This is a genomic window from Microbulbifer thermotolerans (assembly GCF_001617625.1).
Taxonomy (GTDB): Bacteria; Pseudomonadota; Gammaproteobacteria; order Pseudomonadales; family Cellvibrionaceae; genus Microbulbifer; species Microbulbifer thermotolerans.
In genome coordinates this window covers 2357501-2415171 of record NZ_CP014864.1, presented here as the reverse complement: position 1 = coordinate 2415171, position 57671 = coordinate 2357501, and the positions used below count along the sequence as shown (strand labels likewise).

The window sequence follows — 57671 nt, the reverse complement described above, 5'->3', positions numbered from 1 at the left end:
AAAGCCCCTGAGATAGTGGATCGGGTAGGTAGTGATTCAGCATGGAATGCCCACCGTGTTCAAACGCTGGGGTCAGCTGTTCCCGGCGCGCGTGGCAGCGGCCGCATTTCTCCACGGTTTTTTGCGACGTTTCCCCGCGAATCATGTCCAGTAGTGCCCGGTTGATGGTGGTCCCGGCCTGCGCTTGTTTCACATGTGCCGCGCCGGGGCCGTGGCAGGCTTCACACCCCACGTCCAGCGCCTGCCAGCTTGTCTCGTAGCGGTCGTCCGCGGGGACGTAGTTTTTTTTCAGGCCGGTGCTGTGACAGTCGGCACACATACTGTTCCAGTTCATGCCGCCGCCGGTCCAATGTATCCATTCCCCGGTTTTGGGCTTCAGGTCCTCCTGCAGGTGAAACCAGAGGGAGCGCTCCGTATCCCACGCCAAAGGAAGTGCCTGCAAACGCCCTTTTTCTGTTGCCACAAGGTACTGTTGGAGTGGTTCGGTGCCAAACGTATAGAGCACCTGATAGGACTTGGCCACGCCTTCCTCCCCCTGGGTTTCAACCCAGAAAGTGTCGCCTTTTGAATAGAAGCGATGCTCAAAACCGAGTGCGCTGAGGCGGGCACCCGAGAAATCTCCCTTGACGGAAACCTTGGTGGCCCGCTGCATCGATTCATCATGATGTGACCCCAACCAAAGCATCGTTTCCCGTTGATGGCAGTCTGAGCAGACTGCGGAACCTATGTACTGGCTTTGGGCGGCTGATCGGGGGTGTTTTTCATTCGCGGGGAGTCCGGTTTGCCGGGCGGGCTGGGGAAAAAGCGCTAAATATCCCGCGAAAGTGAGCAACATCAGCGCAACTGCCAGCATTACAGGCAGGAGGGGCTTTTTGTACATATTCGCTTTTCTTATGTCTTGTCGGCCATACAGGCGGGCCGTGTCACTAGCCCTCTCATCATACTGGAATGTAATCTATTGACAAACATCATATGTTTACATGTATATTATGAATCCATGATGTCTTGCTCCGTACGCAGCCCCTGTAAGGGGCAGGATGTCTAACCATTCGCTCGTTCTTTGTGCGCGAGCGAGCTATTGGGCGATCAGCTTTGCCGAGGCCGGTAGTGCTGGCTGGGGAGCTCTGATGAATTCGCACCTGAAGGTAAGGATATATTTCAGGTTAATGGGACTTTAAAGTGATGGGATGGGCACTGCGCAACAGCTAGTTACAGAAAGGTGACCGGCGGCGATACAGGGAAGCACTTATGCCTTATGGTGTTCGCTCCACTGCCCCAGGCTCCGAAACGTATTACGGGGCGCATGCGAATTGTTCACAGGTTCCCTCGGGAAGGTGAGCGCCCGCCAAAATAATTCAATATAAAAAGATGAGAGGGAAGGCGTGAAAAATAAAAGTCAAAGCCCCATGCGCAGTGCGGTGTTGCTCGGATGTTGCTCGGTAGCCACACTATTCAATGTTGCCATTGCGGAAGAGATTGCAGCCAAGACGAAAACCAGGCCGTCTGACGCCCTGGAGGAAGTGGTGGTAACCGCGCAGAAGCGCGAGCAATCCGTGCAGGATGTACCGGTTTCCATGCAGGTGCTGTCGGGCGACGTGGTTGAAGAATTGGGTGTGGATACTGGATTCGATATTGTTAAGTATCTTCCAGGCTTCGGTATTGATGACAGCAACGAAATTCGTACTACTACACTGAAAACCCGCGGTATAGGCACTTTCACCAATTCCATTGGGCTGCAGTCATCCAACCTGGTGGTTGTGGATGGCGAGGTGCTGCCGCGCCAGTCCATGATGAACCTTGCTATCGCCGATGTGGAGCGGGTTGAGGCATTGCGTGGCCCCCAGGGAACGCTGTTTGGCCAGAATACCTCTACAGGTGTTATCCACTATGTGACAAAACGTCCGGATTTCGACAGTTTTTACGGTAGTGTCAAGGCGGAAGTGACCGATTTTAACGGTCGCTCGGTAGGTGGCGCGATCAATATGCCAATCAATGATCACTGGGCGGCCCGTGTCAATATTCAGCACAAAGAACAGGATGGCTGGATTCGCAACGAGTATCCCGGCGGCGAAGATGTGGGGATGGAAGAAAGCAAGGGTCTGCGCGGACAGCTGGCTTATGATGACGGCAGTAATCTCAATGTACTGGTGCGTCTGGACTACTCCGAGCGGGATACCAATTGCTGCTCCATGGTAAAAGCCGAGGCCGATCCGTATTACGGGCCCAAACCTGTGGTGCGTATTGAGGGCGGTGTTGTCACTGCCTCCGCTTATAACGAAATCGATTCCGAACCAGGGTTTAATGATTATGGGGAACCGGCAACGGCGCGTAACCCGATTTCCAACTATGGCACTATCGAAAATTCCGGCCTCTCAACCGAAGTGAATTATGACTTCGACAACGGCATTTCACTGACTTATCTGGCCAGTTACCGGGACTTCGAATTGAATAACAGCTCCGGTTTCTTCACCTTCAAGTTTCCTGTACACCGTGAGCATTTTGGCGGTAACGAGTCGGTTGAAGTTATTCAACAGGAGCTGCGGATCAGTGACTTTGATAACGACACCTTAAATTGGGTTTTAGGAGCTTTCTTCCACGATACCTCCGGTCAGCGCAGTGAAATTACCGACGGTTGCGTCGGTGGTGGCGGCGCTAGTTCCAGAGGCGTCATCGAGGACGGTGTCATGATCGGTTGTGTCAGCAATGCGTCCGCCTTGGCCTTTATCGATCATTACGAATCGACTGGTGTGCAGGACAGGTCTTTGCTCCAGGCCGACCGCAACCTATCCTCGGGTGACTTTACCGCAGACTTCACGAATACCGCGATCTTCGGACAGCTGGAATATCAGATTACCGACAACTTAGATGCTACACTCGGATTCCGTGCTCTGCACGAGAAAAGTTCCGCTTCCTTTGATGCTCTCTGGCTACGTCCGCCGGTCGATGGCACAGGTATGGAAACCTATGCTGAAGTGTTGGCGATGTCCAAAACAGATCCGTCTCTGGTGCGCAATGATCTCCCGGGATCAAAATTCTCTGATTCCAATTCAGACTTTATTTACAAGGCGGTGCTGGGATACGACTTCAGTGAGAATATCCGGGCATATGTGAATTACTCCACCGGTTACAAGGGCCCGTCTTACTTTGTGACCAGTAATACCAATCCGGATGAGGCGGAGTATTTTCCGACCCGCCCTGAACAGTCGACTAATATTGAGTTCGGATTGCGCACACGGTTGCTCGACGACAGGTTGCACTTCAATCTGACGTACTTTGACATGACCGTGGAAGACTACCAGGTGCGCGCGTCGCGTTTGATTGATGAAGCGTCAAATACCATTTTTTCCGGATATGTAAACGCGGACGAGGTTCGCTCTACCGGCATTGAAGCCGACATGGTGTACAAGCTCAGCTCTGATTTGAAGTTGATTGCAAGCTATGCCAATTATGAAGCAACCTACGAGGATTTTGCCGATACTCCGGTGGACTGCCCCGGGGGTAGCCTCGCGGACCGGTGCAGTTCACTCGGAGGAAAAATTGTCTTCGATCAGACTGGATTGCCATTCCCGAACAATGCGGAAGAGCAGGCATTGGTCACAATCAATTACAATCGCGAGATTGGCGAAACCGGCTGGGATACCAATGTCAATATGGTATGGCGCTATGAGGGTGATTTTTCTCCATCTGCCAACATGATTGCGCAGGGTATTGAGCCGAACGCAGATTACGATGTCCTGGACCTCTATATTGGTATCGGCAACGACAAACTGCGCGGAAATCTGTTTGTTAAAAACCTGCTGGATGAGAGCTACACTACCTTCAAGTATCTCGACCAGTATGGCAATCAGGCATTGTTCTACCCGAGAGACTATGAGCGCTACTTTGGTGCCAGTGTGACTTATATGTTCTGATGCAATTTTAGGATCGATGTTGTAATTAGCCCCTGATGCCTTTCTGGTTGTTTGTCCGGATGCTCAGGGGCTTTTTTCTGCGGAATTTATGACCGTGTGATATTCGGGTTATGGGTGCCTGAAATCCGGCTGGGAAATAACCGGTATAACGGGAAAATACCTGTATGGTTAGTGCAATGAAAAAATTACTACTCATTTTATTGTCATTCATTTTTGTTCAATTAGCTTGTGCCGATGGCAAGGATAAAAACCGATTGCCCAACATCGTTCTAATACTAGCCGATGATGCGGGTTATAACGATTTTGGTTTCCAGGGTAGCGAGGTGATGCAGACCCCCAATTTGGACAAGCTGGCGGCTGAGGGGATCCGTTTTACCCAGGGTTATGTATCGGACGCCACTTGTGGTCCTTCGCGAGCCGGTCTGATGACTGGAAAATACCAGCAGAGGTTCGGTTACGAAGAGATTAATGTACCGGGGTTCATGAGTGAAAATTCAGCGCTCAAGGGGGCGGAGATGGGTCTTCCTCTGGAACAGAAAACCATGGCGGAATACCTGAAAGATCGTGGATACAGAACCGCTATGATCGGAAAGTGGCACCTGGGAGACGCGGACCGCTACCACCCGTTAAAGCGGGGGTTTGATGAGTTTTATGGATTTCGCGGCGGCGACCGCAGTTATTTTAAATATGATGAGGCGAATCCGCTGGGCAATGTCGAGGCTGCCTTTGATAAAAAGTTAGAACGTGGATTTGGCCATTATGAAGAGCATGAAGGTTACCTGACCGATGTGCTGGCCGATGAAGCAGTAGATTTCATCGGCAAAAACCGCGATAAGCCTTTTTTCGTCTACCTGGCCTTTAACGCAGTACATACGCCAATGGAGGCGCTGGAGGAAGATATGCGTCGCTTCCCACAGCTTTCCGGTAAGCGCCGTGAGCTGGCGGCGATGACCTTGGCCATGGACCGGGGAATCGGGCGCGTTATGGACCAGCTGGAACAATTGCGATTGACGGAAAATACGATCGTCGTTTTCTCCAATGACAATGGCGGCCCGTCGGATAAAAACGGGTCCAGCAACTATCCTCTGGCTGGAACCAAATCCAATCACTTGGAGGGCGGACTGCGGGTTCCCTTCCTGATGCGCTGGCCGGAGAAGTTGGCTGGCGGCGTTGATTACGACTTTCCCGTATCCACCTTGGATCTGTTGCCGACCTTTTACGAAGCCGCGGGTGGAGAAAAGTATGCGTCGGTTCTAGATGGTGTCAATCTGATTCCCTATCTGACAGGGGAAAAGCGCGGACGTCCACACCAGACATTGTTCTGGAAAAAGGAGACCCGGGCTGTAATTCGTGACAGCGACTGGAAGCTGATCCGTTATCCAGACCGCCCGGCGGAACTCTATAACCTGGCAGAGGACATCGGCGAGCAGAATGACCTTGCGGCGGTGCATCCGCAGAGAGTGCGGAGCATGTTCAAGAAGCTCTTTGCCTGGGAGCTGACCCTGCAGCGCCCGCTTTGGCTGCTAAAGCGCAAGTATGAAAAATACGATATCGACCGCATGGATCAATACCGTGTACCAAAAAAGCCGGATGCCTGAGCCTGAGGATAATGCTTTGAAAATTGAATCCATAGAAAGCTTATTTGGCGCAGTGGGCAGCAGAAACCAGCTGCTGGTCAAGGTGGTTACCGAGAGCGGTCTGGTGGGCTGGGGCGAGTCTGGACTCTCCGGCCGCGAGCACGCGGTCATCGGTGCGGTGAAACACTTCGCGGCGTTTCTGCGCGGGAAGGACCCGCGGCAAATCGGCCGTCTGTGGCAGGAGATCTATCGCAGTCAGTACTTTGAGGGAGGTAGAGTGCTGACTGCGGCTATGTCCGCCATCGATATTGCCCTGTACGATATTGTCGGCAAGGCTCTGCAGGTTCCCGTCTATCAACTGCTTGGTGGAAAACAGCGGGAACGCATCCCCTGTTTTGCCTGCTGCTATACCGAAGCCGACCCCGATCACCTGGATGCGCTGGCCGAAGAAGTCAAAGCTCTGATCGACCTGGGGTGGACCTGTATCCGTGTTATTCCCGCCGGCTTTAATAATCCAGAATTTTTCCAGCCCGCTGAATCCATCGCCCGAACCGCCCGGTGTCTCGGTATGTTGCGGGAAATAATCGGCCCCGGCATCACCCTGGGAATAGACTATCACCACCGTCTCAGTGTCGCCGAGGCGGCATCGTTTTGTCAGCGTTTGGCTCCGGGAACCCTGGACTTCCTGGAAGAGCCGATCCGCAATGAGTCGCCGGATGCCTATGCTGCTTTGCGCAGCATGACAGACGTGCCCTTTGCGATCGGCGAAGAATTCAGTTCCAAATGGGCTGCGGTGCCCTTTGTACAACGTGGCCTCACCCAATACCTGAGGGTGGATGTGTGCAATATTGGTGGCTTCACCGAGGCAATGAAAGCCGCCGCTTTGGCGGAAATGTATTATGTGGACGTTATGCCGCATAATCCGCTCGGTCCGGTTTGTACCGCCGCTTCAAATCACTTTGCGGCAGCGGTACCCAACTTCAGCCTGATGGAGACCCACCAGGGGCCTTTCTGCACTTTTGGTTTTCACGACCGGGCGCTGTTTCCTGTTCAGCATACATTGGACGGAACCGCATTTGTGCTGCCGGATTTGCCCGGGCTCGGCGTGGAAGTCAATGAAGCGGCATTTCGCGCATCGCCACCAGTTTCCGCAGAACCACCACACCTGCGGAAACCCGATGGTTCTGTCACCAATTGGTGATTCACATACCGCAGAGTGATTAATGAAAAATAAAAATCAACGATTTCCTATTTATCGCAGGCAGCTGTTGCTGAGTGCGCTGGCTTGTGGCCTGGGCTTGTCTCGGCAAGGCATCGCCGCATCAAAGGAGAATCCAATCGTGACCAATCAAGTGTCCGGTGAGGCCGCGGCTATTCGGCCTGAAATATTTGATGAGCGGGAGTGCAGCCTGGGTGAGGGTCCATTGTGGCATCCACAAAGGGAGACTCTGTACTGGGTGGATATCCTTAGTCGACGGCTGCTGGGCAAAGGGCCTGACGGAGTTCAGGCATGGGAATTGGGGGAAATGCCTACCGCCATTGGTTGGGTAGATCGAGAGCGTCTTTTGGTCGCCTGCGAGAGTGGACTCAATCTGTTTGACGTGGAATCCGGGCAGAAACAGCTTTTGTGTACACTGGAACCGGATATTCCTTCCAACCGCAGCAACGACGGCCGCGCCGACCCCTGGGGCGGATTCTGGATAGGAACCATGAGTAAAAACGGGGAGGCCGGTTGCGGGAATCTCTATCGTTGGTACCGGGGAACTTTGCGTAAACTGGTTGAGGGGCTCTCTGTACCCAATGGGCTCTGTTTCGATCGCAGGCGCAACTTGGGCTATTACGCGGACTCAGCGGAAAACCTTATTTATCGCCTGGCTCTGGATCCCGATACGGGATGGCCTTCGGGGGCACCGGAAATATTTCTGGATTTTCGCGAACAGGGAATGATTCCCGACGGCGCAGTGCTGGACGTGGATGGAGGCCTGTGGACATCCCTGTGGGACGGGGCGCGTACGGTTTGTTATGGACCTGACGGTAAAGAGCGCGGCGCATTGTTCGCGGCCACACCCCGCACGACGTGTCCGGCGTTTGGTGGGCCGGACTATACAGACCTGTATGTTACTACGGCGGCCGTCGGGGTAGAGAATGCGGCGGATACCCCGACGCCCGCGGGTGTTACCTTGGTTTTTAAAAATGCAGTGAAAGGGCGCCCTGAGCCTGCGGTTGTGCTGGAGGGGGCCTGAGAAGCCTGGTTCCGCACAAGATTTTTTCCGCGCGCAGGAAATTATGGCGGCGGAGGGTGCCCGCCGGCTTTCTGCCGCGGGCCGCAACGCCGGACCCGCATTACACAATCGCGCGGATTGGTGCTCCACACCCCTGTGCAGTGCCTTTTCTTAAAAAAACAGCCCCAGGTGGCCGAGGTCGAATTGCCTGAGATGTAGACTTGGGTATTGCTGATCTAAACATCATATGTTTAAATATGTCGCATAATTAATAACGGTTTTTCACCGGGTGTAAAATGAATAACAACACAGCCGATGTCGGCACCATGGGTGCGGCCGGCGTCTCCCAGGTGGCGGGTAATGCCGGCAGCAGCGTCACCCGATTCGCATTGATCGCCGCATTTGGCAGTTTTGTATTTGGCCTCGATGCTGCAAATATTTCTGGTGCCGTGCGGTTTGTCAGCTCACAATTTGAGCTCTCGGCCATGCAGGTGGGCACTTTGGTGGGATGTGCCATTGTCGGGGTGATTCTCGCCTTGTTTTTTACCGGCGGCTTTTGTGAACGGTTCGGGCGCAAAAAAATCCTGCTGGCCATTGCCGCAACCTACTCACTCTCCACATTAATTTCCGCGTTCGCCACCGGCTATACCATGCTGGTGATCGGTCGCTTTATCGGCGGTGTAGCCTTTGCCTCAATCACCGTCTCCGCCATGTATATCGGCGAAGTGGCTCCGCCGGATAAGCGCGGTAAGTTTGTCGCGATCAATCAGTTGCTGATCACCATCGGCAGCTTGTTGGCGTTTATCGTTAATTTTTTTCTGGTTAAGGCTCTGGCGGAAAGCAGTTGGCTGAATAACGATAATGTCTGGCGCTTTATGCTGGGATTCGAACTACTGCCAAACATTATCTGGTTTTCCCTGCTGCTGACGATTCCAGAATCTCCCCGCTGGTTGGTGACCCAAGGGCGCATTGAAGAGGCTCGCGATGTGTTTTCCAGAGTGGGTCCGGCCTCCCACGCCAACCGTCTGGTTGCAAGCGTACGCGAAAGTATCGATAGGGATAGCCGAAATACCACAGTTGCACAGCTGAAATGTCTCTTCGGTAAACCGATGCGCCTGGTACTGGCATTGGCTGTATGCTACGCCGTGGTACAAGGCGCCACGGGCATGAATGCGGTTCTTTTTTACGCGCCGACGGTTTTCGAGCAGGTCGGCATGAGCGTGGAAGACAGTTTTATGCAGACGGTTGTGCTGGGTGCGGTAGCGGTAATTTTTACCCTGGTGGCCATTACCTGCGTGGAAAAGCTGGGTCGCCGTTTCCTGACACTGGTGGGGCTGGCGTTGATCGCCGTTGCCCATGTTTCCACCTGGTACGGTTTTGAATCGGCCCACTATACGCTGAGTGCGTCTGCACTGGAAACCCTACAGGCGCAACAGGTGGATACTGCACCGCTGCAGTCTTTTGTAGGCAAGGTGTATGAAGATGACGTGGCGTTGAAGCAGGATCTTGCAGCGGTTTACTCCAAGAAAGATCTCCCGCTTGTTAGCGGGGCGATTATTAACGCGACAATCGATATCAATGGGATTTTTGTCCTGTTTGGTATCTTCGCCTTCCTCGCTGCATTCAATATGTCCATCGGGCCGGTCATGTGGGTGATTTTTTCGGAGGTTTTCTCCAGCCGGGTGCGCAGCGTAGCGATGCCATTTGCCGCCTTGGTACAGAGTATTTCCAGTTATTTGATTCAGCAGTTCTTTCCCTGGCAGCTGGAGAACCTGGGGGCAGCCAATACCTTCCTGAACTATGGTGCCCTCGCGTTCGGGGGGTTAATAATCATGCTGTTTCTGCTGCCGGAGACAAAAAACAAATCGATTGAGCAGATCGAAAAAGACCTAGTGTATTCCCGGGTTTCTGGCGCTTCCCAGGGAAGTTCTGATGAGATTGCTCCCTGCGATAGAGCGGATCCTGGGTCAGAGGGGAAGAGCGAATAATGAGATGCGCAGTTCGATATCATTGGATATAAGGATTTTGTACGTTTTCGCTATGTCCATCGTATTGCCTGAGTGCTCCGCAACCAATAACAACAGTTACGCGCCCAAAGCAGAAGTTCCCCAGTTGAGTTTGTGAGGTGGCAGATGTCAGCGCGACTGAAAAATCAGATCGCAATTATTACCGGTGCGGCAGACGGCATTGGCCGCGCTATCGCCGAGCGGTACCTGGCCGAAGGGGCAAAAGTTTGTATCGCAGATATTAATGCGGACTTGGGTCAGGAAGCGGCCGACCGCCTGAACAGGGAAGGGCCGGGAGCGACATTCGTGCATACGGATGTCGCGGATCCGGAGGCTGTACAGGCTATGGTAGCCGAGACCTGCAGGCGCTTGGGGAATCCCTCAATTCTGGTGAACAACGCAGCGCTGATTGAGGTGGGGAAAGATGCGTTGTCTGTATCGGATGATGCCTGGAGGCGCAATTTTGCGGTAAATCTGGATGGTTATTGGCATTGTTGCCGCACAGTTTTGCCCCTGATGAAAGAAGCGGGTGGCGGGAGCATTATCAATATCGGTTCTGTACATGCCTTCCAAATCGTTCCGCAGTATTTTCCTTATGCAGTAACCAAGCATGCGATCATCGGATTGACCCGCAATCTTGCGGTGGAGTACGGCCCTTTCAATATTCGAGTGAACGCACTCTGCCCGGGCATGGTGGAAACCCCAAATGCCTTCAAAGCCTGGGAGGCAACGGATGACCCGGATGCCGCGCGGGCCGCCATCGCGACAATACATCCGCTCAGGCGCAATGCCAGTATGGAGGAAATTGCCTATCCAGCGGTGTTTTTGGCCAGTCATGAATCCAGCTTTATGACCGGACAGAGTCTGATTGTAGACGGCGGCCGCTCGGTGGTTTACCACGATTAATCACTTATCTCTTTACTTTGTACCTCGCGTGTAAAGTTTTTGCGCTGATCTCTCTTGCGGATCAGCTTTTTTCTTTTTTTCTTTTCTTTAGCTCGGACTCATTCGGTGTATCAGGGCTGCGGGTTGTTACACGGAGAATAGGATTCATTGCCGTGTGCCTGTATTGAGGTGTAGGCAAAACATCTTGTTTGTGCAAACATCATATGTTTAAATTGTCGGCAACGGCAATAGCGGTTCTTGCCGCCTGACAGATGCCAGATTGCCGCGAGACGAACACCGGGTATAGCACGATTTTGCCGCTGTACACGCTGGTGAGGGGCCTATAGGGGGATTTATGACGCTTTCCAAGTGTATGTATATCGGTGGCGAATTATGTGAAGGTAATGCCACCATGGATGTGGTGAATCCCGCTACCGAACAGGTGGTAGGGCGGGTTGCCGAGGCGGGTGTTGCGGATGCCTGTTTAGCTCTGGAAGCGGCGGAGCGCGCTTTTCCGCTTTGGTCCGGAACCAGTATTGCAGAGCGAGTGGAGTGGATGCAGCGCTTGCGCCAGGCGGTGCTGGACACGGAAGAGCATTTACGGGAATGCGTTCATCTCGAAATGGGCAAGCCGTGGGCGTCCACCGAGGAAGATTTCCGCATGCTAGCCCACAGTCTCGCCTATTACGCAGAAGAAATATCTCGTATACATGCGGAATCCCTTGTGGACAGAGATGGTACCCATGTACACCTGTTGTCCCGGCAACCCGTTGGTGTAGCGGCCGCGTTTTTGGCCTGGAATTTTCCTCTGTTGAATCTCGCCTACAAGCTCGGTCCGGCGATGGCCGCAGGCTGCCCGATAGTTATCAAGCCTTCATCGAAAACCCCTTTGTCCGCCTACGCCGTAGGCGAGCTCTGCGCGCATATCGGTCTTCCTGCGGGTGTGGTGAATATCATCTCCGGTGTGGACCACGAAATTGGCGATGCAATTTCTTCATCCACTATTCCGGCGCTGATCACATTGATTGGCTCCACGCAGACCGGAATGCATGTGATGCGCAATGGCGCCACCTCGATCAAACGTTATTCCATGGAACTGGGTGGCAATGCCCCGGTGTTGATTTTCCCGGATGCCGATCTGGATCTGGCTGCGGATGTTGTGTGCGGGGTCAAGTTTGCCAATGCGGGACAAATCTGCGTTACCCCTAACCGGGTCTTTGTGCACAGCGAAGTCGTGGACAGCTTTCGGGAAAAAGTTTTGGCGCGCACGCACGCGGTTAAAGTGGGCTATGACCGCCATGGCGATATCGATATGGGGCCAGTGATCGACGGTGCCGCCTGGGAGCGGATCCACGGGCTGGTGCGGGATGCCGTCGCAAATGGGGCGCGGCTGTTGACCGGTGGCGGCCGGCCCGAGGGTGTGGAGCGCGGAAGTTTTTACGCGCCGACAGTGATCGACGGAGTCAGTGAAAAGATGCGTATTTACCGGGAGGAGGTTTTTGGACCTGTGATCAGTCTTTTGACCTTCGATGACGACGAAGCCGTCATTGCCGCCGCCAACGACACTGAAGCCGGTCTCTCCTCATTTATTTTTACTCAAGACCGGAAAAAAGCGGACTGGTGTGCGGAAAAACTGCGCTTTGGCGAAGTGCAGATAAACGGTATCAAGTACGCAATTGACCTGCCGCACTGCGGCGTCAAACAGTCCGGGATTGGTGTGGACTGTTCACCGTTGGCACTGGACGACTATTTGGCAATAAAACGTGTAACCCGGGCCATAGAACACTGATTGAAGGAAGCGCCATGGAAATCACAAAGATCGTCAGCCACGTTCTGCAGTATGACCTTGAGGAGGAGTTGGGGTACTCACAGCAATATTATCTAAAGCGCACCACGCACCTGGTGGAAGTGCAGACTGACGAAGGCATCACTGGATGGGGAGAATGTTTTGGTGGCGGGGATGTCGCTTTCGCCAATAAGGTTATTGTGGAAAAAGTGATTCAGCCCATGGTATTGGGGATGAATCCCATGGATCGGGAATTGATCTGGCACAAAGTGTACAACCTCCTGCGCGATCACGGTCAGAAAGGGATGCCCATTCAGTCGTTGTCCGGTGTGGATATTGCACTTTGGGATATCGCCGGAAAAGCGCTGGGTTTACCGGTGTATCAATTGCTTGGTGGCGCTTTTCGGGAACGGATACCGGCCTACGGCTACGGTATGATGTTGCAACGGGTGCCGGATTTGAAGCAGCGGTTCGAAATGGAAGCCGCGGCCATTCGCGAGATGGGCTTCAGAGCCATGAAAATGAAAGTTGGTTTAGGCCAGAAAAAGGATATCGAACTAGTGGAAGCCGTGCGCAGCGCTATTGGTTCGGATGTGGGACTTATGGTCGACGCAAATCACGCCTATACCACACGGGAAGCCATACCTATGGGGCGTGCGTTTGAACAGTTGGGCGTCGACTGGTTCGAAGAGCCGGTGGCTCCAGAAGATTATCAAGGGTATCGAACGCTTTGCGAGGCACTGGATATTAATATATCCGGGGGCGAATGCGAGTTCACCCGTTGGGGGCACCGAGAGCTGATTCGTAATCGCTGTGTTGACATTCTTCAACCTGAAGTCTGCGCGCTGGGTGGAATTACCGAATATCAAAAGGTGCTGGCTCTGGCGAGTGCGCATTTTATTCCTGTGGTTAATCACGTATGGGGTTCGGCGGTAGCCGTAGGGACAAATCTGCACCTTCTGGCCGCGTTGCCCGATATTCCCGGTGCCGCGCATCCGGTTCAGCCGATGCTGGAGTATGACACTACCCCAAACCGCTTCCGCGAAGAATTACTGACAGAGCCGCTGAATATTCTTGAACAGGTCCGGTCCAGTGGCGGAACTGTGGGTCTGCCCCAGGGGCCTGGATTGGGAATTGAGCCGGACCGGGCGTTTATCAAGCATTTTGAAGTAACAGCCTGAAAAGCCGGGTGTCTCGGGAAATTTGTATAGCGCTGTGGTTCATGTGCGGGAAGGGTAGACGATAAAATATTTTTTACGCGTGTGAATGTGCCTCTTTCGTTTCAATTTCCACATTCAGCGGCAATGCCCTCTCTACCTGCTACATGTGTTTTTCTTTGACGGTGCTTGGTTATTCACGGTTTTATTCCATACGGGGCGCGACCCCCTTATAGATTTCTCAATGCCAAATACAGATACAGACATTCCAGCGATTATTGCGGTCGATTGGGGCAGCTCAAACTTTCGCGCCTTTCTACTGGATCGGGACGGGCGGGTGCTTGCCGAGCGTTTGCAGCCCCAGGGTATGCTGACACTAGCACCGTCTGAATTTGAAACCTTTTTGCTGGGGCAGATCACAGCCTGGCTGCAGGAGAGACCTATGCCGGTATTGATGGCCGGTATGGTAGGAAGCGCACAGGGGTGGAGGGATGCGGGGTATGTGGATTGCCCTTTGCCCTTGTCTGAGCTGGGGAGAAAGTTGTGTAAGGTCGACAATAGCGCCGGACTGCCAATGGCTATGGTGCCGGGAATCAGAGGTGTCTCTTTTAACGGCTTGCCCGATGTGATGCGCGGTGAAGAAGTTCAGCTCCTCGGTGCCGTGCGTATGTCGTTGAAAGATGAAGAGACGGACCCCGCCTGCACGGAATTTCCCATCTATTGCCTGCCGGGTACCCACTCGAAATGGGTGCGTCTTTCAAAGCTTGAAGGGGGGCATGACAAATCAGAAACCGGTATCAGTGATTTCACCACTTTTATGACGGGTGAACTTTTCAGCCTTTTGGTTGAAAAAAGTATCATCGGGCGTGCTATCCCCCAGGAGTCTCCAGTGTCACCTACCGACACTTTTAGCCGTCATGTGTTTGAGCGTGGCGTTGATACCGCAAGCGCGTACCCGGATTTATTGCATACATTGTTCAGTGCGCGCAGCGCTGTGATTTCCGCTGTTACGAACAGCAGCCTGACACTCGCACCGGAGGAAGTGCGCAGTTACCTATCCGGTTTGTTAATCGGCACTGAGATTCATACCGTGGTAAACAGTATCGGAATGCCTGCCCGCGTCACCCTTGTGGGGGGCGGTAATTTAACCGAGCTTTACCGTTTTGCCCTGGAGCGACGCGGCATTCATTGTCGGTGTTTGGATGGTAGCGATACAGTGCGCAATGGTTTGTTTGCTATTGCGACACAGGCGGGAATGATTGATACCTGCACTAAAGGAGTGCAACCGTGAGTGTGAAAACATTAGCCTCTGAATTTGCCACCTATATTGCGGACTTGCCATTGGTCGCGATTTTGCGGGGAGTGACGCCGGATGAAGTCATCGGCATTGGTGAAGCCGTGCGGAGTGCCGGCTTTCAGGTGATCGAAGTTCCGCTTAACTCCCCAGATCCCTACTCGAGTATTCGGATGCTGGCGCAGACTGTTGGTAAGGAAGTGTTGGTAGGTGCGGGTACCGTACTAACAGTGGAGGAAGTGCGGGCCGTTGCCGATGCGGGCGGGAGGGTGATTATCTCTCCGAATACCAATGTGGCGGTAATACGGGAAACCAAGCGTCTGGGTCTGGTGTCGGTACCGGGATTCTGCACTCCTACGGAAGCCTTGGCTGCCGCCGACGCCGGCGCAGACGCTTTGAAGATTTTTCCGGCCAGTAGTTTGGGGCCTGAAGGTTTTAAAGTGATTGCCGCAGTAATGCCGGATCTGCTGGTGCTTGCGGTGGGTGGCATAGCACCAGCGGCAATGCCAGAGTACCTGGATGCGGGGGTTTCCGGTTTTGGGTTGGGCTCGGGTTTGTACCGGGCGGGAATGGATTGCGCTCAAGTGTGCGAGAACGCTGAACGCTATGTGGGGATATACCGGGAGTATGTGCGGAGCGTAAAATAGGGCACCTCTGATTACGTCGCTTTTTGGTGCTTTAGATACATTGATGCCAGACGGGAAGGTTGTCCGACTGGCTGAGTACGGCGGGGACAATCCACCATTGGAACGAGCCGCCCGGAAGTGGCCCTGCTGGAAACTCCAGGAGCGAATTCATCAGAGGTCTTATTGCGGTCTGCCTTTTACCGACAGCAACCTGCTTCAGGAGCTCTGGATTTATGAAATATATTCTTGCGGCCTATGCGACGGCGCCGGTCACCGAAACCTGGCAGCCGGAGCTGCAGGCCCGGTATCTCAACGGCATTAAGCAACTGGGTAATATTCGCGGGATCGAGCACCCGTTTACCGGCCATCTTCATCCTCATGATGATCAGTGGTTTTTAGAGAACATTGATCCCGGATGGGATTTCGTGTTCACCGGTGTCCCCGGAATTATGCTGCGCCTTGGCGATCACGCTGCTTTTGGCATCGCTTCCGACGATGCGATCGGCCGGGCAGAAGGTATCGCTTTTTATCGACAGATGCGCGAGGCGGTGCTGAAACTGAATCAGTCACTGGGGCGCAAGGCGGTGGATTTTATTCAATTGCACACCAGTCCGAACCGGGCTCGTGCGGCCTCTTCCACAGCCTCATTGATCGCGTCCCTGGAGGAGATCCAGTCCTGGGACTGGGACGGTGCGCAGTTGGTCATTGAGCACTGCGATGCTCACATTGAAGACGCAGCGGCTGAGAAGGGATTTCTGACCTTGGAAGAGGAGATACAAGCCGTACAGTCCGTCAACCAACGCTGCGGTTGTGATATCGGCCTGTCTATCAATTGGGGGCGTTCCGCTCTCGAAGCCCGCAGTGTGGAGGGCCCTCTGTCGCATCTGCGCCAGGCAAGGGAAGCCGGACTTCTGCGCGGCCTCATGTTCTCCGGGGTTTCTCCGGAGGAAACGCCCTATGGTGCGTGGTGCGACACACATATGCCGCCGGCCCCTGTTTTTGCAGAAGGGCATTTTGCAGAGACGTCTCTGCTTACCGCCGAGCAGATAGCGAAGAGCCTGGAAGTGGCGGACTGGCGCCGACTGGACTTTCTGGGGATCAAGATAGGGGTGCGTCCGCGGGAGCTAAATGCGGAAGAGCGGGTAGCATACAATCGCGATGCTCTGGCCGCGCTGGATATGTGCACGGAGCGGGAGCTGAGCGGTGTGATCTGACGGTCCCGGGAAAGGCATTTTCAATTGTGGGTTTAAACATGTTATGTTTAAATTGGTGCCGTGAGTGAGCTAATTTTTTACGACCTGAAGCGTGCCCCGACCATGTCCCCAAGCCTCTCTGTGCAGGTGGCCAGAGAGCTGGGGCGAAGGATTGTGTCCGGTGCTATAGAGCCCGGGCGCCTGCTTGATGACGAGAACGCGCTGGCCGAGCGCTACCGGGTCAGCCGTGTGGTGATCCGCGATGCGGTAAAAATTCTGGTGGGCAAAGGTCTGTTGGATGTGCGCCGCGGCATTGGTACCAGGGTCCGTCCGCGCAGCCAGTGGATACTGCTCGACGATGATGTACTCGCCTGGCATCTCTCCGCACCGCCAAATCCTGCGTTTCTGAAACAGTTGATGGAAATTCGCCTGGCGTTCGAGCCCAAGGCCGCGCGTTGGGCTGCTGAGCGTGCGACAGCGGAGGATTTGGCTGAAATTGAGGCAGCCTGTACGCGTATGGCTGAGGAGGGGGGCGCCGCGGAGGATTTTGTGATCGCCGACTCCATGTTTCACCGTGCCATTATCAAGGCTGCGCGGAACAGTATTCTTACCGCCATGGAAGGGGTGATCTACTCCGCGCTCCTGGTCAGTATCCGGGTCACTAACAAAGATCCGCGGGAAAACGGCGCCTCGGTTACGTTTCATCGGGAAGTGTATGAAGCGATAGCGGCTGGCGACGGGGATATGGCGGAGACGCTCACTGAAAAGCTCTTGAATGACGCGAGTTGCCGTCTCCGCCTGGAAACAATTGAAACTTGATTGCGCTGTTGTCCGTTTTTTATTTGATTCCGCGGAGGATTGCCCAAAGGTGGTGGTCGTTGATACCGCTGGGGAAATTGCCGTTTGAACCCGGGTGGAATAAACGCTTGGCAAGTTGAAGATGCTATGTTTAGATGCATGTCATGAGCGAACTTGTCTACTACGATCTAAAACGTTCGGCGTCTATGTCGCCGAGCCTTTCCGTACAGGTGGCCCGCGAACTGGGACGCCGTATCGTTGCCGGTGCCATTGAAACCGGTACGCTTCTCGATGAAGAAAATGCGCTGGCGGAGCGTTTTAAAGTCAGCCGGGTGGTTATACGGGATGCGGTCAAGATTCTGGTCAGCAAGGGAATGCTGGATGTGCGGCGCGGAATTGGGACACGGGTACGCCCCAGAACGGATTGGATTCTGTTGGATGACGATGTGCTCGCGTGGCACTTGTCTGCGCCGCCCAATCACGAATTCCTGAAGCAACTGCTGGAAATTCGGATTGCCTTTGAACCGAAGGCTGCCCGCTGGGCCGCGGAGCGCGGTACAGAGGAAGACATCGCCACGATACGCGCCGCCTGCGATCAGATGGAAGCGTCCGTCGGTTCGTCGGAAGGTTTTGTGGTCGCCGATGCGCTGTTCCACAAGGCCATACTCAGTGCCGCGCACAACGATATACTCACTGCCATAGAAGGTGTCATCTACTCGGCGCTGTTGGTCAGCATCAAAATCACTAACCAGACCAGGGAAAGCAATCTCCAGTCTGTGCCTTTTCACCGTGAAGTGCTGGAAGCGATTGCCGCCCGCGACGGCGATTTGGCGGAGCAGCTTACCAGCAAGCTATTGGAAGACGCTGCTGAGCGCCTTTACAGAGAAATGGCGTCCTGCACATAGCAGTTGCCAATCCGGGTACCGGACAGCGCCGTGTTGCTGTAACTCCAACACGGCGTTTTCTTACTGTTTTTCTCTTTTCGACACACCTATCCCCCCTCCTCGCTAACTCCATCCTCTAAAAATCTCTGTAAGCGGCAAAATCATGCCTTGCCTTTAAACATCATATGTTTATATTATTTCTATCTTGTGAGGTGGCGCTGTCGGTTTGTCGGCAAGAGCGTGTTCAATCAAAAAATAATCAGCGCTGTGCTTCACCAGCGCGTGACAATAGTGATGAGGCTGAGGGAAAGACCAAGTGAGCAAGCAAATCAAACTACTGCCACTTAGTGTACTCGCTGCGGGTGTACTGATGGCCACAGGGTGCGACGGTGCCAGCCGGCCAACAGCACCGGAATCCGCAACAATGGAACCACAGCGAAAGCAACTGCTTCTTCCAGCATCGGACCCGACCAATACCGGTAACTGGGTACTCAATCAGGATATCAGTGACGAATTCAGCGGTGATTCACTCGACCGCAGTAAGTGGTTCGTGCAAGGCGAGAACGGCGATTACTACATCTGGAAAGGGCGCGCACCTTCGCAGTTTGCGCCTCACAATGTCTATGTTGAAGGCGGAATGCTGAAGATTACTTCCCGCTGGGAGCCGGACTATAGCTTTGCCGTTGGCGAAGGGCACGAGGGAAATTTCTACGGTGTTCACGAAGGGCAGAAGGTCCCCGTGACAACCGGTGCCGTGGTAAGTAAAAAGCGTTTTCTGAACGGCTATATGGAAGTGCGATCAAAAGCCGCCGATGCGGCGATGACCAGCTCTTTCTGGGCCATTGGTTATCAGCAGGAACTCGATATATACGAACAAATGGGCCGGCCGACCCTGAAAGGGGATGTCGATATCAAAGGCAATACCTTGAAAGCCTCTGTGCATGACTGGCAACCGCCCGCAGTACGGCCGACACGAAAATTCGGCCATAAAACGGATTTGTCCTTTAATGTGGCAGAGGAGTTCCACGTATATGGTGCGGAATGGGGAGAGGACTACTTAAAGTTTTATTTGGATGGAAAGTTGGTGCACGAGGTGACTCAGGAAGAGGTCGGTGAACACTGGGTGCTAACGAATCCAATGGAGATATGGCTGGACTCAGAAATATTTGTATGGCAAGGCTTACCGACCGAAGATCAGTTACCGGCGACCTATGAAATAGACTATGTTCGTGTATGGCAAAAACCTGAGTCCAATTTGTTGGACCGGGCGTTCTTTGGCTTCGAAGGCCCAATTCTGTATGAGCAAGAAAACCGCCCGTTAAATCTAGTTCCGGAGAATTCGGAAAACAATAAGTATCAAAAGTTCTGGCTTATAGATGAGCAGTCTGCACAGAGCCTGCAACGGGTGCGCAACGAAAGATTTGCCAAAGGTACCTGGAGCCTGAAGTACACGGGCGGAAAAAACACAAAGGCTACAGCAATCGCACCGGAAAACTCTGTCAACCTATTAAACGGGAATTACCGGCTATCGGCAAAAATTTGGGTGGATCCCTATTCTACTGCCGATAAGGTATCTATATCACTTAACAGCACGGATACGCCCATTGCTGAATTTGATCTGCAGAGTTTAGCGCGCGGAGAGTGGATCAAGGTTTATAAGGAATTTGATTACCCGCAAAGTCTCAGCGGAGACTTTATGAAAATTTCCATTCCTGATCAGGAAAACGGGAGCGGAGTTCTGTATATCGATGATATTGCCATCGAAAAAGAATAAAAGAGGCATAAAATGATCAGGTTACGCGCAATTCTGATAATGGCGATTACTTGTATCGCCATATCAAAAAATGCTTTGGCAGTGCAGGAAGCCAGAGAAAAAGAAAATGTGAAGCGTGAAAATGTCCTTATTTTAATGTTTGACGATATGCGCTTTGATACTTTTTCTTACCGCGGAGGTCCGGTGGCCACGCCCAACATTGATCAACTGGCGGAGCAGAGTGTCCGATTCGACAATGCCATGACCACGACAGGATTATGTTCTCCGTCCCGGGCGGCATTATTTACCGGGCGGTGGGGGCATAGGACTGGACTTGATGACAACGTCGGCTTGTATCACTCGCGCCTTTCCGAACTGTCTCTGTCGGAGCAGGGGCTAATTGGACGTGCTAAAAAGGCCGGGTACTTTGTTGGTTATGTGGGCAAATGGCATCTGGGGCCACAGGGTGTCAAGCTCCGCGGAGCGGATTATGTTGCCGAAGTGAAGGAGTCAAAATGGTCGCGCGCTATGCGTCCACTTACACCCTATGGCATCGCAGCAAATATCGATCGCTATAATGCTTACCGTCTAAACACAGATAGGGGGCAAGTGGACTACTTTCAAGAGAAGGTTGAGTACTATCAGACGCTGCCAGGTTCCTATGAAGATACGCCCACTTACGCGAAAGTCCGTGCCGCTCGGGAAATGCTGCGCATAGCCGCGAAGGAAGAACGTCCGTTTTTCGGTGTTATCAGTTTTGACCAGCCCCATCCTCCATATCGAGTGCCGGAACCATATGCGAGCATGTTTGATCCGGAAAAACTGGAATTGCCAGCGAATCACCTCGCTAAACGGGTCAATAAGCCAATGTCACAGGAGGATGCGTTCTGGCCCTGGCATGATGTAGGCCATATGACCGATAAAGATTGGTTGAAAATGCGCGCCTATTATTATGGCGCCATGGCCATGATTGATCGGGCTGTCGGTGAGGTGCTGGAGACCGCTAAAGAGGTGGGCATCTACGACGACCTGCATATTGTATTCCTCGGTGATCAGGGGAGCATGTTGGGTGAGCATGGCTTATATGACAAAGGGCCTTATGCCTACGATGAGCTGATGCGAATGCCATTGATGATACGGAATCCGGAAGTAGAGCCGAAATCCGTTCTTCGTCAAGTATCCATGCTCGATATTGCTCCGACCCTGGCTGAAATTATGGCGCTGCCCGATGACGGAGTACAAGACGGTCGATCCCTGAATCCTTTGATTGAGCAGGGAGATAATGCGGAGAAAGGCCGCAAAGATATCGCTCTATATGCCTATGAATGGTACAACGGAGCCTGGTTTGGAATACGCGCCCTGCGCACGCCGGAACTGAAGTTTGTCTGGAATCCCGGAGATATCCGCGATGAGCTGTATGATCTGAGCAAGGATCCGGTTGAAATCAACAACCAGGTAGACAATCCAAAATACCGCAAAAAACTTCTGCACATGGTGTCCCTCATGCGCGAACAGCTGGAAGCCAGTCAGGACCCAATGTTGGAGAAGTTTAATGCGCAAATGAATCACTATTCCGAATTGGAAGGCAGAGAAAACTCTGTGATGAAATAAATAATTGTCAAGTTGTTTTCTTTTTCTATGGTATTAAAAATGACAATAAAAAAGTTTATAGGATTTATATCAATTTTTCTTGTCTCGCTAAGTGTCACAGCGCTTTCCCCAGAAGATAGCGACAGGCCAAATATTGTTGTTATTTTGGCGGATGATCTGGGCTATGCCGATGTGGGTTTTAATGGGTCGAAAGACATTTTCACCCCGAATCTTGATAAGCTCGCCAGTGAGGGCATGGTTTTTGACGCGGCATATACAGCGCATCCGTTTTGCGGGCCCAGCCGGGCAGGGCTTATGACGGGGCGCTACCCGCACAAAATCGGCGCGCAGTTTAATCTTCCGGTACGCGGTTCCTTCGTTGGCGTACCTACAGAGGAAAAGTTTATTAGTAAGCTACTTAATGAAAATGGGTACTACACGGGTGCAGTGGGGAAGTGGCATCTAGGCGAAGCTCCGGAGTATCATCCAAATCGTCGCGGGTTCGATGAGTTCTACGGGTTCCTAGGGGGAGGTCATAAATATTTTCCTGAGGAGTTTAAGAAAGCCTATGCTGATCAGCTGGCGCAGGGGGTCACCAATATTGATCACTACCTATTGCCTCTGGAGTACAATGGCAAAGCGGTCGACGAAAGCGAGTATATAACCGATGCGCTTTCCAGAGAGGCGGTAAGATTTGTGGAAAAGGCGGCGGGCAAAGAAAATCCTTTCTTCCTTTACTTGGCGTACAATGCTCCCCATGTGCCGCTGGAGGCGAAGCGGGAAGATATGGAGAAATTTTCTCATATTAAAGACAAGAAGAGAAAAACATACGCTGGGATGGTCTATGCACTGGATCGCGGAGTTGGGAGACTGGTCGACGCATTGAGCAAAACCGATCAACTGGACAATACACTTATTATTTTTCTGAGCGATAATGGCGGCAAGTTAACGCAAGGAGCGAGCAATTTCCCACTGAGAGAAGGGAAGGGAAGCGTCTATGAGGGTGGATTTCGTTCTCCGATGTTGATGTACTGGCCTGGAAAGATAACCCCGGGAAGTCGTTTCAAATATCCCGTCAAGGCATTGGATTTCTACCCAACGTTTGCTGCTTTGGCGGGCGCGGAAATTCCATCGGAAAAGAAATTAGATGGAAAAAATATATGGCCATCAATTCAGTCTGGATCTGACCCACATAAAGATGAATTGATATTTGCGTTGCGTCACTATACCGGCTATAGCAATGCCGCAGTGCGACGTAATCAATGGAAGGCGGTTAAATACGGGCAGGAAAAATGGAAGCTGTTTAATATTGCCGAGGATGTGGGTGAGAAAAAAGATCTGTCTAAAAAGTATCCTGTCCTGCTTCGGGATATGGTAAGAGAAATGGAAAAGTGGTCTTGGGATAACGCACAGCCACGCTGGTTTCATATCTCTGAAGAAGGGGCAGGTTGGCGTCAGGCAGGCATGCCTAGATTTGACAAAACATTTTCTATTGATTAGTGCCGGCACTGCTTCGCCTGAAGAGTTAAACTTGCCGCCAAATAAAAGGCGGCTTTTTTGTATCTGGTAAGTAGCCTCTGATGAATATACAGGATATTTCTATCAGGGATGGAAGGGTGAACATGTATTGGGGCGGTTTTTGAAATATACATATCTTTGGTGGGATATAGATTCTGCGATGGGAGGCGGGGCGTTGTTCCTAAGGCGGCATCTGTCTGCCGCCTTATAGACACATAGGTCGAGACAGCTCAATTGCTGTTAAGGTAAACCGTGCGTTTTTGAAGATATCCTTCGATACCGTAAACCCCATCTTCGCCACCGATACCGCTGCGCTTATGCCCAGAGTGGTAGCCCTGGATATAGCCCACAATCTGTTTATTCACAAAGACAGTGCCAACTTCCAGGCGCGAAATTCCGTCCATAATGGTGCGGTAGTCGTTCGTCCATAAGTAGCAGCTGAGTCCGTCTTCACGGCGATTGGTGATTGCCACTGCATCATCGTAGGATTTAATTTTGACGATTGGTAATACCGGGCCAAATATCTCCTCCCGGGCGGCTGCCATATCCGGTGTGACCTCGGTGAGTACGGTGGGTAGATACCAGTTTCCTTTCTCAAATTGAGCACCCAGGGGGCGCTCGCCGCCGCACGCAAGTTTGGCTCCGGATTCTATGGTGTCACGCACAATGGTTTCTACCCGGTTAAGATTCTGTGCGGTGACGGATGGCCCCATATCCGGGTTGTCCATTGGGTCGCCGACTTTGAGCTGCTTCACTTTCTCTACAACTTTGCGGGTAAACTCTTCTGCGACTTTTTCGTGGACCAGAACAAGCTCTGCACAAATACAGACCTGGCCGCAGTTGGCATAACGGGAGGTAACTACAGCATCGGCGGCTTTGTCGATATCTGCATCTTCGAGAACGATAAAGGATGCTTTTCCCCCCAACTCCAGGGAAACAGCAGTGATGTTTTCCGCCACTGCACGGCAGATTGCCTGGCCCGCGCGTATACTGCCAGTTAGAGTGACAAGCTGGGTGATAGGGCTTTTGACCAGGTGCTCTCCGACCGCAATTCCGCTGCCGCTAATGACATTGATGACGCCTTGCGGGATTCCGGCTTCCTCTACGGTTTTGGCGAATTCCATTGCAGTAACCGGAGTTGCTTCGTGAGGTTTCACAATTATTGTATTTCCGGTAACCAGTGCGGGGCCGACTTTGCGTCCAATCAAGGCAAGTGGATAGTTGAAAGCACACAGGCCGATGGTAACGCCATAGGGCACTTTTTGTATCCAAAGTTGCTCTCCGGCGTTATCGGACGGAAATATCTTTCCTTCCAGTCTTCGTGCCGCTTCTGCGGAGTAGGTGAGATACGTCAGTGTATCGTCAAATTCACCATAGGCTTCGTTCAGGGTTTTTCCCTGTTCTAGCACTAAGAGCCGGGCAAAATGGTCTCGTTTTGGCTTTAGAGTTTCAATTAAGCGGAAGATGTGTCGGCCTCGTTCGATTGCGGGGAGCATTTTCCAGCTTTGCAAGGCCTGCTGTGAAGAGGCCAAGGCCTCATCCGCGTGTTCAGTGGTGCAATCGGGAACCCTGGCGAAGATTTCTCCGGTCGCCGGGTTTTCCACGGCGATATGTTGTTCGCTATCTATCCATTTTCCATCGATATAGCATTGATAGCTCATTTCTCCGGTAGTCATTTTTCCCTCACTTTTTATCGTTCTGTTAGTGGTATTTGCTAAAGTAGGATGGTGTTTCCATCGGGGGCTCTGGTCACTGCCAATGGCTTAGCCTGGACACGGGTTGGATAATCCGTGTGTCTTTCGGCAGTGAGATCCTTAAGGTAGAATCACTTACTGATTGAACACCGGTTTGCGCTTCTCCAGAAAGGCACTGAGCCCTTCCTTGGCGTCCGCTGTTTCATAGAGTGAATCCGCCAGTTCGGATTCCAGAGCCAAGGCCCGATCCAGTGGCAGCGAGCACCCTTCCCGCAATGCGCGTTTAATTGCGGTGGATGCGCGACCAGGACCTTGTGCCAGCTCTTCGGCAAAGTTCTGTGTGCCTTCGCGCAATCCCGTACGGCTGTAGAGGCCGTCCAGCAGGCCAAGCTCGTTTGCTTGCGCCACACCGAAAGTATCACCGGTAAGCAGTATTTCTAGTGCGGCTCGGAATCCGATGCGGCGCAAAAGCCTTTGTGTACCGCCGTTTCCAGGGATCAGGCCTAGCTTGATTTCCGGTAAACCGAAGCGGTAATCGCCCTCCGATGCGAATATAAAGTCACACGCCAATGCGATTTCCAGTCCGCCTCCCAAGCAGTGGCCTGCGATCTGAGCGATATAAATTTTGCTGCTGTTCTCGATCGCTAACGCATTGGTTCTTGCCTGTGAGACAAGGGCAAGATTTTCCTGCACTGTGTTGTTTGCAAATACCTTGATGTCGGCTCCCGCACAGAAAAATTTTTCAAGGGCGCTTTCGATAATTACAACCCGTATTGCGTCATTTTTTTCCAGGGTATCTACAGCATCGCCAATTTCGCGTAAAAACGCTTCATAATATGCGTTCGCGGGCGGAAGGTTCAGGGTGATACGCGCCACTCCAGTGGGTGATGTCTGTATCGATATAGCGTTATGCGTTCTGTTCTCTCTCATTGTAGGCCCCGTTATTATTGATCTCGTTTTGAATGGCTGCTTGGTTTTGCCCGAGTTTAGGCGCTGGTTTGCTGCCCCAGAGCCGTTCGTCATCGATGCGAATTGGACAACGACTTGTGATGATTTCAGTGCCCTTCTGCATTGGTAGAGACTGCAACATATCGAGCTGAATAAATCCCTGGTGATCCAAGAGTTGGTCCCAGTTGAGAACCTCGGCACACCAGATATCTTCGGGTTCCAGCTTTGATAGCCAGTAGGCGGTTGGTTGCGTCGGCAGGTGATCTGCGAGAATTGCCTTTATCGCGTCGCGTTCACTGTAGGCCATTGAGGGGTTGGTGTACGGCAGTAATGCGGGACAGTCCAGTAGCCTGGCCAGGTCCTTTATCTGCCCCATGGAGAGTGCAATGTAGCCGTCACTGGTTCGGTAAAAACCATAAGCACCAGCGACCAGCGTATGGGCGCCATTTACTTTTGCGCGCTCGATTTTCTGGCTTGGGTCGTGGAGCAGTATGGTCAGGGGTTCAAACTGGAAGTCGAGCATGGCTTCCAGCATACTGATTTCTACATAAGCGCCTTCTCCGGAAAGTTCGCGGGCAAAAAGCGCGGCGAGAATGCCTTGTACCAAGAGCGCGCCAGTGAAGATATCCGCAACGGGTACTCCCATGGCAACGGGGCCATCGTTTGCGCTGCCGGAAAGCCATGTGATACCGGATAGCGCTTGCAGAAGCAGGTCTTGCCCCGGTCGGTTTTTCCACGGCCCCTCTTTTCCGTAGCCGGTGATTTCCCCATAGACGATACGCGGATTGATGGCTTTAACGGAGTCGTAGTTCAATTCCAGCCGGTCCATAACGCCGGGGCGAAAGTTGCTGATAATGACGTCCGCTTTGCGTATGAGTGCGTGGATATTCTGCCGCTGTGCGGCGTCTTTCAGGTCGGCACAGAAACTTTCTTTGTCCCTATTAATGGCGTGAAATAGTGTGGATTCGCCTTCAATAGTGCAGTCGGACAGGTACAGTTTGCGGCAGTCATCGCCTCCGTCCGGTCGTTCGATTTTTATGACTCTCGCCCCCAAGTCAGCCAGTCTGAGTGCCGCGGATGGGCCCGAGAGGTACTGGGAAAAGTCCAGAACCAGACAGCCGTCCAAGGGTTTACTCGGGAAACTCATTGCAATTCCTCTAGAATGCTTGCTGTATCGGCGCCCAGTGTCGGGGCCGCCCTGGGACTTGACAGTGTTCTTCCATTGATGCGAATCGGACACCGGGTTGTGGTGACGTTGACGGGACTTCCAGTGCCGTTGTTACTTTCGCGGCTCACTGTCAGTGGGATTGACAGTGCTTTAAACGCGGGGTGTTGCAGGAGCTGGTCGTAGTTCAGAACTTCTGAGGCCCACAGGTGATGGCTGTTCATTCGCTCTAGCCAGTGGGCGGTGGTGTTTGTTTTCAGGTGCTCTGCCAGTTTCTTTTTTATCTGGTCGCGTTTAACAAAGGCTTCACTTATGGATACATTAAGCTCGGGCAGTGCCAGGGCTTCGGACAGTTGCCCGGGTTCGCCCATCGAAATAGCGATCCAGTGATCCCGGGTCTGATATATACCGTAAGGAGCTCCGAGCAGTGCGTGTGCATTGGCAATTTCGCTGCGGCTGGGTATTTGGCGGCCATTGTTGAGGTAAGTTGTAAGGCCTTCAAACTGCAGATCAATCATGCTTTCAAGCAGGCTGACTTGCACTTTGGCTCCGATATTTTTTTTCTTGCGCCGGATCAGTGCCGAGAGAATGCCTTGGGCAAGATGGGTGCCGCATAGCATGTCCGCGATGGCCAGTCCTAGGGGAACCGGGTCCTGATTTTTATTGCCACTTAGCCAGCCAATTCCGGAGACGGCTTGTGCGAGGAGGTCTTGACCGGGTTTATGCGCCCAGGGGCCCTTGTCTCCGTAGCCACTGACTTCGCCGTATATAATGCGCGGGTTTATGGATTGGACACCCTGGTAGTCCAACCCGATTTTTTCCATCACGCCGGGGCGGAAATTGTGTGTCAGGACATCTGCCTTTTGAATCAGTTTGCGTACTGTGGCGAGATCTTCACTGTCTTTCAGGTTTGCGCAGAAAGACTCTTTATTCCGGTTTATGGTATGAAAGAGCAGGCTGTCGCCATCGACGGTCAGATCTTTAGTGGTCAGTTTTCTGCAGGCGTCGCCACTGCCGGGACGCTCTATTTTTATCACCCGCGCGCCGAGATCCGCCAAACGCAGGCCCGCATAGGGGCCTGCCAGGTATTGGCTGAATTCAAGGACAGTGATTCCTTTAAGTGGTAACAGCATTAATCAACCTTGCCGTGACTTTATATAGAGTTTATTGAGATCTTGAAGCAGTGCCTGTGCATCTCCGCCGTGCATGAGGTAGTCGCGAATGGGGGCACCGGCGTTGTCTTGGAAATACATATGCCCATGATAGCGCGGGCGCAGGAAGGCGCGATCCAGCGTCGGCAGCGTATTGACAAAATAGTTGTTGGTCATTCGGTTGGCGGTTTCGTTGATCCAGGCGCGACGATGGCCCGGCTGTCCTCCATACTGGATGTAAAAGGAGGCCTGGAAGTCCGGATCTCCGGTAAACGCAACAAATTGTGCGGCTATTTCCGGGTGACGCGTGTGGGCGGAGATGGCGAGTCCGGTGCCACCCAGGGTGGTTTTCAGATGTTCACCATTGGGCCCTGCGGTCACGGTATCGCGAAACTCCAGGGTTTTGCGCGCGTAGCCCGGTTGGGCGTAGTTGGCGTATCCGTAGGCGAAGGGGCAGTAGGCGAAGTCGTCAGTTAAGGTCATCGCCTCGTAAACTTTGATCGGATTCCAGTCAAAACAGCGCCTATCCAGCTGATCTGATAGTGCTTTCAGCATGGCCAGCGCTTCGACTCCTACTGAATTGCTCACCACTTCTTCTTCTCTTGTGCACGGGTCTTCGCCCATCGCGGAACACAGCATGTAGAAATTCATGAGGGTGTCCTGGGGAATACTGGGTACCGCGACCAGCCCACGCTCCGCCAGGGACATCAGGTCTTCCCAGGTTTTCGGTTCGTCGACGCCGGCTTTTTGCAGCAGATCGGGACGCAGAGAGGCAACGGGAGTGGCGGCATCCAATGCCAGTGCCCACTGTTGTCCGTCGTAGTGGTAAGAGTTGTGGGATTCACCCACCGCATTGTCTGCCTGGTCTTGGAGAAATTCCCGCGGCAGATGTTCGTCCAGCGGCAGGATGACTTTTTCCTTGGCCGCAAAGCCCGTCCAGGGGTGGTCGATCACCAGCAGGTCGTAGCGGGCGGCCAGGTCATCGATAGGATGATCGGCAAACGCCTGTAGTGAGCGCTTGTCCCAGCGAATGCTGATATTGGGATTCAGTTCTTCAAATCGCTGCGCTGCCGCTACCAAAGGGGTATAGCCGCGCGTGTGGTCCCAGGTCATGCCGTGCAGGGTGATTTTCTTGCTATCGGAGCTGCTCATAAGTCTCTCTTGGGAAGCAGTGGCGGGCATTGGTTTGCTCCGCAGTTTGACGGCTCATCAGGATATTTTTATATATGAATTATTGATTCAAGTATAAAAATCGTTTTTCGGCGCTGTCAACCTGTGCTTAAATGCGCTTTTGCGCGAGCTGAGCGCCGGTTTGCCGGCAGGGCGTGGAATTGGGGGGGAGCTTTGTCCAGCAAGATCAAAAAATATGCGGTGCCTGCGTTGGACAAGGCACTGGAAATCCTGGAGTTTCTGGCGGCGGAGTCGCTGCCACTGTCGCAGTCGGAGATTGCACAGGGCATTGGCCGTACGAGCAGTGAGATATACAGGGTGTTGGTGGGACTCGAGGCGCGGGGTTATCTGCTGCGGGATGATGTTTCCGGCAAGTACCGGATGTCTCTCAAGCTGCTGGAGCTGACCCGAACGCTTTCACCGGTCTCGCAGCTGCGCTTCGCCGCGCAGCCGGAGATGGAGTTCCTGGCGGCCCGGCTGGGCCAGTCCTGTCACTTGAGTGTGATTCACCAGGGACAGTTGATGGTGATATTGCAGGTGCAGAGTCCCGGCCCAGTGTCTCTTTCGTTCAACGAGGGGACGCTATTTCCGCTTCTACAAACGGTGTCTGGAAGGGTGTTGCTGGCAAATTGTGCCAGTGACCGCAGGGCCAGGCTGTTGCAGGTGCTGCCCGAGCCGTCACAGAGAGCGGCGCAGGAGGAGGCGTTGCTGGCAGTTCGGGAAGCGGGCTATGAGCTGTGCAACAGTGAATTGACCGATGGAGTAACCGATTGTGCCGCGTTGGTGGGGCGCCCCGATGGCGAGACCATTGCCGCGTTGGCGGTTTCGAGTTTGACTTCGGTGCTGGGAAAGCAGTTGGGGCGCGAAGAGCTGGTGTGCGCAGTGCGGGATTCCGCCGCCAAAATCAGTACGGCGCTGGGGTTGTAAGCCGAGTTTTGCAATTGGGATCGGAGAAAAGAGGTGCCCGGCTACTGGAACCGGGCAGATAGAGAAGGGGGCTGCATTCAGTCTCCGAGTGCCCGGACGCGCCTGGCCGCTTCCACCATGATTCGCGCCTTGTCCGCCACTTGGCTGGCGGTGTCACCTGCGGCGTAGATGTTGGAGCCCAGGCCGAAACCCCGGGCGCCGGCCTTCCAGTAGGTTTCCATATTGGCGTCGGTTATTCCCCCCACGGCGAGGGTGAGTATCTCTTTCGATACGACGGCGCCCAGGGATTCCAGGTACTGTGGCGGGAAGTCGGCAACGGGGAACATTTTGAGTACCTTGGCGCCGGCTTTGAGAGCGCGGAAGGCTTCGGTAGGGGTCAGGCAGCCCGGCACTGATACCAGGCCTCTCGACAGGGTTTCAGAGATGACTTCTGGATCACAATTTGGTGAAACAATGATCTCTCCGCCTGCATTTTGTACACTTTCCACCTGTTCTGGCGCCAGAACGGTGCCTGCGCCGCAGATGGTGGGCGCGTCGTACCCGTCCATAATCTTTGCCAGGCGTTCGATGCTCCTGAGGGGCTCTACCGGGGAGTTGAGAGGGACCTCGATAGCGCGGACACCCGCCTCCAGTAGAGTGTTGGCCACTATATCGATTTCATCCGGGGTGACGCCGCGGATAATGGCGATCAGGGGGCAGGCCTCAAGTGCTTGATGGAAGCGCTGATTCCGCATGGCTTTATCCTGTTTCTCGTTCTTAAATTGCAATCAGTGGGAAAAAGTATAAAGGGTGGGGAGTTGATCTGTATACAGTAAATTGTTAACAAAATTGGAGTGAGGTTGTATGATGGGTGGAATTACGCGGTGCCCTGTCTGCAACATCAGCCAAGAGCACCAATAACAATAAATGTCGAGGTGCGATCCGATGAGAGAGTTCCAGCTGAACGCCTTTAAGTTTGCTGCCATAGTGGCGTTTGGTGGTTTCATTTTTGGTCTTGATGCCGCTCTGATCTCCGGTACCGTTCGTTTTATTACCGCCGAGTTTGCGCTTTCCGATCTTCAGGTGGGTACCGTTGTCAGTGCCCCCGGTTTTGGGGTGATCTTCGCCCTGATGGTCACGGGACGTATCTGTGACGCCTGGGGACGCAAGATCGCTTTGTTGATTATCGCTTCGCTCTATCTTCTTTCCGCGGTTGCGTCGGTGCTGGCCCCTAATTTCGAGATGCTGGTGGTGGCGCGGTTTTTGGGTGGCCTAGCGTTTACATCACTGTCTCTCGCTTCCATGTATATCGGCGAGATTGCCCCGCCGGAAATGCGCGGAAAGCTGGTTTCGGTAAATCAGATTACCACCGTGGTGGGGCTATCTGCCGCCTATTTTGCCAATTACCTGATTTTGATGGCATCCAATGCGGATGCGGCCTGGGTGACAGCGCTGGGGATTGACCGTTTCACTTGGCGCTGGATGTTGGGTGTGGAGGTGCTACCCGCGCTTGTCTGGCTGTTGATGCTGCTGGCCATCCCGGAAAGCCCCCGCTGGCTTGTGTTAAAAGGGCGCCTGCATGATGCCCGCGGGGTGTTGACCCGCCTGCTGCCGGAAGGGCAGATAGAAGGGCAGATTCGCGAGATTCAGGCAAGCGCCGCGTCGGCGCCTGTCGGTTCCTTTCGCCAGCAGGTGGCAGAGGTATTCAAGCCGCGTCTGCGCACGGCTTTTTGGGTGGGGCTGGTGATCGCTGTTGCCCAACCGATCACCGGTATCAATGCCATCATGTTCTACGCACCCACCGTATTTGAGCAGGTGGGGATTGGTACTGATGCCGCCTTTCTACAGGCGGTGGTAGTGGGCGTGATCAGCGTATTGTTCACGGCTCTGGCGCTGCTGTTGATTGATCGGGTTGGTCGTCGCCCGCTGGTATTGTTCGGGCTTGCCTGGGGTGGTGCCAGTCTGTTTCTGTGCAGTTGGGCTTTCTCCCACGCGTCCTATGCACTGAGTGCTGCGTCTTTGCAGTCTCTGACGGCGGCGGGTATCGATATATCCGGTCTGCAAACTTTGGTAGGTACAGTGTTTGCGGATGATGTTGCGTTTAAACAGGCGATGTACCAAGTGCTCGGTGAAGCAGTTGCGCGGGCCAATGAAGGCATCCTTATCCAGGAGGCGATAAATATCGATGCCACTTTGGTGCTCGGGGGCATCATGTGTTTTATCGCCTCGTTCAATATGTCTATCGGCCCGGTTATGTGGGTGCTCTTTTCCGAGATTTTTCCCACCCGCGTGCGCGGCATCGCAATTCCCTTCTTTGCGTTGATCGTGAGCACCGTCAGCTATTTCGTGCAGCAGTTTTTCCCGTGGCAGTTGAACAATATGGGTGCGACGGAGATTTTCCTCTTTTACGCCGTCTGCATCACTGTATGTTTGGCGTTGTTGTTCTATCTGTTGCCGGAAACCAAGAATAAATCCATCGAAGAGATAGAGGCTTCCCTGGTGCGGGCTTGAGCCCGTGCCCTGAAGTGGATTGTGAAAAAGTGAGATGTCTCGATGTTGAGAGTGGGTCTGGAACAGAAAGTTGTAGTGGTAACCGGTGCCGCAGCGGGAATCGGCTGGGGCATTGCCCGGGTGTGCGCAGAGTGGGGCGCCACGGTCGTATTGGCGGATATCAATGACGCCAGTGGCCGTGCGGAAAGCTTGTGCGCACAGGGGACAGAAAGTATTTATCTGCCGCTGGATGTGTCAGATGCCGGTGCCATTGAACCATTTATGGAGGAAGTTGCCGGCAGGTTCGGCCGAATTGACGGGCTGGTGAATAATGCCGGCGTGACAATAGAGGGGGATTTTCTCGATTTTGACCTGGGGAATCTCGAGCGCCTCTGGCAAGTGAATCAGCGCTCCGTATTCCTGATGTGTCAGGCCGCCGCGCGCCGAATGGAACCTGGGTCCGCGATCGTGAATATTGCGTCCAACCATGCAGGTGCCAGTGTGGCGGGTTATGAAATGTATGCCGCCACCAAGGGGGCTATTGTGGCCATGACGCGCGCCATGGCCTGGAGTCTTGGCGATAGGGGGATCCGCGTTAATAGCCTATGTCCCGGATTGACCAAAACAGAGGCGGTGGCCAAGGTTGCGGAAGAAAACCCTTCTCTGGCGAAATCTTTCAATAAGATGCATGCGGATAATCAATACAACACGGTAGAAGAGGTGGGCTATATTTCCGCATTCCTCTTGTCCGGTTGTTCCGGCGCCCTGACGGGTTCCAACATCACCGCTGACCATGGGCTCAGCGCCAGTTTGTGTCCCACTGACGATTTGAAGTAAGTGGCCTGAAACCGCACGAAATAGAAAGCTGACCGATGAAAATATCTGACATCAAGGCGTACCCTGTATGGGTGGGGCACAGAAATCTGTGCCTGGTAAAAGTAGAGACCGACGAGGGAATCTACGGTTGGGGGGAGTCCGGTCTCTCCAGTCGTGAGTTGGCGGTGGCAGGAGCAGTAAAGCATTTCCGGGAGTTTTTGCTGGGGCGCGACGCGCGCAATATTGGAGCGCTGTGGCAGGAAATGTACCGCAGTCAGTATTTCGAAGGTGGGCGGGTATTAACCGCGGCGATTTCCGCAATCGATATCGCCTTGTGGGACATCGCTGGTAAGGCACTGAATGTGCCGACTTATCAACTGTTAGGTGGAAAACAGCGGGATGTCATTCCTCTATTCGTGACTTCCACAAAACCCATGGGTAGTGCGTTGTTGGATGATATCCGCGCACTGGCTGATCAAGGGTGGGAGGTGATTCGGGCCACAACAGGCGAGCACGGTTCTGCAGTTCAGCCCACCACTTTCGATGTACGCCGTTCCATTGCCGCCACCTCAGGCAGTCTGAGGGAAATTCGGCAAGAGCTGGGTGAAGCGACAGTTTTGGGGATCGATTATCACCACCGCTTGTCGGTGGCGGAGGCCGCAAGCTTCTGCCAGAAGCTTGGTGAAGGCGTGCTGGATTTTATCGAAGAGCCGATCCGAGATCAGTCTCCTTCCGCATACCAGGGATTGCGGCGCATGGTCGATGTTCCCTTTGCCATCGGCGAAGAGTTCGCCAGTAAATGGGACTTTATGCCTTATATTGAGCAGGACATCACCAATTTTGCCCGCATTGATGTCTGCAATGTTGGGGGGCTGACAGAAGCTATGAAAGTCGCCGCCATGGCCGAGTCTCACTATATCGATATTATGCCGCATGACCCTCTGGGGCCGATCTGTACCGCAGCCACAATACAAATGTGTGCGGCGGTACCGAATCTCTCCTGGTGCGAAATAGCACCTTACGACAGTGATACCTCTGACCACGATAAGTTTTTTATCAATCGTCCCAAAGAAGTCAACCGGGCATATCCCGTAGGTGATGCGCCAGGTCTCGGTATTGACGTGAATGAAGCGTTGATCGCGGAACAATCATTCAAGTACTGGGAAGCGCCGCGCCTGTATAAACCGGATGGCAGCTATACCAACTGGTAGACAAAATATAGAAAAATGGTAAAAAAAATGAAATCAACGTCTATGAGTTTGCATACATTTGCACCTTTGGCTGTATCCCGTTCAAGCAGGTCTTTTGTCTTTGCAGCGTTATTCAGTCTGACCGCGTGTGGCGGTGCCTCCGATCCATCTGTACCGAAGGTGCAAGCCGCTTCTACATCCGGGCAGTTATCTGAAGATTTAGTGCTCGAAGATTTTGACAAGACGGCTATTCCCGCAACTGTAAAAGTCAATAATGGCGCAGTCTCACTGGTAGATAGTGCGCGAGGGGATAAAGCACTGCTGGTTAAGTTGGATCTCAAGGAAAACAACAGTGCAGCACTTGTGATTGCACCAGAAGAACCTTGGGACTGGAGTGAATTTTCCGGTTTCAATCTGGCTTTTGATGTGGCCAATAAGGGCACTGAATCAGTGCAAATAGACGTCACAATGACGGACAAAAACGGAGACTCCTATACCCGGGGCATGGTGGTTCCGGCGGACGGTGTTTGGCGTACATACTATGCCAAACTGCACGGACACGATCAGCAGGATCCAGACAGTGCGGCCAAAAATGAATTCAATTTCTCTTCGGGATTGCGTTCCAACCCTCCAACATGGCAATCCGATGACGTTATGCTCCACTCTTTTTGGGGGAAAAAGTTACTGGATTTAAGTGGTATAACAAAAATTTCCTTCGGCTCAGATGGGAGTCTTAGCAATCGTCAGTACACGATCGATAACATCCGTCTGCGTGCCAATCCGGAGATGGATAAAAATTTCCTGACTGGTCTGTTGGATAAGTACGGGCAGAATGCCAAAGTGGACTACGAGGGCAAAATTCACTCGGACGAAGAACTAAGGGCCGTTGTAGCGGAAGAGCTGGCGGGGCTTTCAGGAAAACTTAATGAGGGGCGCTCCAAGTACAGCGGATGGAAGGATGGTCCCCGTTTTAAATCCACTGGCTACTTCCGTACGCAAAAGGTAAACGGAAAGTGGGCGCTAATTGATCCGGAAGGCTATCTATATTTTTCTACTGGTATCGATATTATCCGTCTTTCGAATTCATCAACAATTACTGGCTACGACTACGATCAGGCACTGATTCCCGCGCGCAGCGATGATGAAGTTATAGCCGAAGACGATCAGCCGCTGAATCGTGTGAATGAAAAAGCCTGGGCCACCCGGCATTTGGTTTCGGAGACCCGTGCGAAAATGTTCACCTGGCTGCCCGACTATAATGACCCTCTGGGCAACCACTACGGTTATCGCCGTGAAACCCAGTCTGGCCCACTCAAACACGGCGAGACATTCAGCTTCTATAGCGCCAACCTTGAGCGCCGCTATGGAGAGAGTTACCCGGAATCCTATCTGGATACTTGGCGCAAGGTGACAGTTGATCGCATGCTGGACTGGGGGTTCACTTCTCTCGGTAACTGGGCCGACGCGTCTTTTTACCAGGAGGAGAGGATTCCTTTCGTCGCCTTCGCGGATATTATCGGTGACTTCGGAACCCTTTCCAGCGGTTTTGATTTTTGGCATCCGGTGCCAGACCCCTTTGATCCTAGATTTTACCAGCGCGCCCTTGTCGCGGCCGAATCCGTCAATCAGCAGATTAACGGCAGCCCGTGGTGTATGGGGGTGTTCTTCGATAATGAGCAAAGCTTCGGCCGGCTGGAGTCCGATGAACTGCACTACGGTATAGTCATCAACGCCTTGTCGAGAGATGCAGCGGATACACCGGCCAAAAGCGCTTTTACCGAAATTTTAAAGAAAAAATATGGTTCAATTGAGGCCTTGAATAAGGCTTGGAACAAACAGGTTGCGTCCTGGGAGGCATTTGCAGCGGGCATGGATTCCAGTATCAGTACGGATGCGCAGTTGGAAGACTACGCCAGCCTGCTGTTTGCATATGGAGACCAGTATTTTGGCACTATCAACCGGGCCATGAAATCCATTATGCCAAATCACCTTTACCTCGGTTCCCGGCTGCCCAGCTGGGGAATGCCGGATGAGATCGTAAAGGCCGCGGCCAAGAACGTCGATATTATCAGTTACAACTTGTACGAAGAAGGTCTGGTGCCGTCCAAGTGGGAGTTTCTTGCTGAAATAGACAAACCCAGCCTGATCGGTGAATTCAGCTTCGGTGCTGATGATCAGGGACATTTCCACCCGGGCATTGTTATTTCGGCGGATCAAAAAGACCGCGGTCGTATGTTTAGGAACTATATGTACTCCTTTATCGACAATCCGTACTTCGTCGGTGTACACATGTTCCAATATATGGATTCCCCGATAACTGGCCGTGCCTATGACGGTGAGAACTATGCCAATGGGTTTGTTTCCGTAACCGACGTACCTTACATAGAGCTGGTCAAAGCGGCCAAAGAAGTCAATGGCAGTCTCTATAAGCGCCGGTATGGTGATGTACAGTTGCGCGCTCGCTCCGCTAGCGAAAGGGGCTCTGATTAATTCAGGGGCCACTGATGTCTTCACACGGGAGCTGCAGTGGACTTCGGGCGCTCAGTCCATGAGATGAGCGTTTCGTACATGTATGGGTATTTTCCTCGTGAGTAGGTTTCTATAGTTCTACAGGATATCGTCCTTCTTTATCCGACGATTTCGAAATGCCCGTTCCACTATCTGGCTTCAAATATCTTTAGCGGGAGAAGGCTGCGGAATCATAGGTGCCTTCGCTTCATCTTCCCACGTTGTGCCTTAGCCGTGCGCGCCCCATTTTGGGGCGCGGTATTGCCTGTGCAGTTCCATGCATAAAGTGATTGACGCCAATTGTTAACAATTTACAATAGGGGCGGTAAGACGCTTTTGCGGGACTGTATGCACAGTAAAGAAATTGGGTTCCACCATGTTGACCGAAGTACAAGAACAGGCTCCCCGTCAGATGGCCCCCGGCACTATCGCGGCAACCAAGGTCGAGTATTACCAGATTCCGCTAGCCGAAGTGCTTTCAGATGCTCGTCACGGTGATCACACGCATTTCGAGCTGCTGGTGTTCCGGATACGCTGCAGCGATGGCTTGGAAGGTGTGGGGTATACCTACACCGGCGGGCGCGGGGGGCGCGCTATTTATTCTCTGCTGAAGGATGATATTCAGCCCTTGCTGGAAGGCCGGGATTCCTCAGAGATTGCCGCCATCTGGGAAGATATCCAGTCACACCTGCATTATGTGGGGCGGGGCGGGCTTTTGAGCTTTGCAGTCTCTGCGGTGGATATCGCGTTATGGGATCTGCGCTGCAAGCGCCTCAATCTGCCGTTGTGGAAGGTGGCTGGCGGCGCTGGCAATACCACAAAGTGCTATGCCGGCGGTATTGATCTGAATTTCTCCGAGTCAAAGCTGCTTGACAACATCTCCGGCTATTTGTCCCGCGGCTTCAATGCGGTAAAGATCAAAGTGGGTAAGGAAGATTACCGCGAGGACGTGGCCCGGGTGGAGGCCGTGCGCCAATTGATCGGTGATGATGTCACTTTCATGGTGGATGCCAATTACTCAATGACGATTGAACAGGCAGTGCGCTTTGGCCGAGCGGTTGATCACTGTGCTATCACCTGGTTTGAAGAGCCCACCATTCCCGATGACTATACTGGCTACGGCCGTATCGCTGATGCCATTAACATTCCCCTGGCGATGGGTGAAAACCTGCACACTGTGCACGAGTTTACCTACGCCATTGCGCAGGCAAAACTCGGATTTCTTCAGCCGGATGCTTCTAATATCGGTGGTGTGACCGGCTGGTTGAAAGTGGCGGAGTTGGCTTATGCGTACAACCTTCCGGTGTGCAGTCACGGTATGCACGAACTGCACGTTTCCCTTATGGCGAGCCAGCCTCACGCGGGTTATCTGGAAGTTCACAGCTTCCCCATAGATGAATATACAACCCGCCCCATCGTGCTGGAAAACGGTCGCGCCCAGGCTTCCAATGAGCCAGGCACTGGCGTGACTTTCGATGAAACCCTGCTCAGACCGCATTTGGTCATGCACACTTGATAGGTGGAGATAATGCAAGCTCTAGCAGCTCAATACGTCGGTAACCGATCTTTTGAAATACTTGAGGGACGTGTTGATGCGCCCTCGGCGGGTGAGGTGCGCCTGAGAGTCGGCTATGTCGGTATCTGCGGTACCGATATGCACATCTACCATGGCCTTATGGATCACCGCGTGCAGCCGCCGCAAGTGGTGGGGCACGAGATGTCCGGTGTAGTGGATGCGGTGGGTGCAGATGTTACCGGTTTTAGCGTCGGCGATCGGGTAGTGGTTCGTCCGCTGGATTACTGTGGAGACTGTCCGGCGTGCCGGGAAGGATACAGTCACATCTGTCATAACCTGAAATTCATGGGGGTGGACTCTGAAGGCGCATTCCAGAGTTACTGGAACGTCAAAGCCAGAACGTTACACAAGCTGCCGGAGCATGTGTCCCTTAAACAGGGCGCTCTGATCGAGCCGCTGGCCGTGGCCTGTCACGATGTGTCGCGTGCCCGCTTAAAAGCCGGTGAGAAGGCAGTGATTCTTGGTGGTGGACCCATTGGTCAGCTGATTGCGCAGGTGGCGATCGGCATCGGCGCCGAAGTCATGATATCCGAGCCGAGTCCGGAACGCAGAAGCTTCGCCACAAGTAACGGCGTGTTAGCGGTGAATCCCGTCGAGCAGGATTTAAAGTCTGCGGTAGACGAATGGACCGGCGGCAAAGGTGCCGATGTGGTATTCGAAGTTTCCGGTGTTCAACCCGCTGTGGACGTTATGACTGAAATTGCCGCTGTGCGCGGCCGTATCTGCATGGTGGCCATTCATTCGAGCAAGCCGCAGGTAGATGTGTTTAAGTTTTTTTGGCGCGAGCTGGAGCTGGTGGGCGCCCGAGTCTATGAAGCGGAGGACTTCGAGCGGGCGATTGATATGGTGGCGGACGGTAAGATCGACCTGGAGCCTTTTATCAGCAAGGTGGCGCAGCTGGACCAAATCGATAGTGCCTTCTCCAGCATGGATGGAAACCCCTCCGGTATGAAGGCTTTGGTGTCCTGTGGCGCCGATGGCTAAGTGAGTCAGTCAAATAATATTTTAAGGGGTGAAATTTATGTTGGATCAATTCAGTCTTGAGGGAAAAAAAGCCTTGGTTACTGGGTGCAACCGAGGTATCGGTAAGGCGATGGCTGTTGCATTGGCGGAAGCTGGTGCCGACGTGATCGGTGTATCGGCCAACTTGAGCCTGACTGAGTCTGAGGTGGCGAGTGAGGTAGCGGCTACTGGAAAACATTTTTTTCCCTATCAGTGCGATTTTTCCGACCGCAATTCTCTCTATGCATTTATCGATAAAGTGAAAACGGAACATCCACGAATCGATATTCTCGTCAATAACGCCGGCACAATTTTGCGAGCCCCTGTCGTGGAGCACGGGGATGATTTGTGGGATAAGGTGATTGAGGTCAATCTCAATGCCCAGTTTATCCTGAGCCGTGAAATCGGTAAGGAGATGGTTGGCCGGGGATCTGGAAAAATTATTTTTACAGCCTCTCTGCTGACTTTCCAGGGAGGAATTACAGTTCCTGGATACGCCGCCAGTAAAGGTGCCATTGGGCAGATTACAATGGCGCTGTCCAACGAGTGGGCCAGCAAAGGGGTGAACGTCAACGCGATAGCACCAGGCTATATTGCTACCGATAATACGCAGGCGCTGAGAGAAGATAGTGAGCGCGCGGCCAGTATCCTAGCGCGGATACCCCAGGGGCGCTGGGGGGTTCCGGAAGATTTTAAAGGCCCTGTGGTTTTCCTTGCATCCGAGGCATCCAATTATATGAACGGTAGTATCCTTCTGGTGGATGGCGGTTGGATGGGGAGATAGTCTGATGGCGCTAAAAACCAATGTGAATTTTATCAACGGTGACTATGTTGCTTCCCACTCGGAAGGAATTATTGAAGTGCTTAACCCCAGTACCGGAGAAGTTCTGGGGGCTATTCCCAAAGGGTGCGTAGAGGATGCGGAGGTGGCGCTCAATGCCGCAAAGCAAGCGCAAAAAGCCTGGGCGAAACGGACAGCCCGGGATCGCGCGGCGCTGCTGCGTAAATTTGCCGCGGCTATTCGGGCGGAAACAGAAATTCTTGCCGAGCTGCTGGTAAAAGAGCAGGGCAAATTAATTGGTGTTGCTCGCGACGAAGTCAATGCAACCGCCACTTTTATCGAGTATGCCTGCGACAATGCGTTGACACTGGAAGGAGATATTTTGCCTTCAGATAACGAAGGCGAAAAAATTTATATCCACAAAGTGCCGCGTGGTGTGGTGGTGGCAATTACAGCTTGGAATTTCCCCTTGGCATTGGCTGGCCGCAAGATCGGTCCGGCGTTGATCACAGGCAATACCATTGTGGTGAAGCCCACCCAGGAAACGCCGCTTGCGACCATGGAGTTGGGGCGCATTGCCAACGAAGTGGGGATTCCCGCTGGTGTTTTGAATATCGTCAATGGCGAGGGATCCGTGGTTGGTCAGGCGCTTTGCGAAAGCCCGCTTACCGCCATGATTACAATGACCGGCAGTACTCGCGCAGGCCAGATTATCCATCAGGCCAGCGGCAAGCACATGATTCCGGTGATGCTGGAGCTTGGGGGTAAGGCGCCGTTTATCGTGATGGAGGACGCAGATCTGGACAAGGCAGTTGAGGCGGCGCTCTGGACTCGTTTTGCCAATTGCGGCCAGGTTTGTACTTGTGCTGAACGCCTGTACGTCCACGAAGACGTCTATGACGCTTTTATGGATAAGTTTGTGCCCAAAGTGAAAGCGCTGAAAGTCGGGAATCCGATGGATGCAAGCGTGCAGGTAGGCCCGAAGGTGAACGCCCGCGAAATTGAGCATATTCACGCGCTCGTGCAAAAGAGTATCGAGCAGGGGGCTGAGCTCGTCTGTGGTGGCAAGCGCGCATCGGTGGAAGGCTTTGAGGGGGGCAACTGGTACGAGCCTACGGTTCTGACCAATGTTCGGCAGGATAATATTTTGGTGCACGAAGAAACCTTTGGCCCGGTCCTGCCCGTGGTGAAAATTTCCAGCATTGATCAGGCGATTGAGTATACCAATGACAGCGAGTACGGCCTTTCTGCCTATCTGTTCAGTGCGAATCTGAAGTATATACACCGTGCTATTGCCGAAATGGAAGTTGGGGAGGTATATGTGAACCGGGGTATCGGGGAGCAGCACCAGGGATTCCACAACGGGTGGAAGAAAAGTGGTATTGGTGGTGAGGACGGACGTTACGGCCTGGAACAGTACGTGGATAAGAAAACGATTTATTTCAATGAACTCTGACTGATCGACTCTTTTCTTTCATCTCATCAGGATGAATTTTTGCGGGGATTATTCCCCGTTTTTTTTGCCTGCGAAAGTGCTTCTGAGGCGTCAACGCGCGTGTTTCAGCCGGTTTCGGGGCACACTATCTACTCGGCTCTCTTGGCCAAGAAGTATCGTTGTTTTCAGGGAGTGAAAGCATTGCAGGTGCCCTGTCTAGTCGCCGTCGTTTTTCTTCCAGGTACGGAGTGCCCCTAATGCTCTCGGCTAAGAGAATCAGGGGGTTCCCAAGTGGGCAGGGGGTAATGCGCCCAAATTGTGTGTCTTGCGATACAGGGCTGGGTCAGACGGATAGCCCGGCAATCGGCCGGGCTCTAGGCTGTCGTTATTAAGAGGCTTGTGCTATTTGATGTTGGCGCGCAGCGCCGTGGTGGCCACATTGATCTTGTTGGCCTTAAGTGCGTCGAGAATCGCACGGTGCTCGTCAACGCAATCTTTGGGGTCGGAAATGCGCTTGTAGTTCATGCGCATACGTAACACGATCGGATACCAAAGGTTGACCAGCTCATCACCGCCAGCGGCGCGGATCAGGTACATATGAAAATCGATATCTGCCTTGGTGACTTCGTGGAATTCCTGCGCGTCGAAGGCATCTTGCAGCCGCTCAAGAATGTCTTCCAGTTCGGCAAAATCCATTTCGGTCAATTTGCCTTTTAGGTTTCGTATTGCGTGTACCTCGATTCTGCGGCGGATGTCGATCATCAATTCCTGCATCGAGGGGTCCAGCACGCTGTTGACTGAGACTCCGCAATTGTTCTTCGCTACCAACAGGCCTTCCTTGGTAAGCTGCAACAATACGTCGCGCACCGGCCCCCGGGAAACGCCGAATCGGTTGGCGAGCTGTTGTTCATTCAGCTTGGTATTGGGAGCAAGTTTGCCCGAAATGATATCGGAGCGCAGTTGATCCGCGATCTGTTCGCGGACGGGAATAATCTTATTGGCCTCACGCATATTCGTATCTGCTGACCAGTTAATCTTGGGGTGGGAGTGTATCGCCACCGCGGTATTTCGTCGAAAGAGCCCTAGTGGGGTATGCCGGGATTTCTAGTCCCAGACCACTTTGTAACAAATTTACAAATTTTATCAAACTGCAGATAGCGCTGCAGGGAATAGGTATAATCCCACTCAAAATGTTAAATGTCTACAATTTGTGGGTGTTTGCAGAGTTTTCGTACAGGGGGGGCGCAGTCCCGGCCTGATCTAAGCGCAAAAATGAACAGCGGTAGTCGTTTGTCCGTGCAGGAGGGAATACCGGAGTGGGGAATAATCAATGAGTGAAATTCTGGTTTGTGACTGGGGAACCAGCAGTTTTCGCCTGATGCGGCTGAGCGCCGAGGGGGAGATTGTTGGGCAGATTGCCTCTCAAGCGGGAATAAAATCCCTGCAAAATAAAGAAATCGAGGCCTACTTGCTCGATCAATGCCATCAGTTGGATGAGTCTGGAGCACTGCCGGTCATTTTGTGCGGGATGGTGGGCTCCGGTATCGGCTGGTATGAGGTGCCCTATGTGGATTGCCCGGTATCGATCGCTTCCCTGGCAGGGGCAATTCAGTCCATGCCGTCCGGGGCCGTGAACGCCTATTGTGTGCCGGGGGTAAAAAAATTGACCGGCGCGGAGGCCGACGTTATGCGGGGGGAAGAAACCCAGGCAATCGGGTGGTTGAGCGGTGCCAGCGAGGCCGAATGGGCGCAGAGCCTGCTCTGTCTGCCGGGTACCCACAGCAAGTGGATGTCAGTGGTGGACGGAGCGATTCGGGATTTCAGTACAGCTTTCACCGGTGAACTCTATTCCTTATTAAAGGAGCACAGTGTGCTGGTGCAGGGAGAGCAAGAGGATAGTGCGGCGGCCTTTGACACAGGGCTCGAGGACAGCCGCTCGGGCACTGCTCTGATTCATCAATTGTTCAACAGCCGCAGCCGGGCGGTGTTGGGCGTTTTGGATTCTGCCCACAGTGCCAGCTACCTTTCCGGGCTGCTGCTGGGCTGTGAAGTGCGGGCTATGGCAGAGAAGCTGAGCGCGGGGGCGGAGGGCAAATCACTGGTTCATCTTATTTGCGGTGATCATTTGGCGAAGCCGTATTGCCGCGCCCTGGCGTTTTATGGCATGGATTGCCGCCACTACTCCGGCGATACCTATTCCGCCCGCGGACTGCTGGCTATCGCCAGAGCGAGTGGATTGGTATAGCGCGTTCTGATGGTGGCCCCCGGCAATCGCTAATGGATACATGCCCGGAGCGTGCAAACATGCGCCCGCAGCCGCGGCGGTGGTATCAGCCCGGGTAGAATTTCTCTTCCATGCCTCTGGTGTCGGTTGCGTAAATAAAGAGGTGGCCGGCCTGCGGTTGTCGGCGCAGGGCGTCGGCGTCTAGCCCGAATTTGGCGGTGTTTACAAACAGTAGATTGCGTTCCGGGCCGCCAAAGCCGACGCAGGTAGCCTGCTGAACCGGTAGGTGGATTTCTCCAGCCACGCTGCCGTCCGGGGCGTAGCGAACCACCTTGCCATTGCCCCACTGCGCATTCCAGACATGTCCCTCTATATCCACGGTGGAGCCATCCGCGTGCACACCCTCCTCGGTAGTGGCGAACAGGCGGCGGTTGCTTAGCTGGCCCGACTCCGGGGCAAAATCAAATGCGTATATCGCGTAGCGGGGAGAGTCCGCAAAATACATGGTACGGCTGTCTGGAGACCAGCCGAGCCCATTGCTGATACGGATGTCGTCCAGGTGCTCGGTGACATTGCCATCGCTATCCAGGCAATAGAGTTTCCCGCGCTGCGCCGGATCTTCTGCCCACAAATCCGGCGTATCGATCAGAGATCCGACCCAAAATCGCCCCTGGCGGTCCATGCGGCCGTCGTTCAAGCGTACTTTGAGGTTTTGCGGCAGCCGGAAGATCCATTCCAGAGCCTGTGTTTCTGGCTGAAAACGGGCGATGCCGCTTTGAAACGCACACAGCAGCCAGTCACTTTTTTCGATAAAGGCAAATGAGCAGAGGTTTTCCGCAGTAGGGAATACTTCCTTGCGGCCATTTTCAGGAAAATAGCGGATTAGTTGATTGTTTGGCATGTCTGTCCAGTAGATGGCCTGGTGCTCAGAATGCCACAGCGTGCTCTCCCCCAGTCCGCAGGCGGTGGGTAGGGTGTCGATCAGTTCGAACTGCATTTGCGCTCCCATTTTTGTTAATTGTTGACATTATGCCGGGTGGAAGGCGGGCGGGGAAGCGTATAGGGTTGATCATGCGCGGAGCGGCCTGTGGGATCGGTAGTAGCGTGTGGCGCCGGGCCTGGCGCCTCAAACGGCTGGTGTCGTTGGACAGGCATTTCCGATAATTTTGCCGGCGGCGGTACACCCAGTCCCTTTTGCGCGCTCGGCGTCACTTATTAGGTGCCGTCGAGCGTGTTATTGGCGGAACAATGAAAGAGAAAAGGCAGATGACGGAAAACATGGAGATTTTTGAGTTGGCTCAGGCCCTCGGCGAGGCATTGAAAAAACGGGGCTGGCGTGCCACCGCGGCTGAGTCTTGTACCGGTGGCGGCATAGCGGATGCCATGACTTCCGTGCCGGGAGCCTCCGAATGGTTTGAGGGCGCGCTGGTCAGTTACGCCAACCGAATCAAGCGTGACATGCTGTTTGTGTCGGAGGATGACCTGGAGACTTTCGGGGCGGTCAGTGAACCTGTGGTACGGCAGATGGCCAGCGGTGTGTTGGCGATGATGGATGCCAATGTCGCTACGGCTGTAAGCGGTATCGCCGGCCCGGAAGGGGGCACTGAAGAAAAACCGGTTGGCACTGTGTGGATTGCGTGGGCACACTCCGAGGGGCAGGAGCCGGTGACGATTGAGGCCAGGTGCTACCATTTCGACGGCGACCGCGCGGCGATTCGGCGGCAGTCAGTCATCGCGGCCTTGCGGGGTATGTTGGAGCTGGTGCGGGCACACCCTGAGTAACACCGGAGGTTGCCGCTGGTATCACCGTGGTGGCAAGCTCAGGTTTTTCGGTCGGGGTGACGCTGCCGTGGACCGCTCCCACAGGCGCGGTCCAAGTCCGCGGCCTCTTCGAATTACTGGTTGCTTATACAGTAATCCTTCGCTAAGCTTGCCCCCATTCGACAACGTTTCAACACACGGGAAGACTCATGGATTCCAACAAAAACAAGGCGCTGCAGGCGGCTCTGGCGCAGATCGAGCGCCAGTTCGGCAAGGGCACAGTGATGCGGATGGGCGACAAGGGGCGCGAACGCATCCCCGCGATTTCCACCGGCTCCTTGGGCCTGGATGTGGCACTGGGTATCGGCGGTTTACCCCGTGGCCGTATCGTCGAGATCTATGGACCCGAGTCCTCTGGTAAGACCACCCTGACCCTGCAGGTGATCGCCGAGGCTCAGCGCCAAGGGGGCACTTGTGCCTTCGTCGACGCCGAGCACGCGCTCGACCCCATATACGCGGAGAAGCTGGGGGTCAATGTGGACGAGCTGATCGTGTCCCAGCCGGACACCGGCGAGCAGGCCCTGGAAGTGGCCGACATGCTGGTGCGCTCCGGGGCGGTGGATGTGCTGGTGGTCGACTCTGTGGCGGCGCTGACGCCGCGTGCGGAGATCGAGGGTGAAATGGGAGACTCCCATGTAGGGCTGCAGGCGCGCCTGATGTCTCAGGCTCTGCGCAAGCTGACCGGCAACATCAAGAACACCAATACCCTGTGCATTTTCATCAACCAGATCCGCATGAAGATCGGCGTGATGTTCGGTTCACCGGAGACCACTACCGGCGGTAACGCGCTCAAATTCTATTCCTCCGTGCGTCTGGACATACGCCGTATCGGTTCGGTGAAAGAGGGCGACGAGGTAGTAGGTAACGAGACCCGTGTGAAGGTGGTTAAGAACAAGGTGGCGCCGCCATTTAAGCAGACCGAGTTCCAGATCATGTACGGCGAGGGCATCAACCTGCTGGGAGAGATCGTCGATTATGGCGTCAAGCTGGGGTTGGTCGACAAGGCCGGTGCTTGGTACAGCTATAAGGGAGAGAAAATCGGGCAGGGCAAGGCCAACGCGGTGAAATTCCTGAAAGAAAACCCGGATATCCGCGATGAGATCGAAGGGCAGCTGCGCGCTCAGATGCTGGGCGATTTGGCGCCGGCCTCTCCTGAAGAAGTGGTGGCGGACACTTCGGACGAGTAAATGCCCGCCACCACTGGAACCGAGGCGGCCAATTCGGCTCGAGCGCTCTTCGATGCGGCGCTCGAGCTGTTATCCCGTCGCGAACACTCCCGCCTTGAGATCAGGCAGAAACTCTCGGGCCGCTTTCCTGAGGCCGACTTCGATGCGCTATTCGAGCGCCTACACCAGCTTAATTATCAGTCCGATCGGCGTTTCGCCGAGGTGTTCACTCGCTCCAAGATACAACGCGGTTATGGGCCACTGCGTATCCGCCGCGAACTGCAGCAACGCGGTATCCACAGAGACCTGATCGGCGATGCCCTGGAGGGAGTCCAGGTAGACTGGTTTGCGCTGGCCGCTGAGCAATTGCAGCGTCGCTTCCACACCCCGGTCAGCCGTGCGCTGCCCCGAGAGCAGCAATGGAAAGAGCGCGCTCGGCGCCAGCGTTTTCTCGCTAACCGGGGTTTTTCCGCCGAGGCAATTCAATGGAGCCTGGATGCGGAAGGGATCGACCTGGGTGATTCAACGCGCTAATTGCCCGAGGTCACGGATGTGCCGTCCCGCAGGCGCTAATATTTCCGTGCAGCCCTGACCGCTTGCATATAGTTTCGGTGGTTGCAGGCTGCTCCCTTGGAGCGATAAACCCAAAATAATAAGAGCGAGGTGTCCCCATGATTCTTTCCATAGACCAGGGCACCACTGGCACCACTGCCTTTGTCTTCGATACTCGTGGCACTTTGATCGGCCGCAGCTACACGGAACTTCCCAACTACTATCCGCGGCCGGGATGGGTGGAACAGAAGGCCGATGCCATTTGGTGGGTCACCCGGCGAGTCTGCGCCGCCGCATTGGAGCGCGCGGGTATCAGCGCCTCCGATCTGATGGCCGTGGGCATCACTAACCAGCGGGAAACCACTTTGCTATGGGACCGCCAGAGCGGGGAGCCGGTCAGCCCGGCCATCGTCTGGCAGTGCCGCCGCTCGGCGGATATTTGCGACACGCTCAACGTCGCAGGCAAGGCCGAGTTGCTACGGGAAAAAACGGGCTTGGTTCTGGATGCCTACTTCTCTGCCAGCAAGCTGCTTTGGCTGTTCCGCGCCCAACCGGAGTTGCTGGCGAGAGCCCGGTGCGGAGAGCTTTGCTTCGGTACCGTAGACAGTTGGCTAATCTGGAAGATGACCGGTAACCGCGACCATTTCACTGACCACAGTAACGCCAGCCGCACGCTGCTGTATAACCTGGACAACAAATGCTGGGACCCGGAGTTGCTGGACCTGTTTGGTATCCCGGAATCTCTGTTGCCGGAAATCCGGCCATCCGCGGGGCATTTTGCGGATACAGATCCCGAGGCATTTCTGGGTGCATCAGTACCAATCTGTGGTGTGGCGGGTGACCAACAGGCGTCACTATTTGGGCAGGGCTGCACCAATCCCGGGGATGTCAAAAATACCTACGGCACAGGCTGCTTTATGCTCGCCTATGCCGGTCCTGAGCGCCCACGGCAACCGGAGGGCTTGTTGGCGACGATTGCCTGCGACCCAGCCGGGCAGCCCGCCTATGCGGTAGAGGGGGCGGTGTTTACCGCGGGTTCCGCGGTGCAATGGCTGAGGGACGAAATGGGCCTGATACAAGAGGCCGCGGAGACAGAAATGATCGCCCAGAGCGTGCCGGATACCCGCGGAGTCTATCTGGTGCCGGCCTTCAGCGGTCTTGGGGCGCCACATTGGCGCGCTTCGGCCCGGGGGACCATTTGTGGACTCACACGGGGCTCAGGTCGGGCTGAATTGGTGCGCGCAACCCTGGAGTCCATTGCCTACCAGAGCGACGAACTGGCGCGGTTGATGGGCGAGGCGCTGGGGCTCCCAATCCGGCATATGCGTGTCGATGGCGGTGCCAGTGCCAACAATTTTCTGATGCAATTTCAGGCAGATATTTCCGCACTGCGAGTGGAAAGACCGAAGCAGATTGAATCCACTGCTGTGGGCGCCGCCTTACTGGCGGGAATTGGCGCCGGAATTTGGTCTGCTGACAAACTGCCGCCACGTCTGCTGGATATAGAGCGGGATTTCCTGCCGGCGATGGCGGAGGAAGAACGCAACCGATTGCTCGCCGGTTGGCGGCGGGCTGTTGCGGCCTGCTGCGCATTTTGAGTGGGCCGCCTATCCTCAGGGAAGGAGGTGACAATCATGTCTGTACACGACGAGTTACAGAAGACTATTGCCGATATGGTGGACGGGAGCCGGGGTATTCTGGCGGCCGATGAGAGCAGCGGCACTATCGCAAAACGGTTTGCTGCCATCGGTGTTGAATCTACGGAGGAAAATCGACGCTTCTATCGCGCCTCGCTGCTGTCCGCTGAGGGACTGGGCGACTATATCAGTGGCGTTATTCTATTTGAGGAAACGCTCGGCCAGGTGGATGATCGGGGCGTCCCATTACCGGATGTGGCAGCGGCGCAAAACATTGTTCCCGGCATCAAGGTAGACAAAGGGAAGGGGGCATTGCCGGGTGCCCCTGGCGATCTGATCACATATGGTCTTGACGGCCTCGCGGAGCGTCTGGCCGGTTACAAAGAACAGGGTGCCCGCTTCGCCAAGTGGCGGGAGGTCTATCCCATAAGCCCGGGTAATCCCACTCGGTTGGGGCTCACTGCCAATGCGGAAATGCTGGCGCGCTACGCCGCTGTGTGCCAGTCTGTCGGCGTGGTGCCGATCGTGGAGCCGGAAGTGCTGATGGATGGCAATCATGATATTGAGCGCGATGCCGAAGTGAACGAATGGGTGTGGCACGAGGTCTTCCACGCCCTGTACCGCCACGGAGTTGTGTTGGAGCTGATGATTTTGAAGCCAAGTATGGTGACGCCTGGCAAAGAATCCACCAGGGCGGTACCGGAGCAGGTGGCCGAATACACCATGCGCAGCCTGCGCCGGGCGGTACCCGCAGCGGTGCCGAGTATTAATTTTCTCTCCGGTGGCCAGGGCCCGGAGGAGGCCACTGCCAACCTGAACGCACTCAATCAGCTGTGGCAGGCGCCCTGGCAGCTCAGCTTTTCCTATGGCCGCGCGCTACAAGAGCCGGCGCTCAAAGCCTGGGCGGGCAGATCCGAAAACGGTCCCGCATTGCAGCGGGCGCTGTTGAAACGGGCTCGCCTCAATCATCTGGCAATGCGAGGGGAGTACCGGGAAAGCCTGGAACTGGAATGATATGACAATTACAAGAAAACAGAGCGAGGAGAGAAATGGAGTTTGTCACCCGTGGAAACCGCCTCCACTACCGGTGCTGGTGGGTTGAGGGGGCACTGGGTGTCGTAGTCATTGCCCACGGCCTCGGCGAGCACGGAGGCCGCTACCGGCAGTTGGCACAGTTTTTAAACAGTGCTGGGTTCAGCGTGTACGCGCTGGATCACTACGGGCACGGCCTGTCCGAAGGCAGAAGGGGACATATCGAGGACTTTGCATTCTACAGCGAGGATCTGCACCACTTTATCCGCCTGGTCAAAAAGGACAATAGCGGGCGCACCCTGCATTTACTGGGGCATAGCATGGGTGGTGTAATTGCCTGTGGTACTGCTATCCGCTTCGGTGGTATTGATAGTCTGATACTATCGGCGCCGGGTATTCGCGGGTGCGAAGAGCCGGCAGGGGTTGAACTGTGGCTGGTGCGGCGGCTGGTCAGTTTGCTTCCCCGCCTGGCCCTGCCCAATCGGGTGGACCCACGCTGGTTGAGTCACGACGAATCTGTGGTTGAGTCCTACAATACGGACGACCTGGTATACGGGCGGATCTCGCTGCAGTGGTTCGATGCTTTTCTGCGGGAACGGGAATACCTCTATCCACGTCTCGCGCAAATTACCGAACCCTGTTTGATGCTGCTCCCGGACTCAGACCGCATAGTGGATAGTGCCACCAGTCGTGATTGGTTCGCCCATTTGGGGAGCAAATCCAAGGTGCTGGAACTTTTCCCGAACGCATATCACGAGGTGTTCAATGAGCCAGAAGATGGGCCTCGTGCGCGAGAACTTCTGCTGGAACACTTGAAGGCGGTGGCGCCGATGGCCGCTTCGGCGGTTGCCGGCTGACAGCGCGGCTGTGGAACTCCCGTCGAGTCCGTGCTGTTGAGGGTTTAGGCGGCTTAAAGGGGGAAGCGGTTTTCAAAATGCGCGCATACCTCCTTCACGCCTCCGTAGTTCCGACGTATGCCTCCCTGTAAGCGCCGTCAGCTCCACGAGCGGCGTCTCCAATTCTTGGGGTTGCGCTAAAACCGGGAGCCCCGCCGTTACACAGTGAAAAACCCCACTAACCGTTGTACTATACGCGGTCATTTTTGCCCCCCTGAGCGCGGGGCCTCGGGAAATCTGTAGGGTGGAACATGGATAAAAAGTTGTTGAGTCTGCTGGTGTGCCCGGTGAGTAAGGCGCCACTTGAGTATCGCGAGGAGGCTCAAGAGCTGGTGTGCAAAGCCAGCGGTCTGGCTTATCCGGTACGCGACGGTATCCCGGTCATGCTGGAGTCCGAGGCGCGTCAGCTGACCGCCGAGGAAAAACTGGAAAAGTAGAGCATGGCCGAACCGAGTGTATTCAGCAAGATTATCGCCGGAGAACTCAGTGCCGAGCGAATCTACGAGGACGAGCAATGCATCGTAATCCCGGATCGTTCTCCACAGGCGCCGACCCATCTGCTGATTATCCCGCGCAAACCTTTGATCAACCTCTCCGATGCGGAAACCGAGGATAAACCGTTGCTCGGCCACTTAATGTGGGTGGCGGCGGAAGTGGGCAGGAAGCTGGGTTTGGACGGTTTCCGCCTGGTGGTCAACAATGGCCACTCAGCCGGGCAGACAGTCTTTCACCTCCATATCCACCTGTTGGCTCAGAAGAAATTATCGGAGCAGGGACTGGCCGTCTCTTGATTGGGCGGCTTGGTAACGGGTGACTTCCGGAATGACTGGCCGGGGAGCAAATAGGCCCCGCCAGCGGCACGGAGAGTTACGGGAAGCATTTTGCCCGCACAACTGGCATTATTAACCAATTAAATTTAACTAGTGAAGTGGAATTACGCCGGATGAAAAGCGCACAGATTCGCGACGCCTTTCTGAAGTACTTTGCCGAGCAGGGCCACACGGTGGTGCCCTCCAGCTCCCTGGTGCCGGGCAATGATCCGACCCTGCTGTTTACCAACGCCGGTATGGTGCAGTTCAAGGACACCTTCCTCGGGCAGGAGCAGCGCCCGTATAGCCGCGCAGTCAGCGCTCAGCGCTGCGTGCGCGCCGGCGGCAAGCACAACGATCTGGAAAACGTCGGCTATACGGCCCGCCATCACACCTTTTTTGAAATGTTGGGCAATTTCAGCTTTGGCGACTACTTCAAGCGCGAAGCGATCCAATTCGCCTGGGAATTCCTCACTAAAGTATTGAAGTTGCCCGAAGAGCGCCTCTGGGTAACCGTCCATATCAGCGATGACGAAGCGGCGGACATCTGGCTGAAGGAGGTCGGTGTCAGTGCCGAGCGCTTCTCTCGCCTGGATGAGGACAACTTCTGGCAAATGGGGGACACGGGGCCCTGTGGCCCCTGTTCTGAAATCTTTTATGATCACGGCCCCGAGGTGCCCGGAGGTCCGCCCGGCTCCGACAACGACGACCTGGATCGCTATATTGAGATCTGGAATTTGGTGTTCATGCAGTATGAGCGCACAGCCGACGGAGAGCTGCATCCGCTGCCCAAGCCCTCAGTGGATACCGGCATGGGGCTGGAACGCATTGCTGCGGTGATGCAGGGTGTGCATTCCAACTACGAGATAGACCTTTTCCAGGCTTTGCTCAAAGCCGCTGGTGACATTGTCGGCTGCAGCGATATGGAGGAAAAATCCCTGCGTGTTATCGCTGACCATATCCGCTCCTGCTCCTTCCTGATTGCCGACGGTGTCATGCCCTCTAACGAGGGACGGGGGTTTGTGCTGCGCCGCATTATCCGCCGCGCTGTTCGCCACGGCCATAAGCTGGGCCACAAGGAAATTTTCTTCTACAGACTGGTCGAAGCCCTGGTAGAGCAAATGGGCGATGCCTATCCGGAGCTGCGCGAGCGGCGCGAGACTATTGAGTCTGCATTGCGCAAGGAGGAAGAGCAGTTTGCCAGAACCCTCGACAAGGGAATGGCGCTGCTTGAAGAGGCCCTCGAATCCCTGCAGGGAGATGAAATTCCCGGTGAGCTGGTATTCACACTGCACGATACCTACGGCTTCCCTACGGATCTGACCCAGGATATTGCCCGTGAGCGAGGCCTGACTCTGGACATGGCCGGCTACGAGGCGGCGATGGAAGCACAGCGGGAGCGCGCGCGGGCCGCGGGCAAATTCAAACAGGATTACAGCGGCGCTCTGGAACTGGAGGGTGCTACCGAATTTTTGGGTTACGAAACCACGCGGGCGGAGGGCAAAGTCATTGCCCTCGTCAAAGGTGGTGAGCAGGTGGAGCGGCTTGAAGAGGGAGACGAGGGCACAGTTGTGCTGGACCGCACCCCGTTCTATGCGGAATCCGGTGGCCAGGTTGGCGACTGCGGTTATCTGAATAACGGGAGCAGCCGTTTCGAAGTGCGTGACTGCGCCAAGCAGGGGGCACATCACTTGCATGAGGGGCGGGTGTTGGCCGGTGCCATCGCCGTGGGCGACAGTGTCAGTGCGGAAGTATCCGCCGATGTTCGTCAGGCGACGGCCTTGAATCATTCCGCAACCCACCTGTTGCACGCCGCGCTGCGCAAAGTGCTCGGTGAACATGTTACCCAGAAGGGGTCGCTGGTGGATTCCGAGCGGCTGCGTTTCGATTTCTCCCACCCAGAGGCGGTTACAGCCAAACAGCTGCACGCCATCGAATCGTTGGTGAATAAGCAAATACGCGCCAACACCGCGGTGCACGTTGAGGAAACCGATTTGGAAAGCGCCAAACGCAAGGGAGCAATGGCGTTGTTCGGCGAAAAATACGGTGACAAGGTGCGGGTGTTGTCGATGGGGGCAATCGATGACGGTAGCGCTTTCTCCGTGGAACTTTGTGGCGGCACTCACGTTCGGCGTACCGGCGACATCGGCCTACTGCGCATTGTCAGCGAGAGCGGTATTGCCTCCGGACAGCGGCGCATAGAAGCGGTTACCGGCGCCCATGCACTCGCACTCTTCGATGAGACCCAGCAGCGTCTGGAGCATGTCGCTGCGCTGTTGAAAACACGTCCCGACAAGCTGGCGGATAAGGTTGAGCAGCTGCTGGCTAACAATCGCAAATTGGAAAAGGAAGTCGCCCAACTGAAGACCAAGTTGATTAGTGGCTCAGGCGGGGACCTCTCCAGTCAGGCAGTGGAGGTGGCCGGGATCAAGTTGCTGGCGGCTTCTGTGGATGGCGCCGACCCTAAATCGCTGCGCGATCTGGCGGATCAGATGAAAAGCAAACTGGGGTCAGCCGTGGTGCTACTGGCGGCGCCTGCCGAGGAAAAAGTGGCCCTGGTGGCGGCTGTTACCAAGGATCTGACCGCGCGGATCTCCGCCGGTGATCTGATGCGCTTTGCTGCGGCCAAATTGGGGGGCAAGGGCGGTGGCCGCCCAGATATGGCTCAGGGTGGCGGTACCGATGTGGCGGCGTTGCCGGCGGTGTTGAAAGAAGTGCCGGGCTGGGTCGAGGGCCAGCTCAACTAGTTAATTTCGGCCAAATTGCGTTTGGTGCCCGTGTGCCAAGTTGATTTCACTGAAGTTTGGTGATTTAGTGCGCGCCTTGCGCGAATTGGTGCTGCGAGCGCATTAATAGGCAGTAGTAAGGAAACACTACATCTTATGAGTTTGTTCGTGCAGAAATACGGCGGCACCTCGGTGGGTTCTATCGAACGCATTGAGGCCGTGGCTGACAAAGTGGCGGCGTTTCGCGCCCAGGGACACGAAATGGTGGTGGTGCTCTCAGCCATGAGCGGGGAGACCAACCGTCTGATTGGCCTTGCTCATCAGATCCAGGAAAACCCGGATCCCCGCGAGATGGATGTACTGGTGTCCACTGGCGAGCAAGTCACCATCGCTTTGCTCAGCATGGCGCTGAAGAAGCGTGGCTATGACGCCTGTTCCTATACCGGTGGCCAGGTCAAGATACTGACCGATAACGCACACACCAAAGCGCGTATCCAGCGCATTGACGTCGAGCGTATGCGACGCGACTTGGATGCGGGCAAGGTGGTTGTGGTCGCCGGGTTTCAAGGAGTGGATGAAGAGGGAAATATCACCACGCTTGGCCGGGGCGGTTCAGATACCACCGGCGTGGCTCTTGCCGCTGCCCTGAATGCAACCGAGTGCCAGATCTATACCGACGTGGACGGCGTTTACACCACTGACCCGCGGGTAGTGGACAGCGCTCGCCGTCTTAAGCGCATCACCTTCGAAGAGATGCTGGAAATGGCCAGCCTCGGCTCCAAGGTGTTGCAGATACGTGCGGTAGAGTTTGCTGGTAAATACAAGGTGCCGCTGCGCGTGCTCTCAACTTTTGAAGAAGGCGAGGGCACACTGATCAGTCTGGATGAGGAAGACAACGAGATGGAACAGCCTATTGTTTCCGGCATAGCTTTCAACCGCGATGAGGCCAAACTGACCATTCGCGGTGTGCCGGATACGCCCGGCGTGGCTTGCCGGATACTCGCGCCGATCGGCGCCGAAAACATAGAAGTGGATGTGATCGTACAGAATATCAGTGCTGTCGATGGCACCACTGACTTCACCTTCACGGTGCACCGCAATGACCTGGCCAAGGCACGCAGAGTACTGGAGAGGGTGGCAGAGGAATTAGGTGCCAGGGAGGTGATTACCGACGACAAGATCGCAAAGGTCTCCATCGTCGGTGTAGGGATGCGATCTCATGCCAACGTGGCAAGTCGCATGTTCAGCGCTCTGGGCGAGGACAATATCAATATCCAGATGATTACCACCTCGGAGATCAAGATCTCGGTGATCATTGACGAGCGCTACCTGGAGCTGGCAGTACGCGCGCTGCACAGTGAATTTGAGCTTTCGAAGCCCCGGGAAGCCAGCTAAAGCTCCTGTCAGGATAGGCCTGTCGCGGGCGCCCTGTGCAGGCCATCGGTAAAGTGCAGGAGATTGCTCCACCCAGATATGGGGCCTGCCGCGCAAGTAATATGAGTCTATGGGCTGAGAAGGCTTGCCGTGGCCCTATCCCCTGGAGGGAATAGTTGGCAAGAAGCTATAACCAGAGTTTTGGCGGTTGCGAACCATCTATAGCGATTCGGTCATTGGCGCGGAGTCCGACCTGTTGAGATTTTGATCGACTAGGCAATACTGAATAGTGTGATGGGCAGTATTCGACCTTTTGCGCCGCCGTCCGGTTATTATGATGACTATAAGCGTAGCTTCAGGAGTATCCCGCTGCGCTATATCACAGGATGATCAAGGAGAAGTAGGTAATGTTGATTTTAACCCGCCGGATTGGCGAAACGCTGATGGTAGGTGACAATGTGACGGTTACCGTGCTCGGAGTAAAGGGCAATCAGGTGCGTATTGGCGTCAATGCCCCCAAAGAAGTCGCTGTACACCGGGAAGAGATTTACCAGCGTATCCAGCGCGAGAAGCAATCCACAGAGGAGGGTGGCGGCGGCAACGAGTAAGCTGCGCTACCCCGAAGAGGCCGGTGCTGCCGGCCTTTTTTGTTGTTGATTCTACAATCCGGCTCCGCGAAGTGAACAATCGCTGTACAATTGGAGTGATGTGGAGTCTGAAGTGCTAAAAAGTTATTGATTCCCCATTGATTTTTGCCTCGCTGTTGGTATGATGCCGCCCACTTTCAGCGGTTACCGAGCAGTAGCGGATCAGCGTTGAAAGTAGTCTCCTCTTTAAAAGGGGGAGGATACAAGGTGAGATGGCCGAGTGGCTGAAGGCGCGCCCCTGCTAAGGGCGTATGGGTTAACGCTCATCGAGGGTTCGAATCCCTCTCTCACCGCCATATAGAAAGGGTCCTGCAAGGCAGGGCCCTTAAAAAACACCCTCTTTTGAGAGGGTGTTTTTTTTGACTCCGTGTACGGCTGAGTTGGTGTGGCCGGTGGGAAGCGCACTGGTAACCCTTTTCTTAGCGCTGAAAAAAAGCACATAAAAATGTGCTTGCGGAGAAAAAATTGGCCGCTATAATGCGCGCCACCTCAAGCGAAACCCTTGCTGGATTCGCGGCTTCAAAAAAATTTTTTGAAGCAAAAAGCTCTGAAAAAAAGAGCTTGCCAAGGTCGGAGAGGTCGCTATAATGCGTGCCACTTCGAACGGGGCCGGAAGGGGCTTCGGGAGGTTTTAAGAGCGGCGTTGGCCGCGAATTGAAACCTCAAAAAAGTCTGCAAAAAAGCACTTGCTTAAGCAGATCGGATGTGTAGAATACGCGTCCCACGGTTAAGGCCAAGCGCCTAACCGAGTTGTT

The 57671-nt window shown here is 54.3% G+C and carries 46 protein-coding genes and 1 tRNA gene (1 of these 47 cut by a window edge); 38 read left to right on the top strand and 9 right to left on the bottom strand.

The window, feature by feature from the left end; all coding sequences use genetic code 11:
• Positions 1-652 carry the beginning of a tetratricopeptide repeat protein gene (locus tag A3224_RS10215; RefSeq protein ID WP_067154084.1) on the bottom strand. The gene continues 1427 nt to the left of window position 1, outside the view, so the window shows 652 of its 2079 coding nt (coding positions 1-652); the start codon lies at positions 650-652; its stop codon lies off the left edge, out of view.
• Positions 653-1382: 730 nt separating this feature from the next.
• Between A3224_RS10215 and A3224_RS10210 the strand changes: the two genes are divergently transcribed.
• The 16 genes from A3224_RS10210 (at position 1383) to A3224_RS10135 (ending at position 23182) form a co-directional block, all read left to right on the top strand.
• Entirely contained in the window at positions 1383-3911 is a 2529-nt protein-coding gene (locus A3224_RS10210; protein ID WP_156481461.1) for a TonB-dependent receptor, read from the top strand.
• A 254-nt stretch (positions 3912-4165) separates the two neighbouring features.
• Positions 4166-5509 carry a sulfatase gene (locus A3224_RS10205; RefSeq protein WP_231902353.1) on the top strand — a complete coding sequence of 448 codons (1344 nt, stop codon included), beginning with the start codon at positions 4166-4168 and terminating at the stop codon, positions 5507-5509.
• A 16-nt stretch (positions 5510-5525) separates the two neighbouring features.
• Positions 5526-6689: a mandelate racemase/muconate lactonizing enzyme family protein gene (locus tag A3224_RS10200; RefSeq protein ID WP_067157815.1), complete on the top strand. Its 1164-nt coding sequence runs from the start codon at positions 5526-5528 to the stop codon at positions 6687-6689.
• A gap of 22 nt (positions 6690-6711) precedes the next feature.
• Entirely contained in the window at positions 6712-7731 is a 1020-nt protein-coding gene (locus A3224_RS10195; protein WP_082817476.1) for an SMP-30/gluconolactonase/LRE family protein, read from the top strand.
• A gap of 275 nt (positions 7732-8006) precedes the next feature.
• Entirely contained in the window at positions 8007-9698 is a 1692-nt protein-coding gene (locus tag A3224_RS10190; RefSeq protein ID WP_231902352.1) for an MFS transporter, read from the top strand.
• 144 nt (positions 9699-9842) lie between these two features.
• The gene (locus A3224_RS10185) at positions 9843-10622 is read left to right on the top strand and encodes an SDR family oxidoreductase (protein ID WP_067154073.1); all 780 of its coding nucleotides are present in this window, start codon (positions 9843-9845) and stop codon (positions 10620-10622) included.
• Between the two features lie 334 nt (positions 10623-10956).
• Complete coding sequence (locus A3224_RS10180; RefSeq protein ID WP_067154070.1) at positions 10957-12390, top strand: NAD-dependent succinate-semialdehyde dehydrogenase; 1434 nt, start codon at positions 10957-10959, stop codon at positions 12388-12390.
• Positions 12391-12404: 14 nt separating this feature from the next.
• Entirely contained in the window at positions 12405-13568 is a 1164-nt protein-coding gene (locus A3224_RS10175) for a mandelate racemase/muconate lactonizing enzyme family protein (RefSeq protein ID WP_067154067.1), read from the top strand.
• A gap of 85 nt (positions 13569-13653) precedes the next feature.
• Positions 13654-14835, top strand: a complete 1182-nt coding sequence (locus A3224_RS10170) for a 2-dehydro-3-deoxygalactonokinase (protein WP_082817475.1) — start codon at positions 13654-13656, stop codon at positions 14833-14835.
• A gap of 2 nt (positions 14836-14837) precedes the next feature.
• Positions 14838-15485 (top strand): 2-dehydro-3-deoxy-6-phosphogalactonate aldolase, encoded by a 648-nt coding sequence (locus tag A3224_RS10165; protein WP_067157811.1) that lies wholly within the window; start codon positions 14838-14840, stop codon positions 15483-15485.
• A 212-nt stretch (positions 15486-15697) separates the two neighbouring features.
• A complete protein-coding gene (locus A3224_RS10160; RefSeq protein WP_067154061.1) occupies positions 15698-16678 on the top strand; it encodes a DUF4862 family protein in 981 nt (326 codons plus the stop codon).
• A 60-nt stretch (positions 16679-16738) separates the two neighbouring features.
• Positions 16739-17476, top strand: a complete 738-nt coding sequence (locus tag A3224_RS10155) for a FadR/GntR family transcriptional regulator (protein ID WP_067154058.1) — start codon at positions 16739-16741, stop codon at positions 17474-17476.
• A 143-nt stretch (positions 17477-17619) separates the two neighbouring features.
• A complete protein-coding gene (locus A3224_RS10150; RefSeq protein WP_067157809.1) occupies positions 17620-18360 on the top strand; it encodes a FadR/GntR family transcriptional regulator in 741 nt (246 codons plus the stop codon).
• 295 nt (positions 18361-18655) lie between these two features.
• Positions 18656-20113 carry a family 16 glycosylhydrolase gene (locus A3224_RS10145; RefSeq protein WP_197462971.1) on the top strand — a complete coding sequence of 486 codons (1458 nt, stop codon included), beginning with the start codon at positions 18656-18658 and terminating at the stop codon, positions 20111-20113.
• Between the two features lie 12 nt (positions 20114-20125).
• Positions 20126-21703 (top strand): sulfatase-like hydrolase/transferase, encoded by a 1578-nt coding sequence (locus A3224_RS10140; RefSeq protein ID WP_082817474.1) that lies wholly within the window; start codon positions 20126-20128, stop codon positions 21701-21703.
• A 39-nt stretch (positions 21704-21742) separates the two neighbouring features.
• Positions 21743-23182, top strand: coding sequence for a sulfatase (locus tag A3224_RS10135; RefSeq protein WP_067157805.1), 1440 nt, complete (start codon positions 21743-21745; stop codon positions 23180-23182).
• A gap of 248 nt (positions 23183-23430) precedes the next feature.
• On the opposite strand, the gene A3224_RS10130 is transcribed toward A3224_RS10135, so the two are convergent.
• The 5 genes from A3224_RS10130 to A3224_RS10110 all read right to left on the bottom strand — a co-directional run bounded on the left by A3224_RS10130 (position 23431) and on the right by A3224_RS10110 (position 29310).
• Positions 23431-24876 (bottom strand): aldehyde dehydrogenase family protein, encoded by a 1446-nt coding sequence (locus tag A3224_RS10130; RefSeq protein WP_067154051.1) that lies wholly within the window; start codon positions 24874-24876, stop codon positions 23431-23433.
• Positions 24877-25029: 153 nt separating this feature from the next.
• Positions 25030-25824 carry an enoyl-CoA hydratase/isomerase family protein gene (locus A3224_RS10125; RefSeq protein WP_067154048.1) on the bottom strand — a complete coding sequence of 265 codons (795 nt, stop codon included), beginning with the start codon at positions 25822-25824 and terminating at the stop codon, positions 25030-25032.
• Positions 25802-26989, bottom strand: coding sequence for a CaiB/BaiF CoA transferase family protein (locus A3224_RS10120; RefSeq protein ID WP_067154045.1), 1188 nt, complete (start codon positions 26987-26989; stop codon positions 25802-25804). Before A3224_RS10120 ends, A3224_RS10125 begins: the two co-directional genes overlap by 23 nt.
• A complete protein-coding gene (locus tag A3224_RS10115) occupies positions 26986-28140 on the bottom strand; it encodes a CaiB/BaiF CoA transferase family protein (RefSeq protein WP_067154042.1) in 1155 nt (384 codons plus the stop codon). The genes A3224_RS10120 and A3224_RS10115 overlap by 4 nt, the downstream gene beginning before the upstream one ends.
• Before the next feature lie 3 nt (positions 28141-28143).
• Positions 28144-29310, bottom strand: a complete 1167-nt coding sequence (locus tag A3224_RS10110) for an ABC transporter substrate-binding protein (protein ID WP_067154039.1) — start codon at positions 29308-29310, stop codon at positions 28144-28146.
• A gap of 192 nt (positions 29311-29502) precedes the next feature.
• Here A3224_RS10110 and A3224_RS10105 point away from each other — a divergent pair, with 192 nt between their 5' ends.
• Entirely contained in the window at positions 29503-30255 is a 753-nt protein-coding gene (locus A3224_RS10105) for an IclR family transcriptional regulator (protein WP_067154036.1), read from the top strand.
• A 77-nt stretch (positions 30256-30332) separates the two neighbouring features.
• Here the strand turns inward: A3224_RS10105 and A3224_RS10100 are convergent, their stop codons facing one another.
• Positions 30333-30989, bottom strand: a complete 657-nt coding sequence (locus tag A3224_RS10100) for a 2-dehydro-3-deoxy-6-phosphogalactonate aldolase (protein ID WP_067154034.1) — start codon at positions 30987-30989, stop codon at positions 30333-30335.
• 190 nt (positions 30990-31179) lie between these two features.
• Here A3224_RS10100 and A3224_RS10095 point away from each other — a divergent pair, with 190 nt between their 5' ends.
• From A3224_RS10095 to aldA, 8 genes are all read left to right on the top strand, one after another.
• A complete protein-coding gene (locus A3224_RS10095; protein ID WP_067154031.1) occupies positions 31180-32745 on the top strand; it encodes an MFS transporter in 1566 nt (521 codons plus the stop codon).
• A gap of 42 nt (positions 32746-32787) precedes the next feature.
• Positions 32788-33561, top strand: a complete 774-nt coding sequence (locus A3224_RS10090) for an SDR family NAD(P)-dependent oxidoreductase (protein WP_067154028.1) — start codon at positions 32788-32790, stop codon at positions 33559-33561.
• A gap of 35 nt (positions 33562-33596) precedes the next feature.
• Positions 33597-34751, top strand: a complete 1155-nt coding sequence (locus A3224_RS10085; RefSeq protein WP_067154025.1) for a mandelate racemase/muconate lactonizing enzyme family protein — start codon at positions 33597-33599, stop codon at positions 34749-34751.
• Between the two features lie 15 nt (positions 34752-34766).
• On the top strand, positions 34767-37220 hold the full coding sequence (locus tag A3224_RS10080; RefSeq protein WP_231902351.1) for an agarase: 2454 nt from the start codon (positions 34767-34769) through the stop codon (positions 37218-37220).
• A 394-nt stretch (positions 37221-37614) separates the two neighbouring features.
• Positions 37615-38754, top strand: coding sequence for a mandelate racemase/muconate lactonizing enzyme family protein (locus A3224_RS10075; RefSeq protein ID WP_067154019.1), 1140 nt, complete (start codon positions 37615-37617; stop codon positions 38752-38754).
• Positions 38755-38766: 12 nt separating this feature from the next.
• The gene (locus tag A3224_RS10070; RefSeq protein WP_067154016.1) at positions 38767-39798 is read left to right on the top strand and encodes a zinc-dependent alcohol dehydrogenase; all 1032 of its coding nucleotides are present in this window, start codon (positions 38767-38769) and stop codon (positions 39796-39798) included.
• Between the two features lie 37 nt (positions 39799-39835).
• Complete coding sequence (locus A3224_RS10065; RefSeq protein ID WP_067154013.1) at positions 39836-40600, top strand: SDR family NAD(P)-dependent oxidoreductase; 765 nt, start codon at positions 39836-39838, stop codon at positions 40598-40600.
• Entirely contained in the window at positions 40578-42053 is a 1476-nt protein-coding gene (aldA, locus tag A3224_RS10060; RefSeq protein WP_331709187.1) for an aldehyde dehydrogenase, read from the top strand. The genes A3224_RS10065 and aldA overlap by 23 nt, the downstream gene beginning before the upstream one ends.
• A 381-nt stretch (positions 42054-42434) precedes the next feature.
• On the opposite strand, the gene A3224_RS10055 is transcribed toward aldA, so the two are convergent.
• Complete coding sequence (locus A3224_RS10055; RefSeq protein ID WP_067154010.1) at positions 42435-43043, bottom strand: GntR family transcriptional regulator; 609 nt, start codon at positions 43041-43043, stop codon at positions 42435-42437.
• Between the two features lie 319 nt (positions 43044-43362).
• Here A3224_RS10055 and A3224_RS10050 point away from each other — a divergent pair, with 319 nt between their 5' ends.
• A complete protein-coding gene (locus A3224_RS10050) occupies positions 43363-44277 on the top strand; it encodes a 2-dehydro-3-deoxygalactonokinase (protein WP_067154008.1) in 915 nt (304 codons plus the stop codon).
• 85 nt (positions 44278-44362) lie between these two features.
• Here A3224_RS10050 and A3224_RS10045 read toward each other — a convergent pair whose 3' ends face one another.
• A complete protein-coding gene (locus A3224_RS10045; RefSeq protein WP_197462969.1) occupies positions 44363-45253 on the bottom strand; it encodes an SMP-30/gluconolactonase/LRE family protein in 891 nt (296 codons plus the stop codon).
• Between the two features lie 269 nt (positions 45254-45522).
• On the opposite strand from A3224_RS10045, the gene A3224_RS10040 reads away from it, so the two are divergent.
• The 12 genes from A3224_RS10040 (at position 45523) to A3224_RS09985 (ending at position 57212) form a co-directional block, all read left to right on the top strand.
• The gene (locus A3224_RS10040; protein WP_067157802.1) at positions 45523-46038 is read left to right on the top strand and encodes a CinA family protein; all 516 of its coding nucleotides are present in this window, start codon (positions 45523-45525) and stop codon (positions 46036-46038) included.
• A 188-nt stretch (positions 46039-46226) separates the two neighbouring features.
• Entirely contained in the window at positions 46227-47264 is a 1038-nt protein-coding gene (gene recA, locus A3224_RS10035) for a recombinase RecA (protein ID WP_067154002.1), read from the top strand.
• Positions 47265-47777, top strand: coding sequence for a regulatory protein RecX (locus A3224_RS10030; protein ID WP_067153999.1), 513 nt, complete (start codon positions 47265-47267; stop codon positions 47775-47777).
• A 137-nt stretch (positions 47778-47914) separates the two neighbouring features.
• Positions 47915-49393: a glycerol kinase GlpK gene (gene glpK / locus A3224_RS10025; RefSeq protein ID WP_067153996.1), complete on the top strand. Its 1479-nt coding sequence runs from the start codon at positions 47915-47917 to the stop codon at positions 49391-49393.
• 36 nt (positions 49394-49429) lie between these two features.
• Positions 49430-50446 carry a class I fructose-bisphosphate aldolase gene (locus tag A3224_RS10020; RefSeq protein ID WP_067153993.1) on the top strand — a complete coding sequence of 339 codons (1017 nt, stop codon included), beginning with the start codon at positions 49430-49432 and terminating at the stop codon, positions 50444-50446.
• Positions 50447-50481: 35 nt separating this feature from the next.
• Entirely contained in the window at positions 50482-51321 is an 840-nt protein-coding gene (locus tag A3224_RS10015) for an alpha/beta hydrolase (RefSeq protein WP_067153990.1), read from the top strand.
• A gap of 290 nt (positions 51322-51611) precedes the next feature.
• A complete protein-coding gene (locus A3224_RS10010) occupies positions 51612-51797 on the top strand; it encodes a Trm112 family protein (RefSeq protein WP_067153987.1) in 186 nt (61 codons plus the stop codon).
• A gap of 3 nt (positions 51798-51800) precedes the next feature.
• The gene (locus A3224_RS10005; protein ID WP_067153984.1) at positions 51801-52151 is read left to right on the top strand and encodes a histidine triad nucleotide-binding protein; all 351 of its coding nucleotides are present in this window, start codon (positions 51801-51803) and stop codon (positions 52149-52151) included.
• A gap of 152 nt (positions 52152-52303) precedes the next feature.
• On the top strand, positions 52304-54916 hold the full coding sequence (gene alaS / locus A3224_RS10000) for an alanine--tRNA ligase (protein WP_067153979.1): 2613 nt from the start codon (positions 52304-52306) through the stop codon (positions 54914-54916).
• 135 nt (positions 54917-55051) lie between these two features.
• A complete protein-coding gene (locus A3224_RS09995; RefSeq protein ID WP_067153978.1) occupies positions 55052-56290 on the top strand; it encodes an aspartate kinase in 1239 nt (412 codons plus the stop codon).
• A gap of 386 nt (positions 56291-56676) precedes the next feature.
• A complete protein-coding gene (csrA, locus tag A3224_RS09990) occupies positions 56677-56877 on the top strand; it encodes a carbon storage regulator CsrA (RefSeq protein WP_067153976.1) in 201 nt (66 codons plus the stop codon).
• Between the two features lie 245 nt (positions 56878-57122).
• A tRNA-Ser gene (locus A3224_RS09985) sits at positions 57123-57212 on the top strand.
• The last annotated feature ends 459 nt before the right edge of the window (positions 57213-57671 follow it).

What these genes read in the sequence shown, in the direction of transcription:
- A3224_RS10195 (WP_082817476.1), top strand. Translation starts at nt 6,712, where the DNA reads ATGAAAAATAAAAATCAACGATTTCCTATTTATCGCAGGCAGCTGTTG.
- A3224_RS10190 (WP_231902352.1), top strand. Translation starts at nt 8,007, where the DNA reads ATGAATAACAACACAGCCGATGTCGGCACCATGGGTGCGGCCGGCGTC.
- A3224_RS10185 (WP_067154073.1), top strand. Translation starts at nt 9,843, where the DNA reads ATGTCAGCGCGACTGAAAAATCAGATCGCAATTATTACCGGTGCGGCA.
- A3224_RS10180 (WP_067154070.1), top strand. Translation starts at nt 10,957, where the DNA reads ATGACGCTTTCCAAGTGTATGTATATCGGTGGCGAATTATGTGAAGGT.
- A3224_RS10175 (WP_067154067.1), top strand. Translation starts at nt 12,405, where the DNA reads ATGGAAATCACAAAGATCGTCAGCCACGTTCTGCAGTATGACCTTGAG.
- A3224_RS10170 (WP_082817475.1), top strand. Translation starts at nt 13,654, where the DNA reads ATGTGCCTCTTTCGTTTCAATTTCCACATTCAGCGGCAATGCCCTCTC.
- A3224_RS10160 (WP_067154061.1), top strand. Translation starts at nt 15,698, where the DNA reads ATGAAATATATTCTTGCGGCCTATGCGACGGCGCCGGTCACCGAAACC.
- A3224_RS10150 (WP_067157809.1), top strand. Translation starts at nt 17,620, where the DNA reads ATGAGCGAACTTGTCTACTACGATCTAAAACGTTCGGCGTCTATGTCG.
- A3224_RS10140 (WP_082817474.1), top strand. Translation starts at nt 20,126, where the DNA reads ATGATCAGGTTACGCGCAATTCTGATAATGGCGATTACTTGTATCGCC.
- A3224_RS10135 (WP_067157805.1), top strand. Translation starts at nt 21,743, where the DNA reads ATGACAATAAAAAAGTTTATAGGATTTATATCAATTTTTCTTGTCTCG.
- A3224_RS10130 (WP_067154051.1), bottom strand. Translation starts at nt 24,876, where the DNA reads ATGACTACCGGAGAAATGAGCTATCAATGCTATATCGATGGAAAATGG.
- A3224_RS10125 (WP_067154048.1), bottom strand. Translation starts at nt 25,824, where the DNA reads ATGAGAGAGAACAGAACGCATAACGCTATATCGATACAGACATCACCC.
- A3224_RS10120 (WP_067154045.1), bottom strand. Translation starts at nt 26,989, where the DNA reads ATGAGTTTCCCGAGTAAACCCTTGGACGGCTGTCTGGTTCTGGACTTT.
- A3224_RS10115 (WP_067154042.1), bottom strand. Translation starts at nt 28,140, where the DNA reads ATGCTGTTACCACTTAAAGGAATCACTGTCCTTGAATTCAGCCAATAC.
- A3224_RS10110 (WP_067154039.1), bottom strand. Translation starts at nt 29,310, where the DNA reads ATGAGCAGCTCCGATAGCAAGAAAATCACCCTGCACGGCATGACCTGG.
- A3224_RS10100 (WP_067154034.1), bottom strand. Translation starts at nt 30,989, where the DNA reads ATGCGGAATCAGCGCTTCCATCAAGCACTTGAGGCCTGCCCCCTGATC.
- A3224_RS10095 (WP_067154031.1), top strand. Translation starts at nt 31,180, where the DNA reads ATGAGAGAGTTCCAGCTGAACGCCTTTAAGTTTGCTGCCATAGTGGCG.
- A3224_RS10090 (WP_067154028.1), top strand. Translation starts at nt 32,788, where the DNA reads ATGTTGAGAGTGGGTCTGGAACAGAAAGTTGTAGTGGTAACCGGTGCC.
- A3224_RS10085 (WP_067154025.1), top strand. Translation starts at nt 33,597, where the DNA reads ATGAAAATATCTGACATCAAGGCGTACCCTGTATGGGTGGGGCACAGA.
- A3224_RS10080 (WP_231902351.1), top strand. Translation starts at nt 34,767, where the DNA reads ATGGTAAAAAAAATGAAATCAACGTCTATGAGTTTGCATACATTTGCA.
- A3224_RS10075 (WP_067154019.1), top strand. Translation starts at nt 37,615, where the DNA reads ATGTTGACCGAAGTACAAGAACAGGCTCCCCGTCAGATGGCCCCCGGC.
- A3224_RS10070 (WP_067154016.1), top strand. Translation starts at nt 38,767, where the DNA reads ATGCAAGCTCTAGCAGCTCAATACGTCGGTAACCGATCTTTTGAAATA.
- A3224_RS10065 (WP_067154013.1), top strand. Translation starts at nt 39,836, where the DNA reads ATGTTGGATCAATTCAGTCTTGAGGGAAAAAAAGCCTTGGTTACTGGG.
- aldA (WP_331709187.1), top strand. Translation starts at nt 40,578, where the DNA reads ATGGCGGTTGGATGGGGAGATAGTCTGATGGCGCTAAAAACCAATGTG.
- A3224_RS10055 (WP_067154010.1), bottom strand. Translation starts at nt 43,043, where the DNA reads ATGCGTGAGGCCAATAAGATTATTCCCGTCCGCGAACAGATCGCGGAT.
- A3224_RS10050 (WP_067154008.1), top strand. Translation starts at nt 43,363, where the DNA reads ATGAGTGAAATTCTGGTTTGTGACTGGGGAACCAGCAGTTTTCGCCTG.
- A3224_RS10045 (WP_197462969.1), bottom strand. Translation starts at nt 45,253, where the DNA reads ATGCAGTTCGAACTGATCGACACCCTACCCACCGCCTGCGGACTGGGG.
- A3224_RS10040 (WP_067157802.1), top strand. Translation starts at nt 45,523, where the DNA reads ATGACGGAAAACATGGAGATTTTTGAGTTGGCTCAGGCCCTCGGCGAG.
- recA (WP_067154002.1), top strand. Translation starts at nt 46,227, where the DNA reads ATGGATTCCAACAAAAACAAGGCGCTGCAGGCGGCTCTGGCGCAGATC.
- A3224_RS10030 (WP_067153999.1), top strand. Translation starts at nt 47,265, where the DNA reads ATGCCCGCCACCACTGGAACCGAGGCGGCCAATTCGGCTCGAGCGCTC.
- glpK (WP_067153996.1), top strand. Translation starts at nt 47,915, where the DNA reads ATGATTCTTTCCATAGACCAGGGCACCACTGGCACCACTGCCTTTGTC.
- A3224_RS10020 (WP_067153993.1), top strand. Translation starts at nt 49,430, where the DNA reads ATGTCTGTACACGACGAGTTACAGAAGACTATTGCCGATATGGTGGAC.
- A3224_RS10015 (WP_067153990.1), top strand. Translation starts at nt 50,482, where the DNA reads ATGGAGTTTGTCACCCGTGGAAACCGCCTCCACTACCGGTGCTGGTGG.
- A3224_RS10010 (WP_067153987.1), top strand. Translation starts at nt 51,612, where the DNA reads ATGGATAAAAAGTTGTTGAGTCTGCTGGTGTGCCCGGTGAGTAAGGCG.
- A3224_RS10005 (WP_067153984.1), top strand. Translation starts at nt 51,801, where the DNA reads ATGGCCGAACCGAGTGTATTCAGCAAGATTATCGCCGGAGAACTCAGT.
- alaS (WP_067153979.1), top strand. Translation starts at nt 52,304, where the DNA reads ATGAAAAGCGCACAGATTCGCGACGCCTTTCTGAAGTACTTTGCCGAG.
- A3224_RS09995 (WP_067153978.1), top strand. Translation starts at nt 55,052, where the DNA reads ATGAGTTTGTTCGTGCAGAAATACGGCGGCACCTCGGTGGGTTCTATC.
- csrA (WP_067153976.1), top strand. Translation starts at nt 56,677, where the DNA reads ATGTTGATTTTAACCCGCCGGATTGGCGAAACGCTGATGGTAGGTGAC.